Genomic DNA, 52,894 nt, shown 5'->3' on the forward strand with positions numbered 1-52,894 from the left:
ACTTCAGCGACGGTGGCCCATGCCCACCCTTCCGGCAGCTTGGTCTCCTCCAAGCCGCCATCAACGCTAGCCACGCTCACGCACCCAGTTCTCGATCCAACTCGTCAATCAGCTCGTTCGGCGAGCGAAGGTCGCCCTCGAACACCTTCCTGAACCTGCTCCAGCCACCCTCATCACGGCACAGCGCATGTTGGTCCAACGCCTCCAGTGACACCGTCGCCGACGTGGAGACCACGCCCATAACGAGGCGCAGCCACTTCTGCTGCTCCTCGGTGAACGTCGCCCCCGCCGTCTCCTGGCGCGCAAGCCACTCCTGGAAGCGGACCTCCACGGTATCCCGATACGGCCGGAACTCGTCCCCGTCCAGTCCTAGCTCGAACCGCAACACCGACAGCAGCTCCGGTAGCCCTGCTCCCCGGCGCCGCCCCTCACGCGCGATCCCGAAATCCACGTACGCCTTCCACAGCTGCTTGTCGGTCCAGCGCCGCTGGGGTGGGCTGACCAGGCTCAGGACCTCTTCGATCCGTTGCCGCACCTCGTTCAGCGGCCGGCGCTCCTCGAAGGCGATTCGAAGGCTGGCGAACCGCTCCCGCTGGTCCTCCATGTACGCTCGCCAATTCAGGATCGTTCGCTCGGCGCGCATGACGTCGGTCACGCCCTCCGCGGTGACGCCGCCATCCCGGCTGAGGTGGTCGATCTTGATCCAACTGCGCGACCTCACGGCTTCCAGCAGGGCCTCGCGGAGAGCTTCGCGCTCGACGAATGGACGCAGCGCCTCGTGCAGCACTGCGTCGGTCGAGCCGTCGGCTGGTTCTCCGTAAGTCTCACCATCCCAGAGCGTCGCGCCGCCTTCTGTGGCCACTGCCCGTACTCGTTCTCCCGCTAGCCGATCCGGGTCAGCCGCCAGGACCAGGCCGGTCACCAGCTCGGTGAGCTTTGACCCGCCTGCGCTGCCCTCGATCCGGGCGAGCTGCTCGTCGTCCAGGCGCTGGCCCAGTCGGCTCAGGCGGCCGGCCAAGGTGGCGACATCGTCTATCGACAGGGCCTGCCCGTTCGCGCACGCCTCCAGGAGTCGTTCCAGGCTCGGCACCTCCGGTTGCCCGTCCCGAACCAGCGGTCGTGCGTCAACCATGGCGTGTTCCGTTACGCCCACCGTGTCGACGATGACGAAGCGGTCCTTTCGGATGGCGTCCTCAGTGACCTTCTGCAGGTCTTCCGGCTTGATACTCCTGGCGCCACGGCCCTTCATCTGCTCGAAGTACGACCAAGTCCTGACGTCCCGCATGAAGACCAGGCACTCCAGGGCGGGGATGTCCGTGCCGGTAGCGATCATGTCCACAGTGACGGCGATGCGGATCTCGGGCTCGTTGCGGAAGTCACGGATGGCCTTGCCCGGCTGACTAGCGGCGCTGGTGATCTTCTTGCAGAAATCGTCTCCTGCACCCCAAGCTCGGTTCACCTCTTTCACGATTGACTCGGCGTGCTGGTCCGTAGCCGCGAAGATCAAAGTCTTCGGAACGCGCTTCCGTTCGTGGATGATCTCGCTGGTCGCCGGATCGATGACCGGCGGGAAGATTTCTGTGAACAACCGGTCCTTGAAGGTCTGGATGATCGTGCGGATCTGGCTCGTGGACTCCACCCGAGCGTTGAGCTCGCTGGGTGTGTACTCGTCATCCTCGTCCTGTTGGCGCCAGTGCTGTTTCCGGGTGACACGGTCCACGTGAGCAAGAACGGTGTTCAGGTGTTCGATAGTGCCGTCGGGAGCCACCGTCGGGGTCGTAGCCTTGATCACCGACCCCTCGCGGGTGATCTTCGTTGAGATCCGATAGACGTCGTAGTCGACGTTGACCTCGTCGGCGACGGCCTCCTCGTACGTGTACTCGCTCACCAGGTTCTCCTGGAAGAACGCGAACGTTGGCCCGATAGGGGTCGCGGTCAGACCCACAATGTGAGCGTCGAAGTACTCCAGTACGGGGAGCCAGCGCCCGTAGATGGACCGGTGACACTCGTCGATGACGATGAAGTCGAAGTAGTCGGGCGGGAGGTCGGCCGAGTAACGGACCTTGGGAACTGCCGCCTCGAGTCCTGCGGTGCCTCCAGCCTCAAACTTCTCCTCGTCCTTGCCGCCCGGCTCGGGCGCCGTTCCGCCGGAGAGCTTGCACCACAGCCGCTGGATCGTGGTGATCACGATTTTGTCGGAGTCGGCAAGTCCCGACCTGCCCCCTGACAGGTGCTTCAGCGGGAATTCCTCGTGCAGTGGCTTTTTCGAGTCCGCGGGGAGGAACCCGCGGTACTCCATAAACGCCTGGTCGCCCAGATTGTTGCGGTCGACGAGGAACAGCACCCGATGGGCGCCAGCGTGCTTGAGCAGCCGATGACTCGCCTGAACGACGGTGTACGTCTTGCCGGCACCGGTCGCCATCTGGATGAGGGCGCGGGGGCGGTCCGCGGCGAAGGATGTCTCCAGGCCCTCGATAGCGCGGCGCTGGGCGTTGTACAGCTGCCGTTGTGGGTCGAGGGGGACGTTGGGCAGCTGCCGAAGGCGGGCCCGCAGGGTCGGCGCCTCGGGAAAGCGCATGGCTTCACGCTTCCAGCGGGCGACGGTGGTCGGGCGGGCTGGGGCGAAGACGTAACGGCTACGTGCGCCGCCCTGAGGAGCGCCGGGAGCAGGCGTGCCGTCGAGGCGCTGGACGTCGAGGGCATTTCGGAAGCGCCACACGTGGCCGTTGGTTCCATAGCGGAAAGGCAGGGGGAGTCCCTGCCAAGCGCGCTTTGGGTGATGCTCGGCCACCGGGGCGGCGAGCTGGTCGGCTTCGGCCATCAGCTCGTCCGGGTCAACCGCTCCCGCCACGACGAGGCCACAGAGGTCGCGAGCGACGTAGAGCAGGTACATGCGGAGGTGGGGGTCCTGCGGATGGTCGGTGCGGACAGCTGTGGCGTCTGGCTTGAGGTCGCGCTCGTGCGGAGCGCAGACCCGCCACCCAGCTTCACGCAGAGCCCTTTCGGCCCGTTCGCTCGCCTGCATGTCAGCAGCGGTCACGGCCCCTCCCCGTATTTCGTTACTCCGTGCTTCCGACACGTCCTGACTCAGCCCGCGAGCCTCACTCATTACATCAGTCGACGTACGCGCGTACGGTGAGTCTCTGGTCACCCGGCTCCGACCATCCGGATCCAGCCACAGACTGCGACGAGCGCTGTCAGTGTGCATCCGTAGAGTGGGCGGTAGATTGCGGCAGGCCATGAGGCCATGAGGCCAGAGGGATGAGGAAGGTCAGGAAAGGGATAGTCCGGTGTATGTGACGAGGCTCCGGCTCGATGGCGTTCGTGGGTTCCACGGCGCCCGCGCCTGCGACCTCGACTTCACGCGCCCGGACGGAAGTCTCGCAGGCTGGACGGTGCTCGCGGGGCGTAACGGCTCCGGGAAGACGACCCTGCTTAGGGCGATCGCCTTGGCGCTGGCAGGGCAACGCCGGTCCAGCCAGCTGGACGACGAGATCGAGGATCATCTCTCCTACGGAAGGACTCGTGGTTTCGTCGAGCTGTCGCTCCACACGGACGGGGAGGCCGACCTCGGGGCACCTCCAACGGCTGGGCGGCTGAGGGTCGCAATCTTGTGGGGGCCCGATCGGGATCCGGTCACGCCGGACGATCAGCCACCGACACGGGTGCGTTTCACCCCCCAGGAGGGTGGGAAGCTCGCGCGCCTGCTGTGGTCGCCTTCTCCTCCCGCCGGCTGGTTTTCCGCCGGCTATGGCCCCTTCCGGCGACTGACTGGCACTGGGCTCTACGAACGGAACGCACAGAACCCGGACCGCACCGCGGCCCTACGCACCCTTTTCGAGGAGCAATCGGCCCTCATTGAGTCGGTCGACTGGCTTGTATCTCTGCACTTGCGTCAGCTGGAAGGCGAAGCCGGGGCAGGGCGGCTGCTCGAATCGGTGCTCGCGCTCCTCAACGACGATCTACTGCCCGGAGATTTCCGTGTCGAGGAGGTCACCTCGCGTGGGCTGTGGCTGCGGCGAGTCGACGGTGAGGGGCCCCTCACCGCGCTCCGGCGCATGAGTGATGGCTTGCGTACGGTCACCGCGTTGGTCCTGGACATCGTGCGGCAGATGCACACCGCCTATGGCGCCCTGGAGCTGTCCCAGGTCGGTAGCCGGCCCTATCTGCCCCACCCGGGTGTTGTCCTCATCGACGAGATTGATGCCCACCTCCATGTGTCCTGGCAGCAGCGCATCGGCGAGTGGCTCAAGGCCCACTTCCCAGCCGTGCAGTTCATCGTCAGCACGCACAGCCCCTACATCTGCCAGGCTGCCGACCCAGGCGGCTTGATCAGACTTCCCGGCCCCGACGAACAGGTTCCACCGGAAGTGGTGGACGAGAAGACTTACGGCAGGGTGGTCTTCGGGACGGGGGATGACGCGGTCTTGTCGGAGTTCTTCGGGCTGGAGTCGCCGTTCTCCCGCCGCGCGGAGGAGATGCGGGAGGAACTGGCTGACCTGGAGTATGCGGTCGGGACAGGTAGGGCCGACGCCGCGATGATGCAGCGGTTCCGATCTCTGCGCATGAAGCTGGCAAGCTCTCAGTCCACACGTCTGGACGAGCTCGACATAGGGGCGAGGAGGAGAGGGGAGGACCGTACGTGATCAAACTCGTACGGCCGCGTCTGCCCTCTGAACTGGAATCCTCGCTCCTGAGACTGACACAGGAGCTCGCGGGCACCGCGATAGTCGAACGCACTGAGCACGCGGATCGGATGTGGGAGCGCAAGACCGTGCGCCGTGACGTCTACCGGCCGGTCAAGGACGTACTGGAGGTCATGGCTCCAGGTCTGGATTGCTGCATGTATTGCGGCAACCACATGGCTGACACAGTCGACCACTTCGTTCCTAAGTCTCGCTGTGCGCTCCGGACGTTTTACTGGCCGAACCTCCTGCTCGCCTGCTCCACCTGCAACTCCCGGTTCAAGAGAGACCAGCACAGGGGCGACGGGCTGGTTGGCTCCCTACTTGTGGATCCGGCACGCGATGACCCCATTGAGCATCTCGACCTCGGCCTGGAGAGCGGCATGTACCGCGCGGTGGAAGGTTCGAGGAAGGGCCAGTGGACGATCGACGTGTGCGGGCTCAACGAGGGAAAGCGTCCACGGGCCAGGGAGCGTGCCTGGCGGAGCCTGGGCGGCGATCTGAAGGAGTGGGCACGTGCGCGGGACGAGGGCCGGCTCGATGACATGCGCTATTGCATCTGGCGCATGCGTGACCAACCCTTCGCCGATGTCTGCTATGCGGCTCTGCACAAGGCCGTGTCGGTGAACGCTGACTCGATCTTCATCGATGTGGATCCTCGAATCGTGGCCCTGCTGCGGGACGAGGAGCTGCGCGCGTCCTTGCTGCAGTGAGCCAGCTCACGGCTGCTTGCCTCAGGGAACGTAGGTGCTGGCATCACTCGGGAGCAGGGCGTTCGGTCGTAGGTAATCGGCGACTGAGACCAAAACTGAGACCACGGAACGACGAAGGCCCCGACCGCAGAGCGGTCGGGGCCTTCGTTATGGCTGGTGAGCCATGGCGGAGGATACGAGATTCGAACTCGTGAGGGGTTGCCCCCAACACGCTTTCCAAGCGTGCGCCCTAGGCCTCTAGGCGAATCCTCCGTGGGAGAGCTTAGTACATGTTTCGGGGTGCTCGCGACCAGCTATCCCGCAGGCCGAGGGGCGGGGGTGGCCTGTGGATCGTCGGGGCCGGGATCCGGTACTGTGGGGGTCAGCCCCTCGTGTGGCGTCATCTCTCTGAACCCCCCCAGGGCCGGAAGGCAGCAAGGGTAGGAGGGCTCTGGCGGGTGCACGAGGGGTCTTTGCGTTCCCGGGGCCGTGCGGGCCTTGGGGATAGCGGGGCCCGGAGTGAAGGGGCGACGCGTTTGTCCGTCCGTCCCGATATCGTCGGTGGTGTGTCCCTAGCCCTGTACCGCCGCTACCGCCCCGAGACCTTCGCGGAGGTCATCGGGCAGGAGCACGTGACCGCCCCGCTCCAGCAGGCCCTGCGCAACAACAGGGTCAACCACGCGTACCTGTTCAGCGGGCCACGCGGCTGTGGCAAGACGACGAGCGCGCGCATCCTGGCCCGTTGCCTCAACTGCGAACAGGGGCCGACGCCGACGCCCTGCGGGGAGTGCCAGTCCTGCCGGGACCTCGCGACCGGCGGTCCCGGCTCGATCGACGTGATCGAGATCGACGCCGCCTCGCACGGTGGTGTGGACGACGCGCGCGAGCTGCGCGAGCGGGCCTTCTTCGCGCCGGTGCACAGCCGGTACAAGATCTTCATCCTGGACGAGGCGCACATGGTGACCTCGGCCGGGTTCAACGCGCTGCTCAAGGTGGTCGAGGAGCCGCCGGAGCACCTCAAGTTCATCTTCGCGACCACCGAGCCGGAGAAGGTGATCGGGACGATCCGGTCCCGCACCCACCACTACCCGTTCCGGCTGGTCCCGCCCGGCACGCTGCGCGACTACCTGGCGGAGGTCTGCGGCCGCGAGGGTATCCAGGTCGAGGACCCGGTGTTCCCGCTGGTCGTACGGGCCGGCGCGGGCTCGGTGCGTGACTCGATGTCGGTCATGGACCAGCTGCTGGCCGGTGCCGCCGAGGGCGGCGTGACGTACCAGATGGCGACGTCGCTGCTCGGGTACACCGATTCGGCGCTGTTGGACGAGGTGGTGGACGCCTTCGCCGCGCAGGACGGGGCGACGGTGTTCCAGGTGATCGACCGGGTGGTCGAGGGCGGTCACGACCCGCGCCGCTTCGTCACCGACCTGCTGGAGCGGCTGCGCGACCTGGTGATCCTCGCCACCGTGCCGGAGGCGGGGGAGAAGGGACTGATCGACGCCCCGGCGGACCGGGTCGCGGTGATGCAGGCCCAGGCGGACGCCTTCGGGTCGGCCGAGCTGAGCCGGGCCGCCGACATCGTCAACACCGGGCTGACCGAGATGCGCGGCAACGCGGCGCCGCGGCTCCAGCTGGAGCTGATCTGCGCCCGGGTGATGCTGCCGGGCGCGTACAGCGACGAGTTGTCGCTGCAGGCGCGGTTGGACAAGTTGGAGCGCCGGGCGGCGGCGGGCGGGTTCGCCGCTCCGGCCGGGATGGCCCCGATGGCCGCCCCGGTGATGGCCGCCCCGACGGCCGCCCCGATGGCCGCGGCGATGACGGCTCCGGCGGTCCCCCAGACGGCCCCGCCGGTGGAGGTGCCCGCACCCGCCCCGGCGCCGGCACCCGCCGCCGCGCCGGTCGCGGCGGCCCCAGCCCCCGCCCCCGTGCAGTCCCCGGCCCCGGCCGGGCCCGCCCCGGGCGCCTGGCCGATCGCGCGCAGCTTCCCGCCCGCCGGCGGCGCACCGGCCCCCGCCGCTGCCCCCGCCACCCCCGTACCGCAGCCGCAGACCGCCCCGCAGCCCGCGCCGACCCCGGTCCAGCCGGCCCCGACCCCGAGCCCGGCCCCCGCGGCCGCGCCCGGCGGCCAGCCGTCCGCGGCCGCGCAGCAGGGCGCCGGGCAGGTCCGGCAGCTGTGGCCGCAGATCCTGGAGGCGGTGAAGAACCGCCGCCGCTTCACCTGGATCCTGCTCAGCCAGAACGGCCAGGTGGCCGGGTTCGACGGCAGCACGCTCCAGGTCTCGTTCATCAACGCGGGCGCCCGGGACAGCTTCGTCGGCAGCAACAGCGACGACGTGCTGCGCCAGGCGCTGTCCGACGCGCTGGGCGTGGACTGGCGGATCGAGTGCATCGTCGACCCGTCCGGTGGCGTGGGCGCGGCTCCGGCCGCGGCCGCCCCGGCCGGCGGCGGCTGGGGTGCCCCGGCCCGTCCGGCGGCCGCCGCGCCGCCGATGGCCGCCCCCGCCCCGGTGCAGCCCCCGCCGCAGATGCAGGCACCGGCCCCGGTCCAGTCGCCGCCCCAGCCGCGCGTGCAGGCGCCCGCGACGGTGCAGGCCCCGCCGCCCGTGGCGGCGCCCCCGGCCCGCCCGGTGCAGTCGGTGGCCCCGGAGGACGACATCCCGGAGGAGGACGACCCGGACCTCAACGAGGAGGCGTTCTCCGGCCAGGAGCTGATCATCCGCGAGCTGGGCGCCACGGTGCTGGAGGAGATCCACCACCGCGGCAACTGAGCGCTCCCCGGCAGCGGGGCCACGGCAGCGGTCCGCACAGGGGGGGTACAGCAGTGGTCCACAGCAGGGGGCCACAGCATCCGCCCGGGGCCCGTAGGCTCAACGGTGACGAACGAAGAACCGCGTGACAGCAAGGAGTGAGCCGTGTTCCCCGGTGGTGGTCAGCCCAACATGCAGCAGCTGCTCAAGCAGGCGCAGAAGATGCAGGAGGAGCTCGCGAAGGCCCAGCAGGAGCTGGCCGAGGCGAAGGTGAACGGCACGGCGGGCGGCGGCCTGGTCGAGGCCACGGTGACGGGTTCGGGTGAGCTGGTGGCGCTGACCATCGCCCCGGCCGCCGTCGACCCGGAGGACACCGAGACCCTGGCGGACCTGATCCTGGCCGCGGTGCGGGACGCCAACCAGGCGGCCCAGAAGATGCAGGCCGAGCGGATGGGCCCGCTGACCCAGGGCCTGGGCGGCGGCGGCATCCCCGGCCTGCCCTTCTAGTACCCGGCCCGGTCCGGTACCCGGTTCGGCCAGTACCCGGTTCGGGCCGGAAAGGCCCAGGTCCGGGGCCATGCCGTGGAGTGCCAAGGTCTGGACTTCAGACCTTGGAAGCATGTGAATTCTGTGGGAGTCGGGCGTCGGGCGGTGTGTCCGACGCCCGATTCGTTGGATGATGGCACCGGAGCACCTCCGACCAGGAGCACCACCGGACCATCCGAGGGAAGGCGCGACGTTGTACGAGGGCGTGGTTCAGGACCTGATCGACGAACTGGGCAGGCTGCCCGGCGTCGGGCCCAAGAGCGCCCAGCGGATCGCCTTCCACGTGCTGCAGGCCGACCCGGTCGACGTGCGCCGCCTCGCGCACGCGCTGCTGGAGGTCAAGGACAAGGTCCGCTTCTGCGCGGTCTGCGGCAATGTCGCGGAGGCCGAGCAGTGCCGGGTCTGCCTGGACCCGCGGCGCGACCTCGCCGTCATCTGCGTGGTCGAGGAGCCCAAGGACGTCGTCGCCATCGAGCGCACCCGCGAGTTCCGCGGCCGCTACCACGTGCTGGGCGGCGCGATCAGCCCCATCGAGGGCGTCGGCCCGGACGACCTGCGCATCCGCGAGCTGCTCGCCCGCCTCGCGGACGGCACGGTCACCGAGCTGATCCTGGCCACCGACCCCAACCTGGAGGGGGAGGCGACCGCCACCTACCTGGCCCGGCTCTGCAAGCCGATGGGCCTGAAGGTGACCCGGCTGGCGAGCGGACTGCCCGTCGGCGGGGACCTGGAGTACGCGGACGAAGTCACCCTCGGCCGCGCCTTCGAAGGGAGACGACTGCTCGATGTCTGACCGGACGATCAACCAGCAGCCCCACGGCGACCCGCAGCCCCAGCCGGAGCCCGGGGCGCTCGCCCCGCACACCCACGGCCACGGCTCCGAGCCGGACGACTTCGCCGTGCAGATCGCCGACTCGGTGGAGAGCTTCGTGCTCGCCGTCACCGAGGTCGCCAAAGGCGACGAACCGGGCAGCGCGGTCTCGCTGCTGCTCCTGGAGGTCTCGCAGCTGCTGCTGGCCGGCGGCCGGCTGGGCGCCATCGAGGACGTCGTCCCGGAGGACCGCTTCGAGCCCGACGCGGGGCCGGAGCCGGACGGCGAGCAGCTGCGCGAGCGCCTCGCCGGGCTGCTCGCGCCGATCGACGTCTACCACGAGGTCTTCGACCCGTACGGCCCGCCGGAGAAGCCGAACGCCTTCCGGATCTCGGACGACCTGGCCGGCGTGGTCAGCGAGCTCCAGCACGGCCTGACCCACTACCGCGAGGGCCGGGTCAGCGAGGCGCTGTGGTGGTGGCAGTTCTCGTACCTCTCCAACTGGGGCACGACCTGCACGGCGGTGCTGCGGGCGCTGCAGTCGCTGATCGCCCACGTCCGGCTGGACAGCCCGATCGGTGCGGCGCCGGACGGCGCGGACACCGACGACGACGGGCTCACCGACGAGCAGCTGGAGCAGCAGGCGGGCGACCTGATGGCGGCTGAGCTCGGCCTCGGCCGCTAAGCCGGGGTTCGGCCTCGGCCGATAAGCCCGGCCTCGGCCTCGGCCGATAAGCCCGGCCTCGGCCGCCGGCAATTGTGACGAATGCCTCAGCAATCCCGCCGGAAGAGAAATCCGGCCGAGGCGCCCGGCATTCGTCCGAGGATTCTTCGGAACGGCGCCCGATGCCCCGCAGACCTGCCGGTGCCACCGCCCGCACCGCCGCCCACGTGCTGAAACAGCCGTCTCATCATATGGAAGGCGCCGGTCGGAGCACCCCTGCTCGGTAGACTGGCGCGGACCGCACCCCCCTTTCCACCGGGGGGTACGGGGGCCTGTCGCCCCCGGAAAACGACACTAGTCGAGGAGCGCACGTGGGCCTTGTCGTGCAGAAGTACGGCGGCTCATCCGTTGCGGATGCCGCAGGCATCAAGCGCGTTGCCCGCCGAATCGTTGACGCCAAGAAGGCCGGCCATGAGGTCGTCGTCGTGGTGTCCGCGATGGGCGACACGACGGACGAGCTCATCGAACTCGCGGAGCAGGTGTCACCGCTTCCTGCCGGCCGTGAGTTCGACATGCTGCTGACCGCTGGAGAGCGCATCTCCATGGCGCTGCTGGCCATGGCGATCAAATCCCTGGGTCACGAGGCCCAGTCCTTCACGGGGAGTCAGGCCGGCGTCATCACGGACTCCGTCCACAACAAGGCGCGCATCATCGACGTGACGCCGGGTCGCATCCGCACCGCCCTGGACGAGGGCAACATCGCGATCGTGGCCGGCTTCCAGGGCGTGTCCCAGAGCAGCAAGGACATCACCACGCTGGGCCGCGGCGGTTCGGACACCACCGCCGTCGCGCTGGCCGCCGCGCTCAGGGCCGAGGTCTGCGAGATCTACACCGACGTGGACGGCGTGTTCACCGCCGACCCGCGCGTGGTGAAGAAGGCGCGCAAGATCGACTGGATCGCGTACGAGGACATGCTGGAGCTGGCCTCGTCCGGTTCCAAGGTGCTGCTCGACCGCTGTGTCGAGTACGCGCGGCGCTACAACATCCCGATTCACGTACGCTCGTCCTTCTCGGGTCTTCCCGGGACGATCGTCAGCAACGACAACCCGAACAAGCCCGAAGGGGGCGAGATGGAGCAGGCCATCATCTCCGGGGTCGCCCACGACACCTCCGAAGCCAAGGTCACGGTCGTCGGCGTGCCCGACAAGCCGGGCGAGGCGGCGCGGATCTTCCGCGCCATCGCCGACGCCGAGGTCAACATCGACATGGTGGTGCAGAACGTCTCCGCCGCGTCGACCGGACTGACCGACATCTCCTTCACCCTGCCGAAGACCGAGGGCCAGAAGGCCATCGACGCGCTCGGCCGGGTCAAGGAGGGCATCGGCTACGAGTCGCTGCGCTATGACGACGCGATCGGCAAGATCTCGCTGGTCGGCGCCGGCATGCGTTCCAACCCGGGCGTCACCGCGACCTTCTTCGAGGCGCTCTCCGCCGCGGGCGTCAACATCGAGCTGATCTCCACCTCGGAGATCCGGATCTCGGTGGTCACCCGCGCCGACGACGTGCCGGAGGCGGTCCGCGCCGTGCACAGCGCCTTCGGGCTGGACAGCGAGAGCGACGAGGCCGTCGTCTACGGCGGCACCGGTCGATGACCCGGGAGCCGGGCGGGGGCACGGGCAGGTGACCCGGCGTCCGAACCTCGCCGTCGTCGGCGCCACCGGCGCGGTCGGCGAGGTGCTGCTCGGCCTGCTCTCGCTCCGTCAGGACGTCTGGGGCGAGGTCCGACTCGTCGCCTCCCCGCGCTCGGCCGGCCGTACGCCGGTCGTGCGCGGGGTGCCGGTCGAGGTGGTCCCGCTGGCCGAGGAGGCCTTCGTCGGGATCGACGTCGCCGTGTTCGCCGTCCCCGACCAGGTCTCCGCCCAGTGGGCGCCGATCGCGGCGGCCAAGGGCGTGGTGGTGGTCGACGACTCGGCGGCCTTCCGCACCGCCGGGGACGTGCCGCTGGTCGTCCCCGAGGTGAACGCGTCCGCGCTGCGGATCCGTCCGCGCGGGATCGTGGCCAGTCCGGCCGGCCCCACGCTGGCGCTGGTCACGGCGGTCGGCGCGCTGCACGCCGAGTACGGGCTGGAGCAGTTGGTGGTCGCCACCTACCAGGCCGCCAGCGGCGAGGGCCGGGCGGGCACGGCGGCGCTGCGCGAGCAGACCGCCCTGGTGGCCGGCACCGAGGTCGGCCGGCAGACCGGCGACCTGCGCGCGGTGATCGCCGACGAGGGGCCGTTCGCGGCCCCGCTCGCCCTCAACGCCGTGCCCTGGACCGGCGGTCTGCGGGACGGCGGCTGGTCCGCCCAGGAGCTCGGCCTGCGCGACGAGGCCCGTAAGGTCCTCGGCCTGCCCGCCCTGCGGGTCTCCGCGACCTGCGTGCGCATCCCCGTGGTCCGCACCCACGCGCTCGCCGTGCACGCCCGCTTCGAACGCGAGGTCAGCCAGGAGCACGCGCAGGACATCCTGCGCGAGACGCCCGGCGTGGTCCTCTACGACGACCCGGCGGCCGGGGAGTTCCCCACCCCGAACGACGCGGTCGGCACCGACCCGGTCTGGGTCGGGCGGGTGCGCCGGGCGCTGGACGAGCCGGACGCGCTCGACCTCTTCCTGTGCGGCGACAACCTGCGCAAGGGGGCCGCGCTCAACCTGCTGCAGATCGCCGAGCTGGTGGCCGGTGAGCTGACGGCCGGGCAGGAGTAGGGCGGGGCAAGAGGGTCCCTTGTGCCCCTTGTTGTCCGGACCTGTGTCCGCTCCTCGACACAATCTGTCCGGAATCCCGCGGGAATCCCCTGGAGGCCTCTTCCGCCGATGCGGAAGAATGGCCCCCGGGCTGGGCAACCATGACAGGGGATCGAGTGTCCAACGGGCGTGGCGAACGTGATGGTGGGGGCAAGGGCGGGCGTCGGGGCGAGAGCCGTGACGGCCTTCCCGGTGCGTTCCCCGTGGTCTTCGAGTAGGCCGGAAGACGACCAGATGACGGCGGCCGCACCCGGTGCGGCGGACTCCGGTGCCGGTACCGACGCGGGTACCAGCGAGGACCTGCTCACCGAGACCTACCAGGCGCACTACCGCTCACTGCTGCGCCTTGCCGCGCTGCTCCTGGACGACCTCTCCACCTGTGAGGACGTCGTGCAGGAGGCCTTCATCCGGGTGCACGCCGCCCGGCGCCGGGTGCGCGAACCCGAGAAGACCCTGGCCTACCTGCGGCAGACGGTGGTCAACCTCTCGCGCTCCACGCTGCGCCGCCGGATCCTCGGCCTGCGACTGCTGCCCAAGCCGATGCCTGACATGGCCAGTGCAGAAGAAGGTGCCTACGATGCCCTGGAGCGCGACCAGTTGAAGGCCGCGTTGAAGGGTCTGCAACGGCGTCAGCGGGAGGTTCTGGTGCTGCGTTACTTCGTGGACATGACGGAGGCGCAGGTGGCCGAGACCCTGGGCATCTCACTCGGTTCGGTGAAGGCGTACGGCTCGCGCGGACTCGCCGCCCTCCGGGTCCAGATGGAGGCCGGACATGGCTGACGCGGCCCGGCAGCGGCCCGGGGACGACGACGTCCCGGACCTCTCCTCCGAGGAACGGGCGCTGCGCGAGCTCATGCACCACGCGGTGGACCGGATCCAGCCCGGAATCGGGGCCCTGCCGCGGATCCGGCAGGCCGTACCCCGGCGGCGGGCCGCCCGGCGCGGGGCCTGGACGGGCGCGGCGGCGCTGGCCCTGGCGGTCGCGATCGCCCTGCCGGTCCTGCACGAGGGCGACCGCCTCGGACTGTCCGGCGGGCCCGGCTCGGCCGAGGCCAACGGCGCGACCCTCGCGGCACCCTCCGGCAGCGCGATCGGCGGCGGCGCCACCGGCTCGGGCTCGCACCCCGGCCCCGGCGGCGCGGGCAGCGCGCCCCCGACGGGCTCCGGCAGTGCCTCGCCGAGCCCCGGCGCGGACGCCACCCGCCCCGGCACCGCCACCCCCACCGGGGCCCTCGGCACCGGAGACGGCGGTCTCGTTCCTCTGTGCACCCGGACGGACCTCGGCCAGGGCAGCGCCCAGGTCGGCTCGGCGGACGCCCAGGGCCGGATCTACGGCTCCTTCACGGTGTACAACGTCTCCGGCCGCAGCTGCCGTCTCGGCGGTCCGGGCGCGGTGGCCGTCACCGGCGTCAACGGCACCGACCGCAGCAAGGTCCGCTCCGCCGACCACGCCCCGGGCGACCCGGCCGGCAACCTGCCCGCGATGGACACCGAACCGCCGGTGCTCGCCCCGCTGGCCGGGTACAAGGTGCCGTTCGCGTGGATCCCGGACCAGGTCTGCGGCTCCTCCGGCGGTGCCAGCCCCGCGCCGACCGCCGGCGCCAACCAGGCGTCCCTGACCACCCGGGCCCCGGCCGGCGCCTCCGACGCCGCCCCGGCCTCCGGCACCGGTGCCTCCGCGGCGCCGAGCTCCAACCCGCAGGCCAGCTCCTCGCCCACCTCCGGGCCCACCCCGGCACCGAGCCCGACCGCCACCCCGAGCGGCAACCCCACCGGCGTGCCGCCCACCGCCACCATCGCCCACACCCCCGCCCCCGGCAGCCCGGCGGCCGCCACGGCCTCGCTGCCGGTCGGGTGCGGGGGGACGCTCTACCGGGGCGGGGTGCAGTCGTCGGGCGGGTCGGCGGTCCAGCCCTCGGGGACGCCCGCGGCCGGGTGACCGGGCGGCGGCGCCGCGGCCGGCGTCCCGTCCGCCGACGGGCCGTGCCGGACCCTGCGGTCCGGCGGGGTGTGAGGAGTGGTTACCGTGGGGGGTGTGTACCGGTTCCTCCTGACTCCGCGCTGGCTGGGCGGCACCGCCCTGGCCGTGGCCGCCGTGGCGGTGTGCGTATGGCTGGGTTCCTGGCAGCTCGGCCGGTTCGAGGACCGCGTCTCCACCCACCAGGAGACCAAGCAGTCGCTCACCGCTTCGGGTGAAGCCCGCCCGATCGACGCGCTGCTCGGCCCGACCTCCCCGCAGGTGACCACGGAGACTGTCGGCAAGCCCGTCACGGTCACCGGGGACTACGACACGGAGCACCAACTCCTCGTCCCCAACCGGGTGTTGGACGGCAAGCAGGGCTACTACGTGCTCACCCCGCTGCGCACCGCCGACGGACACGCCGTTGCCGTGGTGCGGGGCTGGGCGCCCGGCAACCCGTCCGGAACCCTCCCCGCGGCCGAGGCGGCTCCCAGTGGGCCGGTGACGGTCACCGGGCGGCTGCAGGCCAACGAGTCGGTGGGCAGCAACGGCGCGGTCGCGGGCGGCCTGCCCGCCGGACAGCTCGGCATGATCAACCGGGCCTCGCTGCTGAACGTGCTGGAGTACGACGGCTGGTACGACGGCTGGGTGTCCGCCGACCAGGTGCCCGCCGGGCTGACCGCCGTGCCGACCGTGCAGCCGCAGGGCGGGGACGGGCTCACCCTGCGGGCCTTCCAGAACCTGGGCTACACCCTGGAGTGGTTCGTCTTCGGCGGCTTCGTGGTCTTCATGTGGTTCCGTCTGGTACGCCGGGAGGCGGAGGCGGAGCAGGACCGGGCCCTCGGGTTGGACCCGGTCCTGGACTGAGCCGGTCGGTCGGTCGGCGGGCCGGTCGGTGGGCCGGTCGGTGGGCCGGTCGGTCGGTCGGTGGGCCGGTCGGTGGTCCGGTCGGTCAGCGGGTCGGCTTACCGGGCGTGGGCGGCGGGGTCGGAGTCGGGGTCGGCTTGAGCGGTGCGGCCGGTGCCGGTGTGGCTGGTGCCGGTGTGGCTGGTGCCGGTGTGGCTGGTGCCGGTGTGGCTGGTGCCGGTGCGGCCGGTGCCGGTGAGGCCGGGGAGTGGCCGGTCGGAGTCTGGCTGGCCGGGGTGCCCGAAGGGGTCGACCAGTCGCCTCCGCTGCCGAACGGCGTCGCGGTGTCCTCGTGCACCGGCACGCTCCCGCCGCGGCAGTGGCCGTGGCCGGCCGACCCGTTGTTCGAGCCGTAGTAGTCGATGTGGTGGTGCGTGGTGTGACCGCCGCCCTTCGAACCGTTGGAGCCGGACGAGCCCTTGGAACCCGAGCCCTTGGACCCGCTGGACCCGCTGGACCCGTGCGACCCGCCGGACCCGCCGCGCTCTGCCGTGTCCTCCTTCGAGCCCGGCGCGTAGGAGGCCCGGAGGACCCCCGATCCGGGGGCTGATCCGGCCGCAGACCCGGCCGCAGACCCGGTCCCGGCCCCCGGTGCGCTCGCCCGGGTGGCCGACTTGGTGGGCGCGGGCGGCGCCGGTGAAGCCGCGGCCGGAGCGGTCGCCGTCGGAACCCCGGCCGTCGGCACGGCCGCCGACGGGCTGCCCGCCCCCGGCACGGCCGGAGCCGGGGCCGGGGGCGGGCAGGCCGCCTCGGCGCTGTGCGAGCCCGAGCAGCCGCTGAGCACCAGCGCCCCGGCCAGTGCCGCCCCCGCGAGCGTCAGCGGACGTCTCACCCAGCCCCTCCGGTGCTGTCGCCCGGAACCCCGAGGTGCCGACGGACGAAGTCGATCTCCAGCCGCAGCTGCCGGATCCGTTCCTCCACCACCAGCGAGCCGTGCCCGGCGTCGTACCGGTACACCTCGTGCGGCTTGTCGAGCTGCTCCAGGCGCTCGACGTAGTTCTCGATCTGCCGGATCGGGCAGCGCGGGTCGTTGACCCCGGCGCTGATGTACACCGGCACCCGCACCTGCTCCACGTAGGTCAGCGGTGAGGAGGCCGTGAAGCGCTCCGGCACCTCCTCGGGGGTGCCGCCGAAGAGCGTGCGGTCGAGCGACTTCAGCGCCTCCATCTCGTCGGCGTACGCGGTGTGGTAGTCCGCGACCGGTACGGCGGCGACGCCCAGCGCCCAGCTGTCGGGCTGCACGCCCAGGCCGAGCAGGGTCAGGTAGCCGCCCCAGCTGCCGCCGGTGAGCACCAGTCGCCGCGGGTCGGCGAGGCCGCTGGCGACGGCCCACTCCCGGACGGCCGCGATGTCCTCCAGCTCGATCAGGCCGACCCGCTCGTGCAGCGCGTCCGTCCAGGCCTGGCCGTAGCCGGTCGAGCCGCGGTAGTTGACCCGGACCACCGCGAAGCCGTGGTCCAGCCAGGCGGCCGGTCCGGCCGCGAAGGAGTCGCTGTCGTGGTGGGTCGGGCCGCCGTGGACCTCGAAGACCGTCGGGTACGGGCCGGGGCCGGCCGTCGTCGGGCGCTGCACCAGGGCGTGCACCCGTCCGCCGGGGCCGTCCACCCAGACGTCCTCGACCGGGACGGAGCCGGGCGGCACCGGCCCGGGCGCCCGCAGCACGACCGCACCGGCGGTGGAGCGGACGGCGGAGGGCTCGGCGGCCGAGGACCACAGGTACTCGACGGTGCCGTCCGGGCGGGCGGTGGCGCCGCCGACAGTGCCGCGCGGGGTCTCCAGGCGGGTCAGCCGGCCGGTCGCGAGCTCGTACGTGAACAGCTCGCTGCGCGCCTCGTACTCGTGCTCGACCAGCAGCGCCCGGGCGCCGGGGCGCCACTGCGCGGAGACGTCGCCGGGCAGTTCGCGGCCCTGCTCGTCGCGCAGCGGGAGGGCGGTCTCGGCGCCGGTGGCGACGTCCCAGATCATCGGCTCCCAGCGGCCGGTGCGCTGGTGGGCGACCAGCATCCGGGTGTCGCCCTCGACCGGGGCGAAGCCCAGGCAGGCGACGCCGCGCGGCTCGTCCCGGCCGGTGACCTCGTCCAGCTCGGCGACGGTCTCGACACCGTCGCCGGTCAGCCGGACCACCCGGAGGGCGGAGTGCATCGCGTCGCCGTGCTCGGTGTGGTCGATGGCGAGCAGGGTGGCGTCGTGGCTGAGGTCGCCGATGCCGCCGTACTCCTCGTGCCGGTAGATCTCGACCGGCTCGGCCGCGCCCGGGCGGCGCAGGTGCAGGGTGGTGCCGTCCTCGTCGGTGGAACGGCCGACGACCACCGTGCCGTCGCGGCCCAGGGCCAGACCGGCCGAGTAGGAGGGGGCGAGGCCGGGCACGGCCTCCTCGTCCGGACCGCCGGCGAAGGGCTGGCGGCGCCAGACGCCGAACTCGTCGCCGTCGTGGTCGTCGAACCACCAGACCCAGTCCCCGTCCGGGGACAGCTCGGCGTCGGTGGTGCCGTTCGGCCGGTCGGTGACCCGGCGGTGGGTGCCGGTGGCGCGGTCCCAGGCGTAGACCTCGTAGGTGCCGGTCGCGTTGGACACGTACAGCGCCCGGTCGGGGGCGTCCTCGGCCCAGTCGGGCAGCGACACCCGGGCCGCCCTGAACCGCTGCTCCCACGCCGGTACGGCGCTCTTCTCCTCGCTCATCCGACCATCCAACCCGATCGGGGGGAGGGAACGGAACGGGCGGGCGGGGTTCACCCCGCCCGCCCGTGGTCCGGCGGTCCTCCCGCGGCACTCCCGCGGTGTTCCTGCGGTTCCAGCCGGCCGCGTCCCTGAGCTGTTACCGCGCTGTCCCTGCGGCGTTCACGAACGGCGCGGCACCAGTCGGACCAGGCCCACCAGCACCAGCTCCAGCACCGCCAGCACCGCCACGCTGCGGACGAAGGCCGTGGTCGGGCCGCCGGCGCCGTAGTAGACCAGGCCGATCAGGGCGATCCCGACGGCGCCGCCGACCTGCTGCACGGTGGCCACCACCCCGGCTGCCGCACCGGCCAGTTGCGGCTCGACGGCCGCCAGGGCGACGGTGGTGACCGGTGCGATCACCAGGCCCATGCCGAGGCCGTCCACGAACAGCCCGGGCGCCAGCCACCAGACGTTGCTGTCCGCGGCGGTGTGGGCGGCGAGCGCGAGCAGGCCCAGCCCGACGGCCATCAGCAGCCCGCCGACGGTGATCGTGCGTGGCTCGCCGAGGCGTGCGGTGACCCGGTGGGTGGTGTTGGAGGTCAGCAGGTAGCCGAGGCCGATCGCGGTGAACACCAGTCCGGCGCCGAGCGCGTCCAGCCCGCGGCCCAGTTGCAGGTGCAGGGCGAGCACCAGGAAGAACGAGGCCTGGCCGAGCCAGAAGACCAGCTGGGCGAGCAACCCGGTGCCGAAGGCGCGGCTGCGGAACAGTCGGGTGTCGACCAGCGGGGTGCCGGCGCCGGTGGTGCCGGTGCCGGCAGCGGTGCCGGAGACGCGGTGCTGGTGGACGGCGAACCCGGCCAGCACGGCGGCTGCGGCGACCAGGCAGAGCACCGTCCACAGTGGCCAACCGAGGCTCGGGCCCTGGATCAGCGGCAGTACCAGGGCGGTCAGCCCGACGGTCACCAGCAGCACCCCGACCGGGTCCAGGCCCGGCCGTTGCGGCGCCCGCGACTCCGGCAGGCAGCGGCGGACGGCGACCAGCGCGGCCAGGCCGATCGGCAGGTTGATCAGGAAGCAGCTGCGCCAGCCCAGGCCGAGCACGTCCGCGCGGATCAGCAGCCCGCCGATCAGCTGGCCGAACACCGCGCCGACGCCCATCGTCAGCCCGTACCGGGCGAAGGCCCGGGCCTGCGCGGCGCCGCTGAACGCCGTCCGCAGGATCGCCAGCACCTGCGGGCCCATCAGCGCGGCCGCCAGGCCCTGCGCCACCCGGGCGCCGACCAGCGCCGCGGCGGTGGGGGCGAGACCGCAGCCCGCCGAGGCGAGGGTGAACAGGGCCAGGCCGAGCGCGAACACCCGGCGGCGGCCGTACCGGTCGCCGAGCCGGCCGGCGGTGACCAGCCCGGCGGCGAGGGCCAGGCCGAACCCGGCCATCACCCACTGGACGACCGCCGGGCCGGCGCCCAGATCGGCCTGGACGGAGGGGACGGCGACATTGACGACGAAGGTGTCCAGGGCGGTCATGAAGGTGGCGGTCAGGACCACCGGCAGCAGGCCCCTGGGGGCGGGGGCCGCCGGGACTGACGGGGCGGCCGGGACGGGGGCTTCGGTGCGGGCTTTCAGCGTGGTGCTCATTTCGGGCTCTCCTCTCTCGCGCTCGTCCCCCCGCAGGGGTCGGGACGCCGCCGTGGGGGCGCCCCTGTGGGAGCGCCGCCGTCGGGGCGCCGCCGTGGGGGTGCGGCGCCCCTGGAATCGGTCCGTCCGGCACTCGGACGACCGTCCGGCTCGTACCTCCGTCCGGCTCGTACCTCCGTCCGGCTCGTCCCTCCGTCCGGCTCGTACCTCCGTCCGGTCCGGACGTCCGGTCCGGACTCAGGCGCCCGGCACGCGGTCCAGGAACCCGTGCACGGTGCCGATCCGGCCCTCCGGGGTGGCCGCCAGCACGTCGAAGCCGATCACCACCGGCTCGGCGCCGGCCGGACTGAGGTTCCAGGTGAACCGGGCGATGTCGTGGTGCGCGTCCACCGGGCCGAGGGTGAACTCCAGCCCCGGGAACTGGGCCTGGGCCGCGCCGATCAGAGCGTCGATCGCGTCCCGGCCGGCCACGGCGGCCAGCGGGTCGGTGTAGCGGCCGTCCTCGGCCCACACCTCGTCGATCAGCTTGCGGCGGGCGGCCGGGTCGGTCTCGTTCCAGACCGCCAGGTAGCGCTCGGCGAGCTGCTGGAGGGCGGCGGTGGTGATCTCGGTCATGGTCATCTCCCGTGTTCCGGTGGGCCGTTGGCGGGTCGTTCCCGCTGTTCACAAAGGTAGGGAAGGGCCGCCGGGGGCGAATCGGTCACGGATAGGCATGGGGGTGCGTAGGTATTCGCGGTCGGTTGCGCAGCCGTTGTGCCGGAGTGTCGGCGGCCGGCTCGATAGGGTCGGGGCATGCTCTTCGGGAGGGAACACGAACAGGCCGCCGTGGACGCCCTGTTGGCGCAGGCCCGGGACGGCGGGGCCGGGGCGCTGCTGCTCCGCGGCGAGGCGGGTATCGGCAAGACCGCCCTGCTGGACGACGCCGTGGCCCGGGCCGGGACGGCCTTCCGGGTGATCCGGGCGTCCGGCGTCGAGTACGAGGCCGAACTGCCCTTCGCCGGGCTGAGCCTGCTGCTGGCCCCCGGCCTGGACCGGCTGGACGTCCTGCCCGGTCCGCAACGGCGCGCCCTGGAGGCGGCGTTCGGCCTCGGCGACGTACCGGTGGACCCGGTCGCGGCACCGCCCGTAGCACTGGCCACCGCCCCTGCCGACCGGCTGCTGGTCGGCCTCGCCACCCTCGGACTGCTCGCCGAACTCGCTGCTGACCAGCCCCTCCTGTGCGTGCTCGACGACGTCCAGTGGCTGGACCGGGCCTCCCTGGACGCCCTGCTGCTCGCCGCCCGCCGCCTCCAGGCCGAAGGGGTGGCCCTGCTGCTCGCCGCCCGCACCGAGCCCGACGCCCGCACCGAGCGCCGACTCGGCCTGCCCGAGGTGCGGGTGACCGGCCTCGCCGAAGCCGACGCCACCCGGCTGCTGACCGAACGGGCCGGACCCGACCTGCCCGCCGCCGTCCGCGACCGCCTGCTCGCCGAAGCCGCCGGGAACCCGCTCGCCCTCACCGAACTCCCCGTCGCCACCGGCCCGCAGGCGCACACTGCGGGCGGACTCCCGCTCACCAGCCGCCTGCTGATCGCCTTCCACGGTCAGGTCACCGGCCTGCCCCCGGCCACCCAGACCCTGCTGCTGGTAGCCGCCGCCGAGGAGAGCGGCGAACTGGACGTCCTGCTGCCCGCCGCCGCCGCGCTCGGCGTCGGCGCCGAACACCTCGCCCCCGCCGAGGAATCCGGCCTGGTCACGGTCACCCCCGACCGTCGGATAGCCTTTCGCCACCCGCTGCTGCGCTCCGCGATCCTGCAGCGCGCCCCGCACCACCAGCGGCTGGCCGTCCACCAGGCCGTCGCCGGGGCGCTCCCGGACGGCGACCGCCGCACCTGGCACCTCGCCCTCGCCGCCACCGCCCCCGACGCCGCCCTCGCCGACGCCCTGGAACGCACCGCCGTCCGCACCGGCCGGCGCGGCGGCCACGGCGGCGCGGCCGCGTACGAACGCGCCGCCCGGCTCACCCCCGACCGCGACGCCGCCACCCGCCGTCTCGTCCTGGCCGCCGAAGCCGCCACCGAGGAAGGCGAGTTGACGCGCGCCGAGGCACTCGCCGACGAGGCCGCCGGTCGTACCGACAGCGTCCTCGCGCACGCCCTGCTGGACCACGTCCGGGCCACCGCGCATTTCTGGCGCGGCTCCTACCCGACCGCCCACCGGCTGCTGCTCGACGCCGCCCTCGCACTCGGCTCCGACGAAGCGGCCGCCGCCGAGGCCGTCGAGCCCGCCCACGCCGCCCGGATGCTGTTCCAGGCCTTCCACGCCGCCTGGTACGCGGGGGAGGAGCCGGTGGCCGAGGTGCTCGACCGGCTCGCCGCCCTCCCGCTCGCCGACGACGACCCCGTCGCCCCGCTCGCCCGCTACCTGCCCGCCGCCGTCCTCCCGGCCCTCGGCCGGCCCGCCGCCGCACTGCCCCCTGCCCGGGAGGCCGTCGAAGCCGCCCGCCGGGCGGGCGCCGAGAGCCCCGCCGACCTGGTCCAACTCTGCGGCGCCACCCTCATCCTCGGCCGCGACGAGGAGACCGTCGACCTCGGCGGCGAACTCGTCGCCGAAGCCCGCGCCAAGGGCACCCTCGGGGTGATGCCCACCCTGCAGTTCTTCCTCGCCGAAGCCGAGCTCTTCCACGGCCGCCACGCCGACGCCGAACTCACCGCCACCGAGGCCCTCGCCCTCGCCCAGGACACCGGCCAGCACCAGTGGGTCAGCCAACTCAGCGCCCTGCTCGCCTACTTGGCCGCCCTGGACGGACGCACCGAACGCTGCACCGAACTGGCCACCGCCGCCCTCGCCACCACCGGCCCGCAGACCGCCGCCCCCGCCGCGGGCCGCCCCTGGGCCCACTGGGCCCTGGCCCTGCTCGACCTCGGCCAGGGCCGCGCCGCCGGCGCCGCCGACCGCCTCCACGCCCTCACCACCGGCCCGCAGCGCCACCACGTCAGTGCCACCCGCGCCGTCCCCGACCTGGTCGAGGCCGCCGTCCGCCTGGGCACCCCGGACCGCGCCGCCGAAGCCTACGAACGCTTCGCCCGCTGGACCGCCGCCGCCGACCGCCCCTGGGCCGAGGCGCTACGCCTGCGCTGCCAGGCCCTCCTCGGCCCCGACGAACTCGCCGAAACCGCCTACCGCGCCGCCCTCGACCTGCACGCCACCACCCACCGCCCCTTCGAACAGGCCCGCACGGCCCTGCTCTACGGCGAGTGGCTCCGCCGCACCCGCCGCCGCACCGACGCCCGCCCCCACCTCACGGCCGCCCTGGAAACCTTCGACCGCCTCGCGGCCCACCCGTGGTCCACCCGCGCCCGCACCGAACTCTCCGCCACCGGCACCCCCGTCCCGAACCCCGAACCCTCCCCGGCCCTCCCGAACTCCCTGACCCCTCAGGAACTCCAGATCGCCCGCCTCGCCGCCCAGGGCCTCACCAACCGCGACATCGCCGCCCAACTCTTCCTCAGCCCCCGCACCATCGCCCACCACCTCTACAAGGCCTACCCCAAACTGGGCATCACCTCCCGCACCGCCCTCCCCGCCACCCTCTGACCGGCCCCCTACAGCTCGGGGCCCCGCCGATTCCGTCTCGGCAGAGCCCCAGGCCGTTCAGTCCTCGGTGTCGTGGGCGCCAAGGCCGTGAGTCCACCGGATGCTTGCGCTCACTCAGTTAGTCACGCACAACGCCAGAGGGCCCATCGGATCTCTCCGATGGGCCCTCTGTACTGGGTCGGGGTGGCGGGATTTGAACCCACGGCCTCTTCGTCCCGAACGAAGCGCGCTACCAAGCTGCGCCACACCCCGGTCCTTCTGTTTGTCGCTCCGTCTCCTTCGCGACGAGTAGAACTCTACCGGACGCTCGCCGAGACACGAAATCCGGTTTCGGGCGGGCGTCCGGTCGGGGTCAGCGGGGGGCGGGGGTGAGGGTGAGGAGGGTGGCTTCCGGGGGGCAGGCGAAGCGGATCGGGGTGTAGCGGTTGGTGCCGCAGCCGGCCGAGACGTGGAGGTAGGAGCGGTGGCCGCCGGCCTTGTGGGTGGAGAGGCCCTTGACCCGGCGGGTGTCGAGGTCGCAGTTGGTGACCAGGGCGCCGTAGAAGGGGATGCAGAGCTGGCCGCCGTGGGTGTGGCCGGCGAGGATCAGGGGGTAGCGGTCGGCGGTGAAGGCGTCGAGGACGCGCAGGTAGGGGGCGTGCACGACGGCGAGGGAGAGGTCGGCGTCGGGGGAAGGGCCGCCGGCGACGGCGGCGTAGCGGTCGCGGCGGATGTGGGGGTCGTCGAGGCCGGTGAACTCGAGGTCGAGGCCGTTGACGGTGAGGCGGCCGCGGGTGTTGGTCAGGTCGAGCCAGCCGGCGGCGTCGAAGCCGTCGCGGAGCTTCTCCCAGGGGTTGTGTACGGCGCCGCTGATGCCGCGGTTGCCGGTGCCGTCGGGGTTGTTCATGCCGTGGACGCCGCTGCGCATGGCCTGGAGGTAGCGGGCGGGGTTCTTGCGGGCCGGGCCGTAGTAGTCGTTGGAGCCGAAGACGTAGACGCCGGGGAAGTCCATCAGCGGCCCGAGGGCGTCGAGGGTGGCGGGGATGCCGAGCGGGTCGGAGAGGTTGTCGCCGGTGTTGACCACGAGGTCGGGGCGCAGGCCGGCGAGGCTCTGCAGCCAGCGCTGTTTCTTGCCCTGTCCGCTCACCATGTGGATGTCGGACACCTGGAGGATCCGGAGGGGCTTGGCACCGTGGGGCAGGACGGGGACCTCGACGCGGCGGAGCCGGAAGGCACGGACCTCGTACCCGACGGAGTAGGCGAGGCAGGCGGCGCCGGCGGCGGCGACACCGAGGGGGACGGAGTACAGCGGTCGCATCAGCCCATGCTCTCAGACGGTGGATCAGCTGGTGAACGTCCGGTGGGGCGGTCCGGACACGGCTTCCGCCTCCTGCGCCGGATCGGTGACCCGTCGGGCGCGCAGGGCGCGGACCTTGTTGCGGTTGCCACAGCGTTCCATCGAGCACCAGCGCCGCCGTCCGGGCCGGGAGGTGTCGACGAAGAGCAGTTGGCAGTCGTGCGCCCGGCACTCCCGGATCCGGTCGGCGTGCGGGCCGGTGAGCAGGGCGATGGCGTCCCGGGCGAGGGTGGAGACGAGTTGGGACCCGTCGGCGGGCAGCGGGGCGGCGGCGGTGCCGTCCGGGGCGATCTGGGGGACGAGCGGGGGGTGGGCGGCGGCCCGGTTGAGGGTGGCGCGGTCCGCCGGGTCGCCGGTCCGCCCGTGGGCACGGGCGGCGGCGAGGTGCCAGAGGGCGTCACGCAGGGTGCGGGCGGCGGTGAGCTGGTCGTCGGTGATCCGTACGGTGCCGGCGGGCAGCCGCAGCCGGGAGCGCGCGAGCCAGTGGGTGAGGTCGGACGGGCGGTGCAGCACCTCGTACCGGTTGTGGGCGCCGTGGCCGCCGGTGGTGAGCAGTTCGAGGCAGAGGGCGCCGGGGTCGAAGTGGAAGCTCGTGCCGCCGGGGGTGGTGAGGACCAGGCCGGTCGGGTGTTCCGGTGCGCCGTCTCCGTCGGTCATGTAACCAGGGTAGGCGGTTACAGCGCGTACGGGGGACGGCGGGGGCGGCCCCCCGGAGGCAGCCCCGGCCCCGACCGTTAATGGCAAGCGACGGAACGCCGCAGGTGGGAGACTCGGGGCCATGACGACGCTCAAGGCGCAGTTGCACGAGGACCTCACGGCTGCCATCAAGGACCGGGACGAGCTCCGCTCGTCCACCATCCGGCTCACGCTGTCCGCTGTCACCAGCGAGGAGGTGGCGGGTGTCGAGAAGCGCGAGCTGTCCGACGACGAGGTGCAGCGGGTGATCGCCCGCGAGGCGAAGAAGCGCCGCGAGGCGGCCGAGGCCTTCGACAAGGCCGGCCGGGTCGAGCAGGCCGCGCGTGAGCGCGCCGAGGGCGTGGTGCTGGCGGAGTACCTGCCGAAGCAGCTCTCGGACGGGGAGCTGGCCGAGATCGTGGCCGCCGCCGTGGCCGAGAGCGGGGCGAGCGGCCCGCAGGCGATGGGTGCCGTGATGAAGCTGGTGAAGCCGAAGGTGGACGGCCTGGCCGAGGGCGGCCGGGTGGCCGCCGCGGTCAAGGCCGCCCTGCTCTGAGCAGCGGTTCCGCCGAAACGGCCGAGCCGAAACGGCGGGCCGGTACGCCGAGCCGAGCCGAAACGCCGAGCCGAGCCGGAACACCGCGTCCTGAACGCCGAGCCGGCACACCGAGCCACCACGCCGAAGGGGCGCCCCCCGGAAGTGGCGGTTTCTAGTGGTCGTCGCAACACGTGGTCGGTTGTCTAGGCCGCGATGAGTTTATGCAGACGCTCGGCTGGGGTTTCCCAGCCGAGCGTTTTGCGTGGGCGGCCGTTGAGCTCGGCGGCGACGGCGGCCAGGTGCTCCGGGCCGTGGACGGACAGGTCTGTGCCCTTGGGGAAGTACTGCCGTAGCAGGCCGTTGGTGTTCTCGTTGGAGCCGCGCTGCCAGGGACTGGCCGGGTCACAGAAGTAGACCGGGATATCGGTGGCCAGGGTGAACAGGCCGTGTTCGGCCATCTCGGAGCCCTGGTCCCAGGTCAACGAGCGCACCAGGTGTCCGGGCAGGGTCCGCACGGTCTCCACCAGGGCGTCGCGCACCTGCTCGGCGGTGCGGCCGTTCGGCAGGTGCAGGAGCATGACATAGCGGGTGGCGCGCTCGACCAGCGTGCCGATCGCCGACGCACCGTCCTTGCCGATGATCAGATCGCCCTCCCAGTGCCCGGGAACCGCCCGGTCCTCCACCTCGGCGGGACGCTCGCTGATCATGACCATCGGATGGGCGAACCTGGGCCTGCGCGCGGTGGCCTGCCGGTGGGGGACCCGCCGGGCGCGGCCGGTGCGCAGGGCTCCGGCCAGCTCTCGGCGAAGCTCTCCGCGGCCCTGGACGTAGAGGGCCTGGTAGACGGTTTCGTGGGCCACGTGCATCTCCGGCCGCTCGGGAAAGGTGTCCCGCAGAGCCTGGCAGATCTGCTCCGGGCTCCACCGCTTGTCCAGATGACGCTGGAGGAAGTCCCGCAGCTCGGAGTTCTGGGCGATCTTGCCCGGCTTGGGGCGGGGCCGGCGGGCGTCCGCACGGGCCTGCGCGGCGTGGGGCCGGTAACCGCCGCTTCCTGGATGGCGGTTGCGCCGGATCTCGCGGCTGATCGTGGAGGGACTGCGGCCCAGCTCGGCGGCGATCGCGCGGACGGTGGCTTTCTCCCGCAGCCGGTCGGCGATGTGGATCCGCTCGTCCTCGCGCAGGTAACGGGACGGACCAGACGGCGCTGCTACCGCTCGCAGCGGTAGCAGCGCCGTCCTTTGCGTCCCGGTGGGCTTGCGCCCGTTACGCCACTTCTGGCCCGTCCGGACGTCGATGCCGACGATCCGGCAGGCCTCCTTGTTGCTGTAGCCCTGCTGCATGAGCCGGGAGTATGCCGCTCGTTCCTGGGTCAGCTTCCGCGGGCCCTGAGGTGTCCGATCCTTACGGATCTCGAAGTCCAATGCATCCCCTGAGCTGGGGTGTTGCAACGACTCCTAGAACCCAAGAGTTCCGGAGGGCGCCCCTTCGCCGTTCGTACGGTGGCGGGCCGGTCAGCCGTTGCCGCCGCCGTGCTTGCCGCCGTTGCCGTTGCCGTTCCCGCCGCCGCCGATCATGCCGGGCGGGAGGGTGAACCCTCCTCCTATCACCCCACCGGGACCACCCGGACCACCGGGACCACCGGCCCCACCGTTGCCCGGTGCGGGCGGCGGCGGGTTCTGACCCGGCTGCTGCGGGGCGTTCGGGTCGGTCGTCGGGGCGGTGCCCGGCGGCGGGGTGGCCGGCTGCGGGTCCGGGATGTTGGTGGTCTGGATGGGCTCCAGCGGCGTGCCCTTGAGTGCCTGGTTCATGGCCATCTGCCAGATCGGGCCGGGGCCGTCGGCGCCGAACACCTCGTCGAAGTGCTTGCCGCCGATGTTGATGTTCTTCATCTTGACGCCGCCGGCGGGGCCGCCGAGCCAGACCGCGGTGGCCAGCGACGGGGTGTAGCCGTCGAACCAGGCGGCCTTCTTCTCGTCGGTGGTACCGGTCTTGCCGGCGATCTTGCGGCCGTCGTCGAGGCCGAGGGCGGCCGCGGTGCCCTTCTCGGTCACGTTGAGGAGGACGGTGTTGACCGAGTCCGCGGTCTGCTCGGAGAAGACCTGGTTGCACTGGGACTGCGGGACCTTGAGGTCCTTGCCGTCCACCGTGGTGATCTTGTTGATCGCGACCGGGGTGCAGTACTTGCCGCGCGCGGCGAAGGTCGCGTAGACGTTCGCCATGGTCAGCGGGGAGAGCTCCAGGGTGCCGAGGACCATCGAGGGCACCTCCTGGAACTGGTCGCCCTTCGCCGACTGGGTGATGCCCACCTTGTTGGCCATCTGCTTCATCGCGCAGAGGCCGACCTGCTGCTCCATCTCCACGAAGTACGTGTTGACCGAGAGCGCCATGGCCTGCTTGAGCTCGTACGGGCCGACCTCACTGGCCGACTCGTTCTTCACCGTGGCCTTGGGCTTGTCGGTGTTCTTCCAGGTGCCGTTGCAGGTCGACATCTGGGGGTAGTCGATCTTGTTCTCGGACGGGAACGACTGGGTGTTCGACATGCCCGCCTCCAGCGCCGCCGCGGCGAGGATCGGCTTGAAGGTCGAACCGGTCTGGAAGCCGTTGCCGCCGCCCATCGAGGCGTCGACGTTGAGGTTGACGACGGTCTGGTTCTTGTTCGGGTCCAGGCCGTACGGGCGGGTCTGGGCCATCGCCAGGATCTTGCCGGTGCCGGGTTCCATCATGGTCGCCGCGGCCGACACCGAGTCGGTCACGTTGACCTTCTTGGTGACGGCGTTCTGGGCGGCGGCCTGCTTGTCCGGGTCCAGCGTGGTGTAGATGTTCAGACCGCCGGTGTCCCACAGCTTCTTCCGGTCGTCGGCGTTCTTGCCGAAGGCCGGGTCCTGCTTGACCACGTGGCGGACGTAGTCGCAGAAGAAGCCCATGCCGGCCTGGGCGGTGATGCAGCCGTTCTGCGGGTCCTTGTACTTCAGACCCAGCGGGGCGGCCTTCGCCTCCTTCGCCTGGTCGGCGGTGATGTGCTTGCTCTCCAGCATCTTGTCGATGACGACGTTGCGGCGCTTGACCGCGTTGTCCGGGTAGCGCACCGGGTCGTACTGCGACGGGTTCTGGACCAGACCGGCGAGGGTGGCGGCCTCGGCGACGGTCAGGTCCTTGTTGCTCTTGCTGAAGTAGCGCTGGGAGGCGGCCTCGACCCCGTAGGCCTGGTGGCCGTAGAAGGTGATGTTGAGGTAGTTGGTGAGGATCTGATCCTTGGTCAGGTCCTCCTCCAGCTTGATGGCGACCTTGAGCTCCTGGATCTTGCGGCCCAAGGTCTTGCGCTGCGCCTCCAGGACGGCGGCCTGGTCGTCGCCGGCCTTCTCCACGTTGACGTTCTTCACGTACTGCTGGGTCAGCGTCGAAGCGCCCTGGGAGGCGGTGCCGCTCTCCGCGTTCTTGCCGACCGCGCGCAGGATGCCCTTGAGGTCGACGGCGCCGTGCTCGTAGAAGCGGGCGTCCTCGATGTCGACCTGGGCGTGCCGCATGAAGGGCGACATCTGGTCGGCGGTGAGGACGGTGCGGTCGCGTTCGTAGACCTTGGCGATCAGGCCGCCCTTGGCGTCGAAGATCTGGGTGGCCTGGGTGAGCGGCGGGGTCTTGAAGTCGTCGGGGATGTTCTGGAAGCTCTCCGCCGTGTCCTTGGCGGTCAGGCCCATGGCGCCGACGGCGGGCAGGGCGAGGCCTGCCAGCAGGACTCCGGAGAGCACGCTGACGCCCAGGAACTTCACGCCGTTGCCGACGTGGTCCATCGGTGATCCGCTGCTCTTGCGGCGCGGAGCTCCGGGGTTGCCTGGGGGCTGGGGTGCCTGTGGGCGCTTCGGTGCCATGGAGAGAACCCTACGTCCCCGATTCCCGTACATAGGGGCAGGTGTTCGCCTAGGCTTGTCACAAGCTTGCGACAGCTTCGGTGTGTCAACATCACTCACTCTTGTGAGTGCAGAGAGTTGCCCGAATTGCCCACCCTTGTCCGGGTTTTGAGCCGGCTGGGGCCTGCTGTGTTCGAGTGAATGGTTGCACTCCGTGACCACTCCTGCGACGAGAGTGGGGGTCTCGCGGCTGGCAAGTGCCGCGACCTGCGATCACTCCAACGAGTGAGATGACCGATACCCATAGTCCAATCGGGTCATTCGAGATTGAGCCCGAAGGGGCTGTTGCAAGCAGTCCTTCTTCCGTAACGTCCTCAACTGGCAACGGTGAATATGCCGTTGCCGCCGTGGGGGAGCCTCGAATCATCGGGAGAGGACGGCGCCGGCATGGGCTGGGTTGACGACTGGAGTGCGCAGGCCGCCTGCCGCACGAGTGATCCGGACGAACTGTTCGTCCAGGGGGCGGCACAGAACCGGGCGAAGGCGGTGTGCAGCGGGTGCCCCGTCCGGACGGAGTGCCTCGCGGACGCGCTGGACAACCGGGTGGAGTTCGGGGTGTGGGGTGGGATGACGGAGCGCGAGCGCCGGGCGCTGCTGCGCCGCCGCCCGACGGTCATCTCCTGGCGGAGGCTGCTGGAGACCGCCCGCACCGAGTACGAGGAGTCCCTCGCGACCGGCGTGATACTGACGGACTACGCCCAGGCGGGCTGACCCCGGCCGCACCTCGCGGTCCGGGGCTCCCCCCGTTCCGGCCCGGACCACACCGCCGGCCGGTCTGCCCGGACCACCTCGACGGCCTGCCCGCGAGGACCGTACCGTCAGTCAGGACCGCACCGTCGGCCAGGACCGCACGGCCGGTCCGGCCCGCCCGGACCCTGTCGCGAGCCCTGGCTACGCCGCGCCGCTGAGCCGGCCCCCGATGGCCCGCAGCCCGTCCAGGTCGTGCACGTCGCCCGGCAGCGCGGCCACCTCCACGATCGGCACGTCCGGGTACACCGAGACGAAGCGGTCCCGGGTGCGCCGTTCGCGCCCCATGATCTGCATCCGCTCGGCGTGCAGCCGCAGCAGCCCGGCCGCGAGCAGCTCCGCCTCGGGCGTGGCGTGCTCCGAGCCGTTCTCCTCCAGGGCCTCGGCGGCCGCCAGCGCCCGCTCCGCGGTGAGCTGCGGCGCGCCGGTGCTGTGCACCCGGTTGAGCACCAGCCCGGCCAGCGGCATCCGGTCCGCGGCGAGCCGGTCCACGAAGTACGCCGCCTCGCGCAGCGCGTCCCGCTCCGGCGCCGCCACCACCAGGAACGCCGTGCCCGGCGCCTTGAGCAGCTGGTAGGTGCGGTCGGCCCGCTCGCGGAAGCCGCCGAACATCGAGTCCATCGCGCTGACGAAGGTCTGTACGTCGGTGAGCAGCTGGGCGCCGAAGATCTTGCCCAGGGTGCCGGTGAGCAGGCCCATGCCGGCGTTGAGGAACCTCATCGCGCTGCGGCCGCCGACCTTGGCCGGTGCGGTCAGGATCCGGATCACCCGGCCGTCCAGGAAGGACCCGAGCCGGTTGGGGGCGTCCAGGAAGTCCAGCGCCGAGCGGGACGGCGGGGTGTCCACGACGATGAGGTCCCACTCCTCGGCGGCGCGCAGCTGCCCGAGCTTCTCCATCGCCATGTACTCCTGGGTGCCGGCGAAGCCGGCCGACAGGGACTGGTAGAACGGGTTCTCCATGATCGCCCTGGCCCGTTCGGGCTCGGCGTGGGCCAGCACGACCTCGTCGAAGGTCCGCTTCATGTCCAGCATCATGGCGTGGAGCTCGCCCGCCCGACGTCCCCCGCCCGCCGACTGCCCGTCGCCGCCCTCGGCGGCCCGGTCGGCCCCGGCGCCCCCGTCCGGCCCGTGCAGCGGGGCCCCCGCCATGGCGGCGACTCCCTTAACCGGCCGGGGGGTGTTGTCCAGCTCGGTCAGGCCCATCGACTGGGCCAGCCGTCGGGCCGGGTCGATGGTCAGCACCACGACCTTGCGGCCGCGCTCGGCGGCCCGCAGGCCGATCGCCGCGGCGGTGGTGGTCTTGCCGACGCCGCCGGAGCCGCAGCAGACGATGATCCTGGTCTTCGGGTCGTCGATCAGCTCGTCCACCGCGAGCCGGCTGCCGGTGCCCCGCACCCCGCCGCCCCCGTTCGCCGAAACCGTGCCGTTCCCGTTGTTCCTGCTGCCGCCGCCGCTGTTCCCCGGAGTCACGCCGCCCCCTGCCGCTTCAGTTCGCCCGCCAGCCGGTACAGCCCGCCGAGGTCCACGCCCTCGCCCAGCAGCGGGAGTTCGTACGTCGGGAGCCGCAGCTGCTGGAGGTCGGTGCGCTGCTCGCGTTCCAGCTCGACCCGCTCGGCGTGCTCCCTGGCCTGCTCCAGCAGCGGGTCGATCAGCGGCTCGACCGCCGCCCGGACCGTCTCCGCCTTGCGCGAGCGGCCGCCCAGCCCGGCCTCACCGAGGGCCAGGGCGACTTCCTCGCGGTGGTCCCCGTCCACCGCGGCCACCGCGGCCGCGTCCAGCAGCGGGGGCCGGACCATGTTGACCATCACCCCGCCCACCGGGAGCTTCGCCTCGCGCAGCTCCGCGATGCCGTCGACCGTCTCCTGCACCGGCATCTCCTCCAGCAGGGTGACCAGGTGCACGGCGGTCTCGGGGGACCGCAGCACCCGCATCACGGCCTGCGCCTGGGTGTGTATCGGGCCGATCCGGGCCAGCCCGGCGACCTCGGAGTTGACGTTCAGGAACCTGGTGATCCGCCCGGTCGGCGGGGCGTCCATCACCACCGCGTCGTAGCGCCGCCGCCCGTCCGGGCCCTTGCGGCGGGCCGCCTCGCAGGCCTTGCCGGTGAGCAGCACGTCCCGCACACCGGGGGCGACGGTGGTGGCGAAGTCGACGAAGCCGACCTTCTGCAGCGCCTTGCCGGCCCGGCCGAGCTTGTAGAACATCTCCAGGTACTCGAGCAGCGCCTGCTCGGTGTCGATCGCCAGTGCGAGCACCTCGCCGGGCCCGCCCTCCCCGGCCGGCAGTCCCAACTGGGGGCGGGAGACCGAGGCGATCCGGCGCTCCTCGTACGGGAGGGCGGCGATCCCGAACAGTTCGGCGATGCCCTGCCGCCCCTCGACCTCGATCAGCAGCACCCGGCCGCCCTCGGCGGCCAGGGCCAGGGCCAGCGCGGCGGCCAGCGTGGTCTTCCCGGTGCCGCCCTTGCCGCTGACCACGTGCAGTCGGACCCCCTCCCAGTCGGGGTCGCGCCGGGCCGCCTGGCCGGGGGTGCGTGCCACGCTGCGTCTCCGTCCGTCTCCGTCCCTACGGGCGCCCCTCCCGCGGGGTGCCCCTGTCGAGGGTGCCCGCTCACGGACGAGGGCGCCCCTCCACGAGGGTGCCGCTCCGTACGGGCGCCCCTCCGTGCGGGTGCCCCCTCACGGGGACGCCCTCTCGCGAGGGTAACCAGGGAGCGCGTCCGATGCCCGGAGCACCTGGGGTGCCAGGACTGAATCATGCCCCCTTTGTGCTCCACCTCACACGCCGGGCGGCAGGCGGCGGCGATCGCCGGGACGGCTCGTCTAGAGTCTGGCCATGACCAAGTGGGAATACATGACGGCGCCCCTGCTCGTGCACGCCACCAAGCAGATCCTGGACAACTTCGGCGAGGACGGCTGGGAGCTCGTCCAGGTCGTGCCCGGCCCCAACCCGGAGCAGCTGGTGGCCTACTTCAAGCGGGAGAAGAACGCATGAGCCGGGTCGAGTCGAAGCTCGCCGAGCTGGGCCTGACCCTGCCGCCGGTGGCCGCCCCGGTCGCCGCCTACGTGCCGGCCGTGCGGTCCGGTGAGTTCGTGTTCACCTCCGGCCAGCTGCCGGTCGTCGGCGGCAAGCTGGTGAGCACCGGCAAGGTCGGCGCCGAGGTGTCCCCGGAGGAGGCCAAGGAGCTCGCGCAGACCTGCGCGCTGAACGCCCTGGCCGCCGTGAAGTCGGTGATCGGCGACCTGGACCTGATCGAGCAGGTCGTGAAGGTCGTCGGCTTCGTCGCCTCCGCCCCCGACTTCATCGGCCAGCCCGCCGTGATCAACGGTGCCAGCGAGCTGCTCGGCACGGTGCTGGGCGAGGCCGGTGTGCACGCCCGCAGCGCGGTCGGCGTCGCGGTGCTGCCGCTGGACGCCCCGGTCGAGGTCGAGATCCAGGTGCGCGTCAAGAGCGCCTGAACCCGAGTGTGATCGCGAAGGCGGGGTCGGGCCTGTCCAACCCCGCCTTCGTGCGCTTAGCATCCGGGCATGGACCATCGAGCAACGACGCTCCCGATGCCGCCCGGCTGGCCCGCCCGGATCCGGGCGGTCGACTCCGGCCTGCTCACCCCGGCGGTGGCCAGACCCGCTGCGACGGTCGTGCTGCTGCGCGACGGCGCCGACGGGCCGGAGGCCTACCTGCTGCGCCGCCGCACCTCGATGGCCTTCGCGGCCGGGATGTACGCCTACCCGGGCGGCGGGGTCGACCCTCGGGACGCCGAGGTCGAGACCGGCTGGGCCGGGCCGTCGCCCGAGGAGTGGGCGCAGCGGCTCGGCGTGGACGCCCGGACGGCGCGGGCGGTGGTCTGCGCGGCCGTGCGCGAGACCTTCGAGGAGGCCGGCGTGCTGCTGGCCGGGCCGGACGCGGACAGCGTCGCCGCGCCGCGCGACTGGTCCGCGGAGCGGGCCGCGCTGGAGGCGCACGAGCTGTCCTTCGCGGAGTTCCTGCGGGACCACGGCCTGGTGCTGCGCAGTGACCTGCTGGGCGGCTGGGCCCGCTGGATCACCCCCGAGTTCGAGGAGCGGCGCTACGACACCTGGTTCTTCGTCGCCGCCCTGCCGACCGGTCAGCGAGCGGCGCTGGAGGTCGGCGAGGCCGACCGGGTCGCCTGGCTGACGCCCGCCGAGGCGGTCCGGGGCTACGGGGAGGGCCGGTTCGGCATGCTGCCGCCGACCGTGACGGTGCTGCGCGAGCTGTCGTCGGTGCGCACCGCCGCCGAGGCACTGGCTGCGGCCGCCGACCGGGTGCTGGAGCCGGTGCTGGGCCGGGCCGAGGTCCGCGGCGACCGGATGACGGTCCGCTGGCCCGGGTACGACGAACTGACCATCGACGGGGAGTTTCCCGCGGAGGGATCCTGACTCCACCGCCTCGCCCCACGACGATGCCGACCAGACCAGAGAGGACCGACGACCGATGGACCACAACGACGTGGCACGCCGGACGGCCCGCGAGCTGCCCGCCCGCCGAGTGACCCCCCGTTCCACCGGCTGTGACAGCCCGGTCCCGTTCGTCGAGGTCGCCCAGCGCGCCCTCGTCCGGGTCCTGCCGCTGCGGGCCCTGCATCGCGTGGCAGAGGGCGGCCGGTGAACGACCGGAGCGGGCGGAGCGAGCGAATCATCGAGAGGTGCGCATGAGCGGCTTCCTGCCGGGTGACCCCGCCGCCGAGGTCGGCGGCGAGGCCACTGCCCGGGCGCTGTGCGTGCTGGCGCCGAACCCGTCGCCGATGACGCTGGACGGCACCAACACCTGGCTGCTCTCCGAGCCCGGCTCGGACCTCGCGGTGGTGATCGACCCGGGCCCGCTGCACGAGGGCCACCTGCGCCGGGTGCTCGACCTCGCGGAGGAGCGCGGCAAGCGGATCGCGCTCACCCTGCTGACCCACGGCCACGCCGACCACTCCGAGGGCGCGGCCCGGTTCGCCGAGCTGACCGGCACCGAGGTGCGGGCCCTGGACCCGGCGCACCGGCTGGGCTCCGAGGGTCTGGTGGGCGGCCAGCGGCTGGACATCGGCGGCCTCGACCTTCGGGTGGTCGCTACCCCCGGGCACACCTCGGACTCGCTGACCTTCCACCTGCCGGACGACGGCGCGGTCCTCACCGGGGACACCGTGCTGGGCCGCGGCACCACGATGGTCGCCCACCCGGACGGCCGGCTCGGGGACTACCTGGACTCGCTGCGCCACCTGCACACGATGGCCTCCGCGCACGGCGTGCGGACGGTGCTGCCCGGCCACGGCCCGGTGCTCGCGGACGCGCTCGGCGCCGTCGACTACTACCTGGCGCACCGGGCCACCCGGCTCGCCCAGGTGGAGACCGCGGTCGAGGCGGGCTGCAAGACCGCCGCCGACGTGGTCGCCCGGGTCTACGCCGACGTGGACCGGGCGCTCTGGCCGGCCGCCGAGCTGTCGGTGCGGGCCCAGCTGGAGTACCTGGAGGAGCACGGGCTCATCCCGGAGCAGGGCTGATCCTGAGCTGAGCAGAGCTGATCCTGAACTGAGCTGATCCTGAACTGAGCTGATCCTGAACTGAGCTGATCCTGAACTGAGCTGAGCCGGAGCCGCGTCGGCTGCGCCGATCCGGTGACGCCGAAGGGCCCGTCCGATCCGGACGGGCCCTTCGCGGTGCTCTGAGCGTCAGCGCGAGCGCCGGGACAGCCGCTCGACGTCCAGCAGGACCACCGCGCGTGCCTCCAGCTTCAGCCAGCCGCGGCCGGCGAAGTCGGCGAGCGCCTTGTTGACCGTCTCGCGGGAGGCGCCGACCAGCTGGGCCAGCTCCTCCTGGGTGAGGTCGTGGGCGACGTGGATGCCCTCCTCGGACTGCACGCCGAAGCGGCGGGAGAGGTCCAGCAGGGCCTTGGCGACGCGGCCGGGCACGTCGGAGAAGACCAGGTCGGACATCACGTCGTTGGTCCGGCGCAGACGGCGGGCGATGGCCCGCAGCAGCGCGATGGAGACCTCGGGGCGGGCGTGCAGCCAGGGCTGCAGGTCGCCGTGGCCGAGGCCGAGCAGCTTGACCTCGGTCAGCGCGCTGGCGGTGGCGGTGCGCGGGCCCGGGTCGAACAGCGACAGCTCGCCGATCATCTCGCTGGGGCCGAGCACGGCCAGCATGTTCTCGCGGCCGTCCGGCGAGGCGCGGTGCAGCTTGACCTTGCCCTCGGCGACGACGTACAGCCGGTCGCCCGGGTCGCCCTCGTGGAACAGCGACTCACCACGGGCGAGGGTGACCTCGGTCATGGAAGCGCGCAGCTCGCCGGCCTGTTCGTCGTCGAGTGCCGCGAAGAGTGCGGCGCGCCGCAGAACGTCGTCCACGTGCTTCCTCCTTCTCGGCCGTCCGGCGGGTGGGCCGTCCGGCGCAAGTTCCGTTCAGTGTTCTGCATCACCAAGCATGGCGCATGTCGCTCCGATCATATGAGGAGGGGGTGTGTCCGGGTGTGCCGTGCGGGGCCATTCGTACCGGCGGGTCACGGGGCGGGGCGCCCGGAGGCCGTCCCGTGGTCGAACTCCTGTCCGTCCGAATCGAACAGGGAGTCGCCCACCGAGGTGCGGGCGGAGAGGACGGCGTGCCCGGCCCGGTGGGCGCTGGTCAGGCCGGCCGCGCGCAGGGCGGTGAGGTGCTGGGAGACGGCGGCCGGGGACAGCCCGGTCCGGCGGGCCAGCTCGGTGGTCGAGGCCGGGGAGCCCAGTTCGGCCAGCAGCCGGGCCCGGGACCGGCCGAGGACACCGGCCAGCGCGTCGGTGCGCGCCGCCGAGCCCGGCCGCTCCTCCCAGAGCGCGGCCGTGCCGCGCGCCGGGTAGACCAGCTGCGGCGGATCCGGCGGCAGCACCCGGGTGAGCACCCGCGGCCAGGCGAAGGCCGAGGGCACCAGCAGCAGCCCGGCTGCGGCGTTCAGCCGGTTCACCGCGCAGTGCCGCTGCTCCAGCCGCAGCGCGGTGCCGTCCCAGCGGACCGTCTCGTGCAGCTCGTCCAGCATCCGCGCGCTGCCGTGCTCGGCGGCCTGCCGGGAGCGGTGGAAGACGTCCGCAGCCAGCAACGCGCTGATCCGGGCCCAGTACGGGGCGAGCGCCAGCTCCCAGTACGCCTCGATCTCGGCGGCCAGCCGGGGCAGCTGGCCGACCGGGTCGCGGTGCAGCGGTTCCAGGGCGGCGGGCAGCCGGCCGCCGGCCTCGGCGGCCAGGATGTCGAGGTCGGCCCGGACCTGCCCGGGGCCGGTCGCGGTGATCGCGACCAGCTCCTCGGCGAGCCTGGTCGTGCAACCCGCGGGGGCGGGGTTGAGGAAGTCGGGCAGGTGGCCCTCGGGCGGGACCATCGCGGCCAGCCGGCCCCGGTCCAGCCCGGCGGCGGCCAGCCGTTCGCCCACCTGCCCGGCCCAGCGGCGGTGCAGCGCCGGGACGGGGGAGCGGGCGAGGGCCCGCAGGCTGGTCACCACCTCCTGCATCGGGCTGACCGCGAACCGGGTCAGTGCCAAGTCCTGGGCGGAGAAGTGGAACTCCGTCCGCATCCGCGGCCCCCTTCGGAAGATTCGGCCCCAGCTTAATCACTGGTGACGGGCCCGGAGCGGGGCACAGGATGCCTGCGTCCCCACCGATCCGCACGAAAGCCGGTGACCCACCATGTCCACCACCCCCGAGGCCCGCGACCGGGCGCTGCGACTGCGCGAACTCCTCGCCGAGGGCGTGCTCGTCCTGCCCAACGCCTGGGACGCGGGCAGCGCCGCGGTGATCGCCTCGGCCGGTGCCCGGGCCGTCGCCACCACCAGCGGCGGCGTCTCCTGGTCGCTCGGGCACGGCGACGGCGAGCGGCTGGACCGGGCCGCGGCGGTCGCGGCGGCCCGCCGGGTCGTCGCCGCGGTGGACCTGCCGGTCACCGTCGACGCCGAGGGCGGCTACGGGCCGCTGCCCGCCGACGTGGCCGCGACCGTCACCGAACTGGTCCGCGCGGGCGTGGTCGGGGTCAACCTGGAGGACTCGACGGCCGTCGGCGGGCCGTTGTACCCGGTGGCCGCGCAGGCCGAGCGGCTGCGCGCGGCCCGGACGGCGGCCGAGGCCGCCGGACTGCCCGAGCTGCTGGTCAACGCCCGGACCGACGTCTTCCTGTTCGGACTGGGCGGGCTCGACGACGTGCTGGCCCGGGCCGAGGCCTACGCCGAGGCGGGCGCCGACGGCCTGTTCGTCCCCGGGCTGCTGGACCTCGACGCCCTCACCGAGCTGTGCCGGCGCTCCCCGCTGCCGGTGAACGCGATGGCCGGGCCGGGCGGGCCGACCGTCGCCGAGCTGGCCGCCGCCGGGGTGCGGCGGATCAGCGTCGGCACCGGCCTGGCCCAGGCCGCGTACACCGCGGCCCACCGGGCCGCCGTCGAACTGCTCGGCGCCGGGACGTACACCGAGCTCGACGGGGCGCTCGGCTTCGGCGAGTTGAACGGGCTGTACTGAGCCCGAGCCCGCTCAGCTCTCGCCGGGCCGCAGCTCTCGCCGGGGCCGCAGCCCGTTCAGCTCGGGCCGCAGCTCTCGCCGGGCCTCAGCCCTCGAAGCCCAGCTCGGCGAGGCTCTGCTCGATCCGGGCGCGGTGGGCGGCCTCCCAGTCGTCCAGGGTCTCGGCGGCCTCCGCGGCCAGCTTGGCCCGGGCCGCCTCCAGGGCCGCGGTCCGCTCGGCGGCGGGCACCACCACGACGCCCTCCTCGTCGGCCACCACGATGTCGCCGGGCGCCACCAGCACGCCGCCGCAGCGCACCGGGGTGCCGTGGGCGCCCAGCCGCTTCTTCGCGCCGGGGATCGGGAGGACGCCCCGGGCGACCACCGGGAAGCCCATCCGGCGCACCTCGGCGAGGTCCCGGATCAGGCCGTCGGCCACGAAGGCGGCGACGCCCCGGCGCTGGGCCACCGCGCAGACGTTGCCGCCGGCCAGCGCGTAGTCCAGGTCGCCGGACTCCACCACGATCACCGAGCCGGGCTCGGCCCGGTAGATCGCGGCGTGCAGCATCAGGTTGTCGCCGGGCGGGCACTGCACGGTGAAGGCCGGTCCGGCCACCCGGGGCATGCCCGCCCAGAGCGGGCGCAGCCCGGTGTCCATCACCTGGGCGCGGCCCAGGACGTCGGCCAGGGTGGTGGTGGGAATGTCCGCGAAGTCCTTGAAGTCCCCGTCCATGCTTCCTCTTTCCTCGATCGTCAGACGATCGGAAGACTAGAACGGGCCGTCGAACGGGCCGTCGAACGGGGCCGCACGGGCTTCCGTCCGTCCCGCGCACCGGACGGTCTCAGGCGTAGAACTTCAGCAGCTCCGGCACCAGGGCCTCGGCCGCCACCTCGTGGGTCTGGTCGGGCAGCGTCCGGTAGTCGGAGCCCGGCACGGCCTCGGCCACCGCGCGGGACGGCGCCCGCAGCAGCTCCGGGCTGGCGCCGCCGTCCAGGACCAGGGTGGGTACGGCGATCGTGGCCAGCAGGTCGGCCGGCACGGTCGCGCCGGTCCGCGCGCCGAGCGCCGCCGCGTCGTACGCCAGGGTCGGCGCGACCGCCTCGAACACCGGCCACACCGGGGCCGAGCGCATCCCCTCCACCATCTCCCCGGGCATCCCGACGAAGGTCATGAAGGCCGCGACGGCGTCCCCGCGCCGCCCCTCGGCGAGCGCCGCCGCCAGCTCGTCGGCGTACCCGACGAAGCGCTCGCGCTGGACCTCCTCGGTGCTGAACGGCGGCTCGTAGACGGCGAGTCGGGTCATCCCGACGCCCGCGGCGGCGGCCCGCAGGGCGAGCGCGGCGCCCGAGGAGATGGCGAACACGGCGGCCGAACCGCCGGCCGCGGCGATGACGGCGGCCAGGTCCTCGATCTCGCGCTCGACGGCGAACGGCGCGGTGTCCCCGCTGCCGCCGCGGCCGCGCCGGTCGTAGGCCCACACGGTGTGGTGGGCGGAGAGCTGCTCGGCGACCGCGACGCCCGGGTCGAAGCCGCGGTGCCCGATCGCCCCGTCCACCAGGACGACGGCCGGACCGGAGCCGGTGACGGTGCAGGCGAGGGTGGTGCCGTCGGCGGAGACCACGGTGCTCATGGGGGGGCTTCCTTCTGTCGTGCGAGTCGGTCATGGGGGTAGACCGGAGGGCGCCGCAGAACTCATCGCTCCGGCCGGAAATTTCTTCGAGGAGTTCCGGGCGGGGGGTCGTGAGGCCGTCTCGGGGATAGATGTTTCACGAGTAAATTACCTGCTAATCTTTTTTCATGGCCACAACCGCCCAGTTCCGGCAGGCGCTCCGGGTCGGCCCGCCCGGGGACAGCTGGCACAAGCCCGCGCTCAGCGCCGTGGTGACCCTCGGCACCCTCAACCTCACCCTGCTCGTCCTCGGCCGGCTCGACCTCGCCCTCTACACCTCGGCCGGCGGCCTCGGCGCGCTGTACGGACACGGCCTGCCCTACCGGGCCCGGGCGCGCACCCTGGCCGGTGTCCTGCTCGGCACCGTGCTCAGCACGGCCGCCGCCCTCACCGCCGCCGCGCTGACCCGCGACGCCGTGCTGCTGGTCGCGGTCGCGGCCGCGCTCGCGGCCCTGCACCGGCTCGGCTGCGACGCCGCCCGGGTCGGCCCGCCCGGCAGCCTGATCATCACCTTCACCACCGCCAGCTGCGCCTTCGTCCCGCAACGTCCCGCCGACCTCCCGCCGCACCTGGCGCTCACCGTGCTCGGCGCCGCACTGGCCTGGCTGGTCTGCATGGCCCCCGCGCTGCTGCGCCCCTACGGGCCGGAGCGGATCGCCACCGCCCGGGCGCTGGAGGCCGCCGCCCGGCTGGCGCGCACCGGGTCGGGGGCCTCGGACGCCACCGCCCGCACCGCCCTGGTCGGCGCGGTCGACGCGGCCCGGCGCAGCCTCGCGCTGTCCTCCCCGGCCCGCCGACGTGCCCTCGGCGACGCACCCGAGCGGCTGCTCGTCCACGCCGAGGTCGCCCTGGCCACGCCGACCACCCGGGCCGCCGATCCGGCCGCCGCCTCGGCCGCCGATCCGGCCGCCGCCGAGCGGTACGCCGACTGGGCCCGCGACCTGCGCCGGGGCCGCCCGCTGCCGCTGCTCGACCTCACCGGGGCGGAGGCCGCCGAACTGTGCGCCCGCCGCCCCGACCCCCGGCCGTCCCCGAGTCGGGCGCTGCGGCCCGGCTCGGCGCTGCTGCCGATCGCCCTGCGGGTCGCGGTCGGCTGCGCCGCCGCCGGGTGGCTCTCGCTGGCGCTCGGCGTCGGCCGGCCGTACTGGGCGGTGGTCACCGCGGCCTCGGTGTTCCAGGCCAACAGCACCCTCTCCTGGCAGCGCGCGCTGCAGCGGGTGCTCGGCAACCTGCTCGGGCTGGCGCTGTTCACCGCCGCCCTGCCGGTCGCCCACTCCGGCCCGGTGGCGCTGATCGTGCTGGGACTGCTGTGCCAGTTCGGCGCCGAGGCGACGATCGCCCGCAGCTACTGGCTGGCCACCGTCTTCGTCACCCCGATGGCGCTGATGATGACCGAGTTCGCCGGCCGGCAGCCCGCCGCGACCCTGGTCGCCGACCGCTGGCTGGACACCTGCGTGGGCGCGCTCACCGGCCTCGCCGCCTGCCTGCTGGTCACCAACCGCCGCACCGCCACCCGGCTGTCCCACGCCCTGGCCGGGGCCGAGACCGCCACCCGGGCGGCCCGGGCCGCCGTCGCGGCCGTCGGCTCCGAGGCCGCGGCCACCGCCGCAGCCGCCCGGACCGGGCTGGCCGCCGCCCTGCTGGAACTGCGCGAGGCCGCCGACACCGCCACCGGCGAGTGGCGCCGCCCCGCCCTCCCGCACCAGCGCGCCGCCGACACCGAGCAGCACGGCCACCACCTGCTGGCCGCCCTGCTCGCACGGCGGGGCGCCGGGGCCGGCGCCGTCCAGGTCCCGGAAGCGAGGCCCGGAAGGAAGGGCCGGGGCGCGCTCTAGGATCGACGGACGGTCGGTCGGTCGCGGAACGGGAGCAGCGCACGTGGAGGACGTCGTCGCAGGTGTGCTGCGCCAGTGGGAGCAGGCCTACCCGGGCCTGGACACCGGCCCGATCGCCGTCCTCGGCCGGATCAACCGCTGCGCCGCACTGCTCCAGCAGACCCCCGACCCGCTCACCCGGGCCGGCCTCACCCGCGCCGAGTTCGACATCCTCGGCGCCCTGCGCCGGGTCGACCGCGAGCTGACCCCCACCCAACTCGCCCGCGAGAGCTTCGCCTCGGGCGCCGCCGTCACCAAGCGCCTGCGCCTGCTGGAGGAGCGCGCCCTGGTCAGCCGCCGCCCCGACGACCGGGACCGCCGGGTCGCCCACCTCTCCCTCACCGACGCCGGCCGCGGCCTGGTCGACGGCCTGATCCAGGAACTCGTGGCCTACGACCGCGCCCTGCTCTCCGGCCTCACCCCGGACGAGCAGGCCAGGCTCGCCGAGGCCTTGGCCGGCCTGCTCAACACCCTGGAGGGCACCATCGGCCGCCCGCTGCGGTGAACACCCGGCCATCGGACCCTGCCGCAGGACGGTCGTGTCCTCGGCCGGCAGGACCCTGATCCTCCGTTCTGCCCGGGCCGGACCGTCGCCCATGACACAACGGCCGCCCCGGCAGGCCCCTTTTCCCTCCTTGATCGGCCCCAAGCGGTCCGCCGCCCGGCGTAGCCTTCGTGCATGGCAGAGAGCAAGGTCCGGAAGGCGGCGGCGTCGAAGCCGGTCGCGAAGAAGGCGGCGGTGAAGCCGAGGAAGCCGGAGTCGCACCTGGCGATGGTGCGGCGGGCCCGGCGGATCAACCGTGAGCTGGCGGAGCTGTACCCGTACGCCCACCCGGAGCTGGACTTCGAGAACCCGTTCCAACTGCTGGTGGCCACCGTGCTGTCGGCGCAGACCACCGACCTGCGGGTGAACCAGACCACCCCGGCGCTGTTCGCGAAGTACCCGACGCCCGAGGACATGGCGGCGGCGAACCCGGAGGAGCTGGAGGAGATCATCCGCCCGACCGGCTTCTTCCGGAACAAGGCGAAGTCGCTGATCGGCCTCTCGACCGCGCTGCGCGACGAGTTCGGCGGCGAGGTCCCGGGCCGGCTGGCCGACCTGGTGACCCTGCCCGGGGTCGGCCGCAAGACCGCCAACGTCGTGCTCGGCAACGCCTTCGGAGTCCCCGGCATCACGGTGGACACCCACTTCGGCCGGCTGGCCCGCCGGTTCGGCTGGACCACCGAGGACGACCCGGTGAAGGTCGAGCTGGCCGTCGCCGAGATCTTCCCGAAGTCGGAGTGGACGATGCTCTCGCACCGGGTGGTCTTCCACGGCCGCCGGATCTGCCACTCCCAGAAGCCCGCCTGCGGGGCCTGCCCGATCGCGCCGCTCTGCCCCGCCTACGGGGAGGGCGAGCTGGACCCGGAGAAGGCCCGCAAGCTGCTCAAGTACGAGATGGGCGGCCAGCCCGGCCAGCGGCTGAAGCCGCCGTCGGACTTCCCCGGCGAGGCCGCCGCCCGCGCCGACGCGGCCGCCCACCAGGGGCGGGTCGCCGACCAGGGGGTGGAAGCGTGATCGCCGGTGCCATCGAACGGAACGACCTGCCGGGCTGGCTGGAGCCGGTCCGGGACGCGGCCGAGCGGGTGCTGCCGGAACAGCTGAGCCGCTTCCTGCCGCCGCGCGAGGGCGGCCGGGCGGCGGCCGTGCTGATGCTGTTCGGCGAGGGCCCGGACGGGCCGGACCTGCTGCTGATCGAGCGGGCCCGCTCGCTGCGCTCGCACGCCGGCCAGCCGTCCTTCCCGGGCGGCGCGCTGGACCCGGAGGACGGCGACCCGGACGGCCCCGGCCCGGTCGCGGCGGCGCTGCGCGAGGCCTGGGAGGAGACCGGCCTGGACCCGGCCGGGGTGCAGGTCTTCGCCGCGCTGCCCCGGCTGTACATCCCGGTGAGCCACTTCGTGGTGACCCCGGTGCTGGGCTGGTGGCGCGAGGAGTCGCCGGTGCGCCCGGTGGACCGGGGCGAGACCGGCGCGGTGTTCCGGGTGACGATCGCCGACCTCGCCGACCCGGCGAACCGGGTCCGGCTGCGCCACCCGTCCGGGCACGTCGGGCCGGCCTTCGCGGTCGCCGGGCGGCTGGTCTGGGGGTTCACCGCCGGGGTGATCGACCGGGTGCTGCACCACAGCGGGCTGGAGCGGCCGTGGGACCCGTCCCGGGTCGTCGACCTCTCGGACGACGCGCTGGCGCTGGTCCAGGGCGACCTCGAACACTCCCGGGCCCTGCCGGGCGGAGACGTCGAAGGCTCGTGACGGACCGTCGGCGCGGCACGGTCGCGAAGCGTGGGAGGGTGTCGGAGTGAACGTGCTGGATGTGCTGCTGGTCCTCGCCGCGGTCGGGTTCGCCATTTCGGGCTACCGGCAGGGCTTCGTGGTGGGCGTCCTGTCGCTCGTCGGCTTCCTCGGCGGCGGCCTGCTGGCCGTCCAGCTGCTGCCGCTGCTGCTCGACCACCTCAGCCCCGGCACCACGGCCTCGGTGGTGGCCGTCGTGGTGGTGATCGTCTGCGCCGCGATCGGCCAGGCGGTCACCGCGCACTACGGCTGGAAGCTGCGCGGCCACATCGACCGCCGTCCGGCCCGGGTGCTGGACGCGTCCGGCGGCGCGGTGGTCAACGTGATCTCGATGCTGTTGGTCGCCTGGCTGATCGGCTCCGCGCTGGCCGGCACGTCCCTGCCGACGGTCTCCAAGCAGGTCCGCTCCTCGGCGATCCTCGGCGGCGTCCAGGAGGCGTTGCCCGGTGACGCGCCGAACTGGTTCTCCGACTTCTCCAAGGTGCTCGCCCGCAACGGCTTCCCGCAGGTCTTCAACCCCTTCGAGCACGAGCCGATCACCCAGGTCGACAGCCCCGACCCGGCCCTGGCCAACAGCCCGGCGGTGGCCAGGGCGCGGCAGAGCCTGGTCAAGGTGGTCGGCACCGCGCCCTCCTGCGGCAAGATGCTGGAGGGCAGCGGCTTCGTCTTCGCCCCGCACCGGGTGATGACCAACGCCCACGTGGTCGGCGGCGTCGACGAGCCGACCGTGCAGATCGGCGGCGTCGGCCAGCTGTACGACGCCACGGTGGTCCGCTACGACTGGCAGCGCGACATCGCCGTCCTGGACGTGCCCAAGCTGAACGCGCCCCCGCTGACCTTCGCGGGCGAGGCGAAGACCAACGACAGCGCGATCGTCGCGGGCTTCCCCGAGAACGGCGCCTTCAACGTCCAGCCCGCCCGCATCCGCGGCCGGATCCAGGCCAACGGCCCGGACATCTACCACCGCGGCCAGGTGGTGCGCGACGTCTACTCGGTGCGCTCGCTGGTCCGCCAGGGCAACAGCGGCGGGCCGCTGCTCACCCCGGACGGGCAGGTGTACGGCGTGGTGTTCGCCAAGTCGCTGGACAGCGCCGACACCGGGTACGTGCTGACCTCGGCCGAGGTGCGCGAGGACGCGACGGCGGGCAGTACCGCGAGCGGCCGGGCGGACACCCAGGGCTGCGCGCTCTGACCATCCGGGGCCGGAGGCGGCCGGTGGTCCGGCCGTGGTTCTGTCCCGGGGCGGGCCCGGGTACGGCGTGCCGCCGGTGCGGCATCCGTCGCACCGTCAGTCCGCCCTGGTAGCCTCGGCCGCGCTCACCCGTTCGGCTCAACCGGGTTGCCGTCCCGGAGTGAGTCAACGGGAGGTCGTGGTAGTCCGATGATGGGTCATTCGCACGCGGTGAGCGGGGCGATGCTGTACGCGGCCTCGGCCCCGTTCCTGCCCCCGCTGCTGCTGCACACCACGCTGCAGCCGGCCGACATACTGATGGGCACGGTGCTGTGCGCGGGCGCGGCGCTGCTGCCGGACCTCGACCACCACGACGGTTCGATCGCCAACTTCCTCGGCCCGCTCTCCAAGGCGCTCTGCCGCTTCGTGGCCTGGGCTTCGGGCGGGCACCGGCACGCCACCCACTCGCTGCTGTTCGTCGCGCTGATGGGCGGCGGCACCTGGGCCGGCGTCACCTTCCTGGGCCGCTACTTCACCCTCACGGTGACGTTCTTCCTGCTGGCACTGGCGATCAAGGCGCTGCGGCTCTGCCCGCCGAGCAACGGCCCGGAGGCGTGGATCACCGTCATCGGCCTGGCCGCGCTCGGCACCTTCGGGATGAACACCTGGATGCCCAACGCGCCCGGCTGGCTGCCGTACGCGGTCGGGCTGGGCACCCTGGCGCACCTGTTGGGCGACTGCCTGACCAAGAAGGGCGCGCCGCTGCTGTGGCCGCACAAGGAGCGCTACGAGATCGTGCTGATCAAGCGCAGCGGCAACAACGTCGAGACCAAGGTGCTGGTGCCGATCATGTCGGTGGCGACCTTCGTCCTGCTCTGGTTCACCGCGCTGTCACCGCAGATCGTGAACTGACCGGGCGTCCCACGGCCTTCGTACCTCTCTGGTGCGGCCGCCGTACGTCCGGCTGACGCGGCGCGAGACCTCAGGTCTCGCGCCGCAGTCGTGCGCCCACCCACCGGGCGCGCCGGCCCAGGATGCGTGGGATGCCCATCTGCCGTTGCGCCCCGCGCTGGCGGCGGTCGAGGCCCTCGATGCCGAGGTCCTCCGCCCAGTCCGGGAGGTGTGCGGGGCGCTGGGGGCTGTTGTGGCGTCGGCCGCGCGGGGCGTCGCCGCGATCGGGCATCCAGGTCATACCGGAATGGATGCCCCTGGGCCGGTGGGAGTAACCGCCCGGGTTCGCCGAAAAATGGCCCATGCGCATGTCATATGAGCGCAACATCAAGGGAGTTGGGACTTCCGGCTCCTTCCGGGAGCCCCGGGCAGGGCCCTCCGGCCGTCACTCCTTGTGGCGACCGACCCAGTCCAGCAGCTCCGCGGTGAACTCCTCCGGAGCCTCCTCGTGCGGGAAGTGCCCGACCCCCGGCAGCAGCCGCCAGCGGTACGGCGCCGCGACGTACTCGCCCCCGCCCAGCGCCGTGTGCGACAGCAGTACCGGGTCCGCGGCGCCCTGGACGTGCAGGGTCGGTGCGGTGATCGGCTTCTTCATCCGGCGGGCGAACTGGATGCCGTCCGGACGCGCCATCGAGCGCAGCAGCCAGCGGTAGGGCTCGATCGAGCAGTGCGCGGTGCTGGGGATCTGGATCGCCTGCCGGTACGCGTGCACCGCCGCCTCGTCAAGCTTGGTCGGCCCGGTCCACTCGTCCAGGTAGCGGCCCACCAGCGCCGCGTCGTCGGCGACCAGTCGGCGTTCCGGTATCCACGGCCGCTGGAAGCCCAGCACGTGATCGAAGGCGGCGATCTGCTTGCGGTCCGTCAGCAGCGCCCGGCGCAGGTCCCGGGGGTGGGCCGCGGAGACCGCGGTGAGGCTCTGGATCACCGACGGGCGCATCACCGCCGCCACCCAGGCCAGGGTGCCGCCGGAGGCGTGGCCCACCAGGTGCGCCCGCTGCTCGCCGAGCGAGCGGATCACCCCGGTGATGTCCAGGGCGAGGTTGCCCGGGTCGTAGCCGCGCGGGGTGCGGTCGCTGCCGCCGATGCCGCGCAGGTCCAGCGCCACGGCGCGGTAGCCGGCCGAGGCCAGCGCGGTCAGCTGGTGGCGCCAGGCCCACCAGTACTCGGGCCAGCCGTGCACCAGCAGCACCAGCGGGCCCGAGCCCAGCTCGGTGATGTGGAAGCGGGCGCCGTTGGCCGCCAGGTCGCGGTGCCGCCACGGGCCGGGCTGCCGGATGCTCCACGCCTCGGTCGCGGCGCCGCCGGTACCGCCGTCAGCACCGCCGCGGGCACCGCTGTCGGCACCGTCGTCGGACCGTCCGGGGACGGTGGCGCCCTCGGCGGCCTCCGGGCCGGAGTCGGGGCCGGAGGCGGCGGACGGCTGCGCGGGAGCGGGCTTCTGGTCGAGCGGCATACCGAGAGCGTGTCACATCCGTGCGAAGGACACGTGCCCGGCACTCGCCGTCGGCGGGTCCGGGCACGTAGGTGCAGGTCGGGTTACGGGATGCGGCCCAGGCCCCGGTCGATCTCCTCCTGGGTGGCCGGTCGAGGCCGGGCGTTCTTCAGCACCTCGGCGGTCTTCTGGGCACCCTCGATGGCGCGCTCCGGCTTCTGGATCTTCTTGAACGAGCGGTAGGCCAGCACCCCGAGCAGGAAGGCCAGCACCAGGTAGGCGCCCGCCACGATGAGGAAGGACCAGCCGAGCGACAGACCCAGCGCGTGGATGCCGAACGCCGCCGCGGCGCTCAGCATCGGCACCGAGAACAGTGCCACGGTGGCGGCGACCAGGATCGAGACCCCGCCGGTCACACCGCGCTTGACGTCCTTGCGGATCTCGGCCTTGGCGAGCGCGATCTCGTCGTGGACGAGTGCGCTCAGGTCGGCGGTGGCCGCCGCGAACAGCTGCCCCACCGAACGCTCGCCCTCGTAGGGCGCCCGGCCGTTGCTGGACGGGTCTGCGGCTCCTGCGGGCATCAGCGGTTCTCCTCTGCGGCTGTTGCGGCGTGACGCCGTCGCGGTGCGCGGTTTCCGGGGCCGGTGGGGGGTCCGGAGGCGTCAGTGGTGTGTCGACAGCTCAGAATCATGCCCCTACCGGTCAGTCGGACACCACTCCGGGGCCCCGCCGGAGGGACGTGTCCGGCTTCGGAAGGCCCCTGCGGGCCTCCGCCGCGCTCCTCGGAGGGGGCTCCGCGCTCCTCGGCGGGGCTCAGCGGGCCGTGCCGGGCCCCTCACCCGGCACGGAGCGGGGCGCCTCGGCGGCCGCCGGCGCGTCGCCGGTGCGGGCCCGCCAGGCCGGGTCGTCCTGCTGGTAGACGTCCGGGATGCCGTCGCCGTCCTCGTCCCGGTCCTCCTCCTCGCACAGGGCTCGGTAGTGCCGGTTGCGGAGCTTGAGCAGCACGGTGGCGACCACTGCGCAGAGCAGCGAGCCGACCAGGACGGCCGTCTTGGCGCGGTCGGCCAGCGTGAGGTCGTTCGGGAAGGCCAGCTCGCTGATCAGCAGCGAGACGGTGAAGCCGATCCCGGCGAGCACCGCGACGGCGAACAGGTCGGCCCACTTGAGCTGGGGGTTCAGCTCGGCCCGGGTGAACCGGGCGGCCAGCCAGGTGCCGCCGAATATGCCGACCGTCTTGCCGACCAGCAGGCCGATCACGATGCCGAGCGGGGTGGCCTGGGTGAAGACCTCGCGCAGTGCCGGGCCGGAGATCGTCACCCCGGCCGCGAACAGCGCGAACACCGGGACGGCCAGTCCGGCCGAGAGCGGGCGGACCAGGTGCTCGATGTGCTCGCCGGGGGAGTGCTTCTCGTCGCCCTCCCGGTGACAGCGCAGCATCAGGCCCATCGCGACGCCCGCGACCGTGGCGTGGATGCCGCTCTCGTGCATCAGCGCCCAGACCACGACGGCCAGCGGTACGAACAGGTACCAGCCCTTCACCCCGCGCCGGTGCAGGAACCAGAACAGCACCAGGCCGGCGAAGGCCAGGCCGAGCGCCCAGAACTTGATCCCGGAGCTGTAGAAGACCGCGATGATCAGGATCGCGATCAGGTCGTCGACCACGGCCAGGGTGAGCAGGAAGGCGCGCAGCGCCGAGGGCAGGTGGCTGCCGACCACGGCCAGCACGCCGAGGGCGAAGGCGATGTCGGTGGCGGTCGGGATGGCCCAGCCGCCGGGGTGACCGCCGCTGCCGGAGTTGACCAGGGCGAACAGGACCGCGGGCAGGGCGACACCGCACACGGCGGCGATCACCGGCAGCAGCGCGGCGGCCGGGGTGCGCAGCTCGCCCGCGACGAACTCGCGCTTGAGCTCGATGCCGGCCACGAAGAAGAAGATCGTCAGCAGGCCGTCCTTGGCCCAGTCGGCCAGGGTGAGGTCGAGGTGGAGCGGGGTGGAGGGGCCGATCTTGAAGTCGAGCATGCTCTCGTACGCGTTCGGCCAGACGTTGGCCCAGACCAGCGCGACCACGGCGGCGGCCAGCAGCAGCATGCCGCCGACCGTCTCGGTGCGCAGCGCGTCGGTGATGAAGGTGCGCTCGGGCAGTGACAGCCGGCCGAGGAACTGCCGGCGGCGGGTCGTCGGCTCGTGAGCGGGCGGCTGGTCGGTCACGGGGGACCTCCTGGGGCTGGGAGCGGCAACGGATGCACGAGTGGTGCAGTTGCCGACCAGACTTCCCGGCGCGCCCTGTGACGCCCGCGAATCCCGTCAAGGATCTTGATGCGTCCTTAACAGTCTAAGGGACGTTCAGGTGACATCCGGATTGTCCTAGTAAAGGACTTAAGCCCTGCGGGCCGGTTCTGCACCCCCGAGGAGCAGTGGACCGGTACCCGAACGGCCCAGGCCGAGTGCAGTCGGGTGAACGGCTCCCTAAGGTCGGTCGCAGGCGCCCGCCCGCTCCGGGCCGGTGCGCACACCCCTTCCTTTCCCCGTAGTTCCTGCTGGAGGCACGACCATGCCCGGTGGTGGCACAACCCTGCCCCAACCGCCCCTCTTACCCGGTGAGCCCGCCCCGCCAGGCGCGCCTGCCTTGCCCGGCGCGCCTGCCCTGCTTGGTGAGCCCGGCGACGCCGAGGACGTTCCGGCCGACCTCGACCGGCTGCTCCGCCCGCTGTTCCGCTCCGCGGGGCCGGACGGCGGCGTCGCCGTCGTGGTGATCCGCGGCGAGGAGCGGACGGTCGCCTGCCGGGGGCAGTCCGACCACCCCGGCCGGCACCCGGTCCGGGCCGACACCCGCTTCGAGCTCGGCTCCGTGACCAAGACCTTCACCGGACTGCTGCTCGCCGAGATGGCCGCCCGCGGCGAGGTCAGGTACGACGACCCGATCGACCGCTACCTCCCCGCGAACGCCGTCCCCGGCTATCCGCACGAGCGGCCGATCACCCTGCTCCACCTGGCCACCCACACCTCGGGCCTGCCCCGGCTGCCGGTCGGCCTGCGGCCGGCCGCGGCACCCCGGTGGTTCACCCGCCCGTGCGCCACCTTCGGGTCGACGCACCTGCTTGGGGCACTGCCGCGGACCCCCGTCCGGGGAACCCCGGGCACCCAGGTGCGCTACTCCAACCTCGGCTGCGGACTGCTCGGACTGCTGCTGGCCAACGCGGCCGGGCAGCGCTACGACGACCTGCTGGCCGCCCGGGTGTGCGGGCCGCTCGGCCTGGTGGACACCTCCTGCGGCCCCGGCCGGGAGGACGTCGGCGGGTACCGGCGCGGCGGCCGGGTGCCGTCCTTCCGGCTGCCCGCCCTGCCCGGCGCCTCGGCAGTGCGCTCCACCGCGGACGACATGCTCCGCTACCTCCAGGCGCACCTCTCGCTGGATGCCGTGCCGCTGCCCGAGCGGGCCGATCCGGCGGTGCTGCGGACGGCGCTCGCAGAGGTCCGTCGGCCCAGGGTGGGGCGGCGCCGGGGCGGCACCCGGCTCTGCCTGGGCTGGAACCAGCGGGGGGTCGGTGGTGATGTGGGCGGGCCCGGCGACGATGGTGCGGTCGGCGCGGCGGGGGAGCCGGCCGAGGGGGAGGGCGCCGTGGAGCTGGTGTTCCAAGCCGGGTCGACCCGGGGGTTCAGCGCCTTCGTCGGGTTCAGCCCGCGGGCCCAGGTCGGGCTGGCGGTGCTGGCCGGAGCGTGGTCGGGGGTGCGCGTCCTGCGCGACCGGGGCTTCGTCCAGGGCGCGTACGAGACCCTGCGGACCCTGGCCGCCCAGCGCGGGACGGCGGCCGGTTCGGCGGCGGGCCCGGCGGCTGGTTCGGTAGTCGATCCGGTAGTCGGTCCGGCGGCGGCAGCGGGGTGATCCCCTCGCGGGCCCGACGACCGGGCCCCGGGCGGTGATCACCGCCCGGGGCCCGGCCACTGCTCAAGCGAGCGCGCTCGATCGTCGGCCGCCGGTGCTGCCTGCGGCCGTCAGCGCCTCGTTCAGCCGTTGCTGCCGTGCGGCGGCAGCTGGGCCTGGATCTGGCTCATCACCGAGCTGTCGGCGAGGGTGGTGGTGTCGCCGACTTCGCGGCCTTCGGCGATGTCGCGCAGCAGGCGGCGCATGATCTTGCCGGAGCGGGTCTTGGGGAGTTCGCCGA

46 protein-coding genes, 2 tRNA genes and 1 other RNA gene (1 of these 49 cut by a window edge) are annotated in these 52,894 nt (G+C 73.0%); 28 read left to right on the forward strand and 21 right to left on the reverse strand.

The window, feature by feature from the left end:
• Positions 1-53 carry the 5' portion of a restriction endonuclease subunit S gene (locus tag ABTY61_RS19690; RefSeq protein WP_350506285.1) on the reverse strand. 1,501 nt of this gene lie to the left of the window's left edge, so the window shows 53 of its 1,554 coding nt (coding positions 1-53); its start codon is at positions 51-53; its stop codon lies off the left edge, out of view.
• 23 nt (positions 54-76) lie between these two features.
• Positions 77-3,040, reverse strand: coding sequence for a DEAD/DEAH box helicase family protein (locus ABTY61_RS19695; protein WP_350506286.1), 2,964 nt, complete (start codon positions 3,038-3,040; stop codon positions 77-79).
• A 250-nt stretch (positions 3,041-3,290) separates the two neighbouring features.
• Here ABTY61_RS19695 and ABTY61_RS19700 point away from each other — a divergent pair, with 250 nt between their 5' ends.
• Together ABTY61_RS19700 and ABTY61_RS19705 are read left to right on the forward strand one after the other, a co-directional pair.
• A complete protein-coding gene (locus ABTY61_RS19700; RefSeq protein WP_350506287.1) occupies positions 3,291-4,646 on the forward strand; it encodes an AAA family ATPase in 1,356 nt (451 codons plus the stop codon).
• Complete coding sequence (locus ABTY61_RS19705; protein ID WP_350506288.1) at positions 4,643-5,398, forward strand: HNH endonuclease; 756 nt, start codon at positions 4,643-4,645, stop codon at positions 5,396-5,398. The genes ABTY61_RS19700 and ABTY61_RS19705 overlap by 4 nt, the downstream gene beginning before the upstream one ends.
• Before the next feature lie 164 nt (positions 5,399-5,562).
• Here ABTY61_RS19705 and ABTY61_RS19710 read toward each other — a convergent pair.
• Positions 5,563-5,650, reverse strand: a tRNA-Ser gene (locus tag ABTY61_RS19710).
• 108 nt (positions 5,651-5,758) lie between these two features.
• Between ABTY61_RS19710 and ffs the strand changes: the two genes are divergently transcribed.
• From ffs to ABTY61_RS19760, 10 genes are all read left to right on the forward strand, one after another.
• Positions 5,759-5,855: signal recognition particle sRNA small type (gene ffs / locus ABTY61_RS19715), an RNA gene on the forward strand.
• Between the two features lie 88 nt (positions 5,856-5,943).
• Positions 5,944-8,142, forward strand: a complete 2,199-nt coding sequence (locus tag ABTY61_RS19720) for a DNA polymerase III subunit gamma and tau (protein ID WP_350506289.1) — start codon at positions 5,944-5,946, stop codon at positions 8,140-8,142.
• 144 nt (positions 8,143-8,286) lie between these two features.
• Positions 8,287-8,628, forward strand: coding sequence for a YbaB/EbfC family nucleoid-associated protein (locus tag ABTY61_RS19725; protein ID WP_188307116.1), 342 nt, complete (start codon positions 8,287-8,289; stop codon positions 8,626-8,628).
• A 232-nt stretch (positions 8,629-8,860) separates the two neighbouring features.
• Positions 8,861-9,460: a recombination mediator RecR gene (recR, locus tag ABTY61_RS19730; RefSeq protein ID WP_030392621.1), complete on the forward strand. Its 600-nt coding sequence runs from the start codon at positions 8,861-8,863 to the stop codon at positions 9,458-9,460.
• On the forward strand, positions 9,453-10,163 hold the full coding sequence (locus tag ABTY61_RS19735) for a DUF5063 domain-containing protein (RefSeq protein WP_350506290.1): 711 nt from the start codon (positions 9,453-9,455) through the stop codon (positions 10,161-10,163). The genes recR and ABTY61_RS19735 overlap by 8 nt, the downstream gene beginning before the upstream one ends.
• A gap of 350 nt (positions 10,164-10,513) precedes the next feature.
• Complete coding sequence (locus ABTY61_RS19740; RefSeq protein WP_350506291.1) at positions 10,514-11,794, forward strand: aspartate kinase; 1,281 nt, start codon at positions 10,514-10,516, stop codon at positions 11,792-11,794.
• A gap of 28 nt (positions 11,795-11,822) precedes the next feature.
• Positions 11,823-12,884 carry an aspartate-semialdehyde dehydrogenase gene (locus ABTY61_RS19745; protein WP_350506292.1) on the forward strand — a complete coding sequence of 354 codons (1,062 nt, stop codon included), beginning with the start codon at positions 11,823-11,825 and terminating at the stop codon, positions 12,882-12,884.
• A 273-nt stretch (positions 12,885-13,157) separates the two neighbouring features.
• Complete coding sequence (locus ABTY61_RS19750; protein ID WP_350506293.1) at positions 13,158-13,703, forward strand: SigE family RNA polymerase sigma factor; 546 nt, start codon at positions 13,158-13,160, stop codon at positions 13,701-13,703.
• Positions 13,696-14,862 (forward strand): hypothetical protein, encoded by a 1,167-nt coding sequence (locus ABTY61_RS19755; protein ID WP_350506294.1) that lies wholly within the window; start codon positions 13,696-13,698, stop codon positions 14,860-14,862. The genes ABTY61_RS19750 and ABTY61_RS19755 overlap by 8 nt, the downstream gene beginning before the upstream one ends.
• 96 nt (positions 14,863-14,958) lie before the next feature.
• Positions 14,959-15,750 carry an SURF1 family protein gene (locus tag ABTY61_RS19760; protein ID WP_350506295.1) on the forward strand — a complete coding sequence of 264 codons (792 nt, stop codon included), beginning with the start codon at positions 14,959-14,961 and terminating at the stop codon, positions 15,748-15,750.
• A gap of 867 nt (positions 15,751-16,617) precedes the next feature.
• Here the strand turns inward: ABTY61_RS19760 and ABTY61_RS19765 are convergent.
• The 3 genes from ABTY61_RS19765 to ABTY61_RS19775 form a co-directional block, all read right to left on the reverse strand.
• The gene (locus ABTY61_RS19765) at positions 16,618-18,468 is read right to left on the reverse strand and encodes a S9 family peptidase (RefSeq protein ID WP_350506296.1); all 1,851 of its coding nucleotides are present in this window, start codon (positions 18,466-18,468) and stop codon (positions 16,618-16,620) included.
• 159 nt (positions 18,469-18,627) lie between these two features.
• On the reverse strand, positions 18,628-20,082 hold the full coding sequence (locus ABTY61_RS19770) for an MFS transporter (protein WP_350506297.1): 1,455 nt from the start codon (positions 20,080-20,082) through the stop codon (positions 18,628-18,630).
• 237 nt (positions 20,083-20,319) lie between these two features.
• A complete protein-coding gene (locus tag ABTY61_RS19775; RefSeq protein WP_350506298.1) occupies positions 20,320-20,697 on the reverse strand; it encodes a nuclear transport factor 2 family protein in 378 nt (125 codons plus the stop codon).
• 177 nt (positions 20,698-20,874) lie between these two features.
• On the opposite strand from ABTY61_RS19775, the gene ABTY61_RS19780 reads away from it, so the two are divergent.
• On the forward strand, positions 20,875-23,658 hold the full coding sequence (locus ABTY61_RS19780; protein WP_350506299.1) for an ATP-binding protein: 2,784 nt from the start codon (positions 20,875-20,877) through the stop codon (positions 23,656-23,658).
• A gap of 178 nt (positions 23,659-23,836) precedes the next feature.
• On the opposite strand, the gene ABTY61_RS19785 is transcribed toward ABTY61_RS19780, so the two are convergent.
• The 3 genes from ABTY61_RS19785 to ABTY61_RS19795 form a co-directional block, all read right to left on the reverse strand.
• Positions 23,837-23,910 (reverse strand) — tRNA-Pro (locus tag ABTY61_RS19785).
• A gap of 100 nt (positions 23,911-24,010) precedes the next feature.
• Complete coding sequence (locus ABTY61_RS19790; protein ID WP_350506300.1) at positions 24,011-24,955, reverse strand: metallophosphoesterase; 945 nt, start codon at positions 24,953-24,955, stop codon at positions 24,011-24,013.
• 24 nt (positions 24,956-24,979) lie between these two features.
• Entirely contained in the window at positions 24,980-25,651 is a 672-nt protein-coding gene (locus tag ABTY61_RS19795) for a CGNR zinc finger domain-containing protein (RefSeq protein ID WP_350506301.1), read from the reverse strand.
• 121 nt (positions 25,652-25,772) lie between these two features.
• Here ABTY61_RS19795 and ABTY61_RS19800 point away from each other — a divergent pair, with 121 nt between their 5' ends.
• Positions 25,773-26,225 (forward strand): GatB/YqeY domain-containing protein, encoded by a 453-nt coding sequence (locus tag ABTY61_RS19800; protein ID WP_350506302.1) that lies wholly within the window; start codon positions 25,773-25,775, stop codon positions 26,223-26,225.
• A gap of 185 nt (positions 26,226-26,410) precedes the next feature.
• Here the strand turns inward: ABTY61_RS19800 and ABTY61_RS19805 are convergent, their stop codons facing one another.
• Together ABTY61_RS19805 and ABTY61_RS19810 are read right to left on the reverse strand one after the other, a co-directional pair.
• Entirely contained in the window at positions 26,411-27,628 is a 1,218-nt protein-coding gene (locus ABTY61_RS19805; RefSeq protein ID WP_350506303.1) for an IS30 family transposase, read from the reverse strand.
• A 90-nt stretch (positions 27,629-27,718) separates the two neighbouring features.
• Positions 27,719-29,995 (reverse strand): transglycosylase domain-containing protein, encoded by a 2,277-nt coding sequence (locus ABTY61_RS19810; protein WP_350506304.1) that lies wholly within the window; start codon positions 29,993-29,995, stop codon positions 27,719-27,721.
• A 504-nt stretch (positions 29,996-30,499) separates the two neighbouring features.
• Here ABTY61_RS19810 and ABTY61_RS19815 point away from each other — a divergent pair.
• The gene (locus ABTY61_RS19815) at positions 30,500-30,823 is read left to right on the forward strand and encodes a WhiB family transcriptional regulator (RefSeq protein ID WP_030240986.1); all 324 of its coding nucleotides are present in this window, start codon (positions 30,500-30,502) and stop codon (positions 30,821-30,823) included.
• A gap of 180 nt (positions 30,824-31,003) precedes the next feature.
• Here the strand turns inward: ABTY61_RS19815 and ABTY61_RS19820 are convergent, their stop codons facing one another.
• Both ABTY61_RS19820 and bagA read right to left on the reverse strand, forming a co-directional pair.
• Complete coding sequence (locus ABTY61_RS19820; protein WP_350506331.1) at positions 31,004-32,254, reverse strand: ArsA family ATPase; 1,251 nt, start codon at positions 32,252-32,254, stop codon at positions 31,004-31,006.
• A 71-nt stretch (positions 32,255-32,325) separates the two neighbouring features.
• The gene (gene bagA / locus ABTY61_RS19825) at positions 32,326-33,399 is read right to left on the reverse strand and encodes an ATPase BagA (protein WP_350506305.1); all 1,074 of its coding nucleotides are present in this window, start codon (positions 33,397-33,399) and stop codon (positions 32,326-32,328) included.
• A 295-nt stretch (positions 33,400-33,694) separates the two neighbouring features.
• Here bagA and sp36 point away from each other — a divergent pair, with 295 nt between their 5' ends.
• The 5 genes from sp36 (at position 33,695) to ABTY61_RS19850 (ending at position 36,362) form a co-directional block, all read left to right on the forward strand.
• Positions 33,695-33,853 carry a Sp36 family protein gene (gene sp36 / locus ABTY61_RS19830; RefSeq protein WP_094743074.1) on the forward strand — a complete coding sequence of 53 codons (159 nt, stop codon included), beginning with the start codon at positions 33,695-33,697 and terminating at the stop codon, positions 33,851-33,853.
• Positions 33,850-34,317 carry a RidA family protein gene (locus ABTY61_RS19835; protein ID WP_350506306.1) on the forward strand — a complete coding sequence of 156 codons (468 nt, stop codon included), beginning with the start codon at positions 33,850-33,852 and terminating at the stop codon, positions 34,315-34,317. The genes sp36 and ABTY61_RS19835 overlap by 4 nt, the downstream gene beginning before the upstream one ends.
• 69 nt (positions 34,318-34,386) lie before the next feature.
• The gene (locus tag ABTY61_RS19840; protein WP_350506307.1) at positions 34,387-35,256 is read left to right on the forward strand and encodes an NUDIX hydrolase; all 870 of its coding nucleotides are present in this window, start codon (positions 34,387-34,389) and stop codon (positions 35,254-35,256) included.
• A gap of 55 nt (positions 35,257-35,311) precedes the next feature.
• A complete protein-coding gene (locus ABTY61_RS19845; RefSeq protein WP_350506308.1) occupies positions 35,312-35,485 on the forward strand; it encodes a hypothetical protein in 174 nt (57 codons plus the stop codon).
• 43 nt (positions 35,486-35,528) lie between these two features.
• Positions 35,529-36,362, forward strand: coding sequence for an MBL fold metallo-hydrolase (locus ABTY61_RS19850; protein ID WP_350506309.1), 834 nt, complete (start codon positions 35,529-35,531; stop codon positions 36,360-36,362).
• Positions 36,363-36,530: 168 nt separating this feature from the next.
• Here ABTY61_RS19850 and ABTY61_RS19855 read toward each other — a convergent pair whose 3' ends face one another.
• The gene (locus tag ABTY61_RS19855) at positions 36,531-37,205 is read right to left on the reverse strand and encodes a Crp/Fnr family transcriptional regulator (protein WP_030288117.1); all 675 of its coding nucleotides are present in this window, start codon (positions 37,203-37,205) and stop codon (positions 36,531-36,533) included.
• 152 nt (positions 37,206-37,357) lie between these two features.
• The gene (locus tag ABTY61_RS19860) at positions 37,358-38,395 is read right to left on the reverse strand and encodes an ArsR/SmtB family transcription factor (protein ID WP_350506310.1); all 1,038 of its coding nucleotides are present in this window, start codon (positions 38,393-38,395) and stop codon (positions 37,358-37,360) included.
• 112 nt (positions 38,396-38,507) lie between these two features.
• Here ABTY61_RS19860 and ABTY61_RS19865 point away from each other — a divergent pair, with 112 nt between their 5' ends.
• On the forward strand, positions 38,508-39,326 hold the full coding sequence (locus ABTY61_RS19865) for an isocitrate lyase/PEP mutase family protein (RefSeq protein ID WP_350506311.1): 819 nt from the start codon (positions 38,508-38,510) through the stop codon (positions 39,324-39,326).
• A gap of 85 nt (positions 39,327-39,411) precedes the next feature.
• Here ABTY61_RS19865 and ABTY61_RS19870 read toward each other — a convergent pair whose 3' ends face one another.
• Positions 39,412-40,038: an RraA family protein gene (locus ABTY61_RS19870; protein WP_350506312.1), complete on the reverse strand. Its 627-nt coding sequence runs from the start codon at positions 40,036-40,038 to the stop codon at positions 39,412-39,414.
• A 109-nt stretch (positions 40,039-40,147) separates the two neighbouring features.
• Positions 40,148-40,936: an alpha/beta fold hydrolase gene (locus tag ABTY61_RS19875; protein ID WP_350506313.1), complete on the reverse strand. Its 789-nt coding sequence runs from the start codon at positions 40,934-40,936 to the stop codon at positions 40,148-40,150.
• A 167-nt stretch (positions 40,937-41,103) separates the two neighbouring features.
• Between ABTY61_RS19875 and ABTY61_RS19880 the strand changes: the two genes are divergently transcribed.
• The 6 genes from ABTY61_RS19880 to ABTY61_RS19905 all read left to right on the forward strand — a co-directional run bounded on the left by ABTY61_RS19880 (position 41,104) and on the right by ABTY61_RS19905 (position 47,260).
• The gene (locus tag ABTY61_RS19880; protein ID WP_350506314.1) at positions 41,104-42,810 is read left to right on the forward strand and encodes an FUSC family protein; all 1,707 of its coding nucleotides are present in this window, start codon (positions 41,104-41,106) and stop codon (positions 42,808-42,810) included.
• A gap of 43 nt (positions 42,811-42,853) precedes the next feature.
• Entirely contained in the window at positions 42,854-43,354 is a 501-nt protein-coding gene (locus ABTY61_RS19885; RefSeq protein ID WP_502895374.1) for a MarR family winged helix-turn-helix transcriptional regulator, read from the forward strand.
• 174 nt (positions 43,355-43,528) lie between these two features.
• Complete coding sequence (gene nth / locus ABTY61_RS19890; protein WP_350506315.1) at positions 43,529-44,407, forward strand: endonuclease III; 879 nt, start codon at positions 43,529-43,531, stop codon at positions 44,405-44,407.
• Complete coding sequence (locus tag ABTY61_RS19895; RefSeq protein ID WP_350506316.1) at positions 44,404-45,138, forward strand: NUDIX hydrolase; 735 nt, start codon at positions 44,404-44,406, stop codon at positions 45,136-45,138. The genes nth and ABTY61_RS19895 overlap by 4 nt, the downstream gene beginning before the upstream one ends.
• A gap of 46 nt (positions 45,139-45,184) precedes the next feature.
• Positions 45,185-46,369 carry a MarP family serine protease gene (locus ABTY61_RS19900; protein WP_350506317.1) on the forward strand — a complete coding sequence of 395 codons (1,185 nt, stop codon included), beginning with the start codon at positions 45,185-45,187 and terminating at the stop codon, positions 46,367-46,369.
• Between the two features lie 189 nt (positions 46,370-46,558).
• Complete coding sequence (locus tag ABTY61_RS19905; protein ID WP_350506318.1) at positions 46,559-47,260, forward strand: metal-dependent hydrolase; 702 nt, start codon at positions 46,559-46,561, stop codon at positions 47,258-47,260.
• A gap of 70 nt (positions 47,261-47,330) precedes the next feature.
• Here ABTY61_RS19905 and ABTY61_RS19910 read toward each other — a convergent pair whose 3' ends face one another.
• From ABTY61_RS19910 to nhaA, 4 genes are all read right to left on the reverse strand, one after another.
• On the reverse strand, positions 47,331-47,540 hold the full coding sequence (locus tag ABTY61_RS19910; protein ID WP_350506319.1) for a hypothetical protein: 210 nt from the start codon (positions 47,538-47,540) through the stop codon (positions 47,331-47,333).
• A 144-nt stretch (positions 47,541-47,684) separates the two neighbouring features.
• Positions 47,685-48,752 (reverse strand): alpha/beta fold hydrolase, encoded by a 1,068-nt coding sequence (locus tag ABTY61_RS19915; protein ID WP_350506320.1) that lies wholly within the window; start codon positions 48,750-48,752, stop codon positions 47,685-47,687.
• An 83-nt stretch (positions 48,753-48,835) separates the two neighbouring features.
• On the reverse strand, positions 48,836-49,312 hold the full coding sequence (locus ABTY61_RS19920; RefSeq protein WP_350506321.1) for a phage holin family protein: 477 nt from the start codon (positions 49,310-49,312) through the stop codon (positions 48,836-48,838).
• 232 nt (positions 49,313-49,544) lie between these two features.
• On the reverse strand, positions 49,545-50,939 hold the full coding sequence (gene nhaA, locus ABTY61_RS19925; protein WP_350506322.1) for a Na+/H+ antiporter NhaA: 1,395 nt from the start codon (positions 50,937-50,939) through the stop codon (positions 49,545-49,547).
• Positions 50,940-51,357: 418 nt separating this feature from the next.
• Here nhaA and ABTY61_RS19930 point away from each other — a divergent pair, with 418 nt between their 5' ends.
• Positions 51,358-52,614, forward strand: a complete 1,257-nt coding sequence (locus ABTY61_RS19930; RefSeq protein WP_350506323.1) for a serine hydrolase domain-containing protein — start codon at positions 51,358-51,360, stop codon at positions 52,612-52,614.
• Positions 52,615-52,894: the final 280 nt, after the last annotated feature.

Origin of the sequence: Kitasatospora sp. NPDC096128 (genome assembly GCF_040303105.1) — a bacterium.
GTDB lineage: Bacteria > Actinomycetota > Actinomycetes > Streptomycetales > Streptomycetaceae > Kitasatospora.

What these genes read in the sequence shown, in the direction of transcription:
- ABTY61_RS19735 (WP_350506290.1), top strand. Translation starts at nt 9,453, where the DNA reads ATGTCTGACCGGACGATCAACCAGCAGCCCCACGGCGACCCGCAGCCC.
- ABTY61_RS19750 (WP_350506293.1), top strand. Translation starts at nt 13,158, where the DNA reads ATGACGGCGGCCGCACCCGGTGCGGCGGACTCCGGTGCCGGTACCGAC.
- ABTY61_RS19755 (WP_350506294.1), top strand. Translation starts at nt 13,696, where the DNA reads ATGGCTGACGCGGCCCGGCAGCGGCCCGGGGACGACGACGTCCCGGAC.
- ABTY61_RS19765 (WP_350506296.1), bottom strand. Translation starts at nt 18,468, where the DNA reads ATGAGCGAGGAGAAGAGCGCCGTACCGGCGTGGGAGCAGCGGTTCAGG.
- ABTY61_RS19770 (WP_350506297.1), bottom strand. Translation starts at nt 20,082, where the DNA reads ATGAGCACCACGCTGAAAGCCCGCACCGAAGCCCCCGTCCCGGCCGCC.
- ABTY61_RS19775 (WP_350506298.1), bottom strand. Translation starts at nt 20,697, where the DNA reads ATGACCGAGATCACCACCGCCGCCCTCCAGCAGCTCGCCGAGCGCTAC.
- ABTY61_RS19780 (WP_350506299.1), top strand. Translation starts at nt 20,875, where the DNA reads ATGCTCTTCGGGAGGGAACACGAACAGGCCGCCGTGGACGCCCTGTTG.
- ABTY61_RS19790 (WP_350506300.1), bottom strand. Translation starts at nt 24,955, where the DNA reads ATGCGACCGCTGTACTCCGTCCCCCTCGGTGTCGCCGCCGCCGGCGCC.
- ABTY61_RS19795 (WP_350506301.1), bottom strand. Translation starts at nt 25,651, where the DNA reads ATGACCGACGGAGACGGCGCACCGGAACACCCGACCGGCCTGGTCCTC.
- ABTY61_RS19800 (WP_350506302.1), top strand. Translation starts at nt 25,773, where the DNA reads ATGACGACGCTCAAGGCGCAGTTGCACGAGGACCTCACGGCTGCCATC.
- ABTY61_RS19810 (WP_350506304.1), bottom strand. Translation starts at nt 29,995, where the DNA reads ATGGACCACGTCGGCAACGGCGTGAAGTTCCTGGGCGTCAGCGTGCTC.
- ABTY61_RS19815 (WP_030240986.1), top strand. Translation starts at nt 30,500, where the DNA reads ATGGGCTGGGTTGACGACTGGAGTGCGCAGGCCGCCTGCCGCACGAGT.
- sp36 (WP_094743074.1), top strand. Translation starts at nt 33,695, where the DNA reads ATGACCAAGTGGGAATACATGACGGCGCCCCTGCTCGTGCACGCCACC.
- ABTY61_RS19835 (WP_350506306.1), top strand. Translation starts at nt 33,850, where the DNA reads ATGAGCCGGGTCGAGTCGAAGCTCGCCGAGCTGGGCCTGACCCTGCCG.
- ABTY61_RS19840 (WP_350506307.1), top strand. Translation starts at nt 34,387, where the DNA reads ATGGACCATCGAGCAACGACGCTCCCGATGCCGCCCGGCTGGCCCGCC.
- ABTY61_RS19845 (WP_350506308.1), top strand. Translation starts at nt 35,312, where the DNA reads ATGGACCACAACGACGTGGCACGCCGGACGGCCCGCGAGCTGCCCGCC.
- ABTY61_RS19850 (WP_350506309.1), top strand. Translation starts at nt 35,529, where the DNA reads ATGAGCGGCTTCCTGCCGGGTGACCCCGCCGCCGAGGTCGGCGGCGAG.
- ABTY61_RS19860 (WP_350506310.1), bottom strand. Translation starts at nt 38,395, where the DNA reads ATGCGGACGGAGTTCCACTTCTCCGCCCAGGACTTGGCACTGACCCGG.
- ABTY61_RS19865 (WP_350506311.1), top strand. Translation starts at nt 38,508, where the DNA reads ATGTCCACCACCCCCGAGGCCCGCGACCGGGCGCTGCGACTGCGCGAA.
- ABTY61_RS19870 (WP_350506312.1), bottom strand. Translation starts at nt 40,038, where the DNA reads ATGGACGGGGACTTCAAGGACTTCGCGGACATTCCCACCACCACCCTG.
- ABTY61_RS19875 (WP_350506313.1), bottom strand. Translation starts at nt 40,936, where the DNA reads ATGAGCACCGTGGTCTCCGCCGACGGCACCACCCTCGCCTGCACCGTC.
- ABTY61_RS19880 (WP_350506314.1), top strand. Translation starts at nt 41,104, where the DNA reads ATGGCCACAACCGCCCAGTTCCGGCAGGCGCTCCGGGTCGGCCCGCCC.
- nth (WP_350506315.1), top strand. Translation starts at nt 43,529, where the DNA reads ATGGCAGAGAGCAAGGTCCGGAAGGCGGCGGCGTCGAAGCCGGTCGCG.
- ABTY61_RS19905 (WP_350506318.1), top strand. Translation starts at nt 46,559, where the DNA reads ATGATGGGTCATTCGCACGCGGTGAGCGGGGCGATGCTGTACGCGGCC.
- ABTY61_RS19910 (WP_350506319.1), bottom strand. Translation starts at nt 47,540, where the DNA reads ATGACCTGGATGCCCGATCGCGGCGACGCCCCGCGCGGCCGACGCCAC.
- ABTY61_RS19915 (WP_350506320.1), bottom strand. Translation starts at nt 48,752, where the DNA reads ATGCCGCTCGACCAGAAGCCCGCTCCCGCGCAGCCGTCCGCCGCCTCC.
- ABTY61_RS19920 (WP_350506321.1), bottom strand. Translation starts at nt 49,312, where the DNA reads ATGCCCGCAGGAGCCGCAGACCCGTCCAGCAACGGCCGGGCGCCCTAC.